Here is a 56,861-nt window from a genome sequence, read left to right on the forward strand (position 1 = left end):
AGGTCATCTCCGGATGCGTGTACGTCGTCGGCGCGCTCGGCTGCGCCTTCTCGGTGAACGCCCCGATGCTGATCGGGTTCCGGTTCGTGCTCGGGTTCTCCGTCGGGACGGCGTCCTTCGTCGCGCCTCTGTACATCTCCGAGGTCTCGCCCCCGAAGGTCCGGGGCGGCCTGGTCAGCTTCAACCAGCTGGCGATCACCTCCGGCATCCTGCTCGCCTACATCGTCGACTTCGCCCTCAAGGGCGTGCCCGGCGAATGGCGCTGGATGCTCGGCATCGCCGCCATCCCAGGAGCCGCCCTGGCCGTGGGGATGCTGACCGTGCCGCGGACGCCGCGCTGGCTGGTGATGCACGACCGGGGGGACGAGGCACGCGAGGTGCTCGACCAGCTCCGCGAGGGCGACGACGAGGCCGACGTCGACGAGGAGGTCGAGCAGATCGAGGAGGCCAACGAGCGCGAGCGCAACGTCCGGGTCAAGCACCTCCTCTCGGACCGGCTCCGGCCGCTGCTGTGGGTCGGCATCGCGCTGGCGGTGGCACAGCAGTTCGTCGGGGTCAACACGGTCATCTACTACGCCCCGACGATCCTGTCCGACACCGGGCTGGGGAACTCCGCGGCCCTGGCGCAGACCGTCGCGGTCGGTGTCACGAACGTCGTGTTCACGATCGTCGCCGTACTGCTCCTCGACCGCCTCGGACGTCGCGCGCTCCTCTTGACCGGCACCGTCGGGCTCCTGGTCGCGCTCCTGGTGCTCGGGGTCTACTTCTCGTCGTCGACGCTGCAGGGCGACTACGGCTGGGTAGCGCTGGCCGGGCTGCTGCTGTTCATCGCAGCCTTCGCGATCGGTCTGGGGCCGGTCTTCTGGCTGATGATCTCGGAGATCTTCCCGGTCGGGGTCCGGAGCAAGGCGATGGCGGTGTGCACGATCTTCAACTGGGGAGCCAACTTCCTGGTCGCCCAGACCTTCTTGAGCCTCAGCAACGCGATCACCCGGCAGGGCGTGTTCTTCCTCTACGCCGGCCTGGCCGTGCTCTCCATCGCGTTCTTCATCCTGCGCGTGCCCGAGACCAAGGGTCGGGCCCTGGAGGAGATCCAGGAGGAGCTGACCTGACACCCAGGTCGGCCCGACTCTGCTGCTCAGGGTCGATCGGCCGACAGCCCCCAGTAGCGGGCGATCGCCTCGTCGACCAGGGCGGTCACCGGCACGCCGATCTCCAAGGACCGTGCCCGCAGGCGGGCTGCGACGCGTGGTGTGAGGGTCACCGTGAGGCTCTTCTCGTCCCGGCCGAAGACGCCGAGAGCGATGGTGACCAGGGTGCCGAGCACATCGAGGATCGCGACGATCCCGATGAACCGTACGGTGCCCTCATCGGCATCCACGCCCAGGATCAGACCGCCCACGACCGCGGCGAGAAGCACGGCGAGCGCGACGGTGGACCACAGCAGCATGCCCAGTGAGGTACGGCGCGCGGCCAGGACCGCCAGCAGGCAGACCTGAGCGAGGGTCAGGGCCGCGACCACGGACACGCCGAACAGCCGGCCCACGGTGTCGCCGTCGAACGAGTCCCAGTCCGCCCACAACAGAGTCAGCGCCAGGCCCGACGCGAGGACGTCGGCGAGGGCACCGGCGGCGCCGCGCCAGCCGTACCGCGAGCCCCAGGTGGCCAGGTAGCACAACATCAGCATGCTCGCGCACCCCGCGACGGTCGTGGTGCCCACAGCTCCGCCTGAGTACCCGGGCCCAGGTCCCGCGCTGGTCAGATCTCGCTACGGGAGTCTCGGTCCTTGTCGCGGATGCCGATCTTGTTGCCGAGCCACACCAGGGGGTCGTAGGTGCGATCGACGACGCGCTCCTTCATCGGGATGATCGCGTTGTCGGTGATGTGGATCCCCTCGGGACAGACCTCGGTGCAGCACTTGGTGATGTTGCAGTAGCCGAGGCCGGCCTGCTCGCGGGTCACCTTGCGCCGGTCGACGGTGTCGAGCGGGTGCATGTCCAGCTCGGCGTACCGCAGGAAGAACCGCGGTCCGGCGAAGGCGGGCTTGTTGTCCTCGTGGTCACGGACGACGTGGCAGGTGTTCTGGCACAGGAAGCACTCGATGCACTTGCGGAACTCCTGGCCGCGCTCGACGTCCTCCTGCATCATCCGGCGCTTGCCGTCGGCGTCGCGCGGCGGCAGCTCGACCGACGGCAGCTCGCGGGCCTTCTCGTAGTTGTACGAGACGTCGGTGACCAGGTCGCGGATCACGGGGAAGGTGCGCATCGGAGTGACCGTGATCGTCTCGGCCGGGTCGAAGTCCGACAGCCGGGTCATGCACATCAGCCGCGGCCGGCCGTTCACCTCGGCGCTGCACGAGCCGCACTTGCCGGCCTTGCAGTTCCAGCGGACCGCGAGGTCCCCGGCCTGGGTGGCCTGGACCCGGTGGATCGCGTCGAGCACCACCTCGCCGTTCTCGACCTCGACGTCGTAGTCCTGGAGCTCGCCCCCGGACCGGTCGCCGCGCCAGAGCTTCATCTTGAGCGTGTAACTCATCTGATCAGTGATCTCCCTCGAAGAACGTCGCGAGCTCGTCCGGCATCACCGGGAGCGGCTGGGTGGCGAGGTCGACGCCGTCGCCGGCGGCGTTCAGGGACAACGCGATGTTGAGCGTGCCCCACTTCTCGTCGAAGCCGGGGTGGTCGTCGCGGGTGTGCCCGCCCCGCGACTCCTCGCGCTCCAGGGCCGCCTTCGCGATGCACTCGGAGACCAGCAGCATGTTCCGCAGGTCGATCGCGAGGTGCCATCCCGGGTTGTACTCCCGGTCCCCCGAGACCTCGAGGTGCTCGGCCCGCTCCTTGAGCTTCTCGATCTCGCCGAGCGACTGCGCGAGCTCCTCGCGGGTGCGGATGATGCCGACCAGGTCGTTCATGACCTGCTGGAGGTCCTGCTGGATCGTGTACGGGTTCTCGGAGCCCTCGCCGGACCGGTCGAACGGCGAGAGCGCGAGCTCCTCGGCCGACTTCAGGTCGGTCTCGGAGAGGGTCGGCCGGACACCACCCAGGCCCGAGACGTACGCCGCCGCCGCGTCTCCGGCGCGCTTGCCGAAGACCAACAGGTCGGACAGGGAGTTCCCGCCGAGCCGGTTCGACCCGTGCATGCCGCCCGAGCACTCCCCGACCGAGTAGAGACCCTCGACGCCGCTCATCTCGGTGTCGGGGTCGACCTCGACCCCGCCCATCACGTAGTGGCAGGTCGGGCCGATCTCCATCGGCTCCGCGGTGATGTCGACGTCGGCCAGCTCCTTGAACTGGTGGTACATCGACGGCAGCCGCTTGTGGATGAACTCCGGCGAACGACGGGAGGCGATGTCGAGGTAGACGCCGCCGTGCTCGCTGCCGCGGCCTGCCTTGATCTCGGAGTTGATCGCCCGCGCGACCTCGTCACGCGGAAGGAGCTCGGGAGGACGCCGGTTGTTCTTCTTGTCCTCGTACCAGCGGTCGGCCTCCTCCTCGTTGTCGGCCGTCTCGTCCTTGAAGTACTCCGGGATGTAGTCGAACATGAACCGCTTGCCCTCGGAGTTCTTCAGGATGCCGCCGTCGCCGCGGACCGACTCCGTGACCAGCAGCCCCTTCACCGAGGGCGGCCAGACCATGCCGGTCGGATGGAACTGGACGAACTCCATGTTGATCAGCTTCGCGCCGGCGCGCAGGGCCATCGCGTGGCCGTCGCCGGTGTACTCCCAGGAGTTCGAGGTGACCTTGAAGCTCTTGCCGATGCCGCCGGTGGCGAGCACGATCGCGGGCGCCTCGAAGGCGATGAACGACCCGCTCTCGCGCCAGTAGCCGAAGGCGCCGGCGATCTTCCCGTCGGACCTCATCAGGTCGGTGATCGTGCACTCCATGAACACGTCGATGCCGAGCTGCACCGTGCGCTGCTGGAGGGTGCGGATCATCTCCAGACCGGTGCGGTCGCCTACGTGCGCGAGTCGGGCGTAGCGGTGGCCGCCGAAGTCGCGCTGGGAGATCAGGCCGTCCTTGGTGCGGTCGAACAGCGCTCCCCAGTCCTCGAGCTCGAGGACCCGCTCCGGCGCCTCCTGGGCGTGCAGCTGGGCCATCCGCCAGTTGTTGAGCATCTTGCCGCCGCGCATCGTGTCGCGGAAGTGGACCTGCCAGCTGTCGTCGGGCCACAGGTTGCCGAGCGCCGCGGCCGCGCCGCCCTCGGCCATCACCGTGTGGGCCTTGCCCAGGAGCGACTTGCAGACCACGGCGACCTTCGCGCCGGCCTCGTGGGCGGCGATCGCGGCACGGAGGCCGGAGCCGCCGGCGCCGATCACGACGACGTCGTACTGGTGCTTCTCGACGTCCTCGGGGGACGTCGCCTCAGGGGTCTGGTCGGACATCAGAAGAACCTCGGGTCGTTGAACGCGCCGGCGGAGACCAGCAGCACGTAGAGATCGGCGATCGCGACGGAGAAGAGCGAGAGCCAGGCGTACAGCGCGTGCCGACCGTTCAGCTTCGAGACCCAGTTCCACATCTGGTAGCGGACCGGGTGCTTGCTGAAGTGGCGCAGCTTGCCGCCGACGATGTGTCGGCACGAGTGGCAGGACAGCGTGTACAGCCAGATCAGGACGATGTTCACCAGGAAGATCAGCGACCCGAGCCCCATGTGGACGCCGCTGGACTCCCCCTCGGCCGGGCCGAACGCCAGCACCGTGTCGTAGCTGAGGACGATGGCGACCAGCACCGCGGCGTACCAGAAGTAGCGGTGGATGTTGTTCAGGATCAGCGGCAGCGCGGTCTCGCCGGAGTAGGACTTGTGCGGCTCGGCGACCGCGCACGCCGGCGGGCTCAGCCAGAAGGACCGGAAGTAGGCCTTGCGGTAGTAGTAGCAGCTGAGCCGGAAGCCGAGCGGGAAGATCAGCACGATCAGCGCCGCCGAAAGTGGCCACCAGCCGAACGGCTGGCCGAAGTCGGAGCTGCCCTTCACGCAGTCACCCAGACACGGCGAGTAGAACGGCGAGAGGTAGGGCTTGCTGTAGTAGTCACTGCCCTGGAACGCCCGGATCGTCGCGTAGACCACGAAGGCGAAGAAGACGACGAACGTGGTGAGCGGGTACAGCCACCACCGGTCCGTCCGCAGCGTCTTGGCTTCGATGCGGGCCCGGGTGGGGCCGTGCACTCCAGTTGTCATCGCCGTCCTCTCTGGCGCCGGTTCGGGCGACACAGAAACCTATCGCGCGGTCTCGCGCCCCGGCCTACCCGGGTGGTGTGACATTTTCCTTCGGTGTCATCTGCCTTCGATGTCATCTGGCTTCGGTGTCATCTGCGTTCGGCCGGGCCGGTGAGGCGGAAGTCGCGGGTGGCCTTCCAGCCGACGTCGGCGTCGTGCACGTACAGGTGGAACGCGTCGACGGTGAAGGCGCAGTCGAAGGCCGCGAGCTCGTCGAACGCCCGGTCCAGCAGGAGGTCGTCGGGGAGATGGGCCACGGTGACGTGAGGGTGGTAGGGGAAGTCCAGGTCGAGCGCGAGCGGCCCGCTCCGGCAGGCCTTGGCGAGCTGCTCGGTCGGCGAGATGCCTTCGACCAGGTTGACGAAGACGACCGGCGAGACCGGGCGGAACGTGCCGGACCCGCGCAGGTGGATGAGGTACGCCGGGTGGCCGGCCGCGATCGCGTCGAGGTGCTGCTCGACCTCGCCCAGGCGCAGCTGGTCGACCTCGACCGGGGGCACCAGCGTGATGTGGGTCGGGATGGTCGCACCCTGGGTGTCGCCGTTGGCCACGCGGAACTGCTGGAGCCGGCCCCCGTGCGGCTCCGGGACGGCGACGGACACCCCGATGGTCGGCACGCCGCTCCTCCTCAGAGCCCCGAAGGACGGGCCGCGGCGGCGAACCCGACGCGTTGGAAGACGTCGCGCAGGGTGGCCTCGGCGATGGCGGCGGCCTGCCGGCGACCGGACTCCAGGACGTCGGTCAGGTGCTGCTGATCCTCGAGCAGCTCGAGGGTGCGGTCCCGGAATGGGGTCACGACGTCGACGACGACCTCGGCCAGGTCCTTCTTCAGGTCGCCGTACCCGCGTCCGGCGTACTCCTCCTCGAGGTCGCTGACGCCGCGGCCGGTGAGTGCGGAGTAGATCGTGAGCAGGTTGGAGATGCCCGGCTTGTCCTCGGGGTCGAACCGGATCTCGGTGCCGGAGTCGGTGACCGCGGAGCGGATCTTCTTGGCGCTGGCCCGGGGGTCGTCGAGGAGCTCGATGATGCCCGCCGGGGACGACGACGACTTCGACATCTTCGCCGTCGGCTCCTGCAGGTCGGTGATCTTGGCAGTCGCCTTCAGGATGTAGGGCTCGGGCAGCCGGAAGGTCTTCCGGTAGCGGTGGTTGAACCGCTGCGCCAGGTCACGGGTGAGCTCGAGGTGCTGGCGCTGGTCCTCGCCGACCGGCACGTAGTGCGGCCGGTAGAGCAGGATGTCGGCGGCCTGGAGCACCGGGTAGGTGAACAGGCCGACGCTGGAGGCGCCCTCCCCGCCCTTGGCCGACTTGTCCTTGAACTGGGTCATCCGGCGGGCCTCGCCGAAGCCGGTCAGGCACTGGAGCACCCAGCAGAGCTGGGCGTGGGCCGGGATCTGGCTCTGCACGAAGATCGCCGAGCGCTCGGGATCGATGCCCATCGCGATCAGCTGGGCCGCCGCCCGGAGGGTGCGCTCGCGCAGGACCCGGGGATCCTGCTCGACCGTGATCGCGTGCAGGTCGGCGATGAAGAAGAACGGCTGGTACTCCCGTTGCAGGTCCACCCACTGGCGCAGCGCACCCAGGTAGTTGCCGAAGTGGAACGAGTCGGCGGTGGGCTGGATCCCGGACAGGACCCGCGGCTTCGGGCCGAACGTCACCTCGGGGACGACCAGCTCCGGTGACGTGGTCGTGCTGGGCATGGGGCGCATTGTGTCATCTGAGCCGAGCAGCGCCGCCGGAGGAACGAGGGCTGCGCGCGGGCTCGGCCAGGTCGCCCTTCGAGACGCCTCGTTCCTCGGCTCCTCAGGAACCGCAGCGAGGCGACTGAGGGACGAAGTCGCGCGAGCGCGTCGAGACCCGGTGAGGTTTCTGGGAGCGGCGACCCGAGCCACAGTCTCGAAACCCGTTGACGGTGGCTGCGGCCTCACACCGTGGTCCGTCATGCGGCGCCGGAGGACTCGGGTCCGACGGGGCCTCGGCCAGGAACGCCGGCGCCAGCGACAGCCAGATGGCGAGGACGACGCCGTACGCCACTGCGCGCATGCCGACACAACGACCCGGACGGTGCGGGGTTAGCGGCGCAGTTGGGGAATCGGCTTGCCGGTCTCGGACGGCGGTTGGCAGGGTGCCCGGCATGGACTCGGTCCCCACCCTCACCGACGGCACGGTCACCTTGCGCGCGCACCGCGAGGACGACGTCCAGGGCTGTTTCGAGCAGTGCCAGGACCCGGAGACGCAGCGGTGGACGACGGTCCCGGTCCCGTACTCGCGCGACGACGCCCGCCACTTCGTGACCGAGGTGGTGCGGGACGGGTGGGACGACGGCAGCAGCTGGGCGTTCGCGCTGGAGACGGACGGGAGCTTCGGCGGAACCGTCGAGCTGCGGGACGAGGGTCACGGCCGCGCCGAGATCGCGTTCGGGGCGCATCCGCGCGTGCGTGGCACGGGCACCGTGGAGCGCGCCTGCGGACTGCTGCTGGACTGGGGGTTCGGCACACGAGGCGTGCACACCGTGGTGTGGCGGGCTTACGTCGGCAACTGGGCCTCGCGCAGGCTCGCCTGGCGGCTCGGGTTCTCCTTCGACGGCACGCTGCGTCGCTACCTCCACCATCGCGGGGAGCTCGTGGACACCTGGGTGGGTACCCTGCTGGCCGGCGACGACCGGAAGCCACACGGACGGTGGCTGGACGTGCCGGTGCTCGAGGCGGACGGGCTCCGGCTGCGCCCGTGGCGCGACTCCGACGTACCCCGGATCGTCGAGGCGTGCTCCGACGAGCGGACGCAGCAGTGGCTGGGCAGCATGCCGTTCCCGTACGACGAGTCGGAGGCACGGGCCTACCTGGAGCACCTCCGTGAGAACCGCGCGACCGGGCGGAGCGTCGGCTGGGCGGTGGTCGACCCCGAGGACGACCTCGCTCTCGGCTCGGTCAGCTTCTTCGACTACATGCCCGAGGTGGAGCTCGAGATCGGCTTCTGGACGCACCCGGACGCCCGGGGTCGGGGCGTGATGACCCGCGCGATGGCGCGGGTGGTCGCCTACGCTTTCGAGGACCTCGGCGTACGCCGGGTGATGGCGGGCGCCGCGGCCGACAACGCCGCGTCACGCCACGTCATCGAGGCGAACGGCCTGACGGCGTGGGGCACCGAGCGGCTCGGAACGGGCATCCGCACCGGCCGCACGGACTGCGTGTTCTACGACGTGCTCGTCGAGGAGTGGCGGAGGTCACGTCACCGCTGAGGCGTGCGTCGGGCCGACGGGATTACGGACGGCCTCATCTGGCTTGGCACAATGGCACAAGACAGGGTAGGAGGACCTTCGTGAGCATGCCGCGTGCGATCTCGTCGCTGCGTACTCGGCGGATGCTGACCTGGTTCGTCCCGGTCGTGGGGCTCTCCCTCTACCTGATCCTGGTGCCCCCGGTGCCCGACTTCGCCGCGCAGGCGACCCGGGCCGAGATCTTCGCCAAGCTCGGCAACGTCAGCTGGTGGCCGGGCTGGTACGGCGGCCTCGAGCTCCCGACGTACTCCGTGATCGCCCCGGGCGTGATGGCCACGATCGGGGTCGCCACCACGGGAGCCCTGGCTTCCGCGATCTGCATGTGGGTCGCGCACCTGCTGTTCCGCGAGTCGGCCCGGCCGCGAGCGGCGAGCGTGGTCTTCGCCGCGAGCGTGCTGCTCAACCTCTTCGGCGGGCGGATCACCTTCCTGGTCGGCCTCGCCGCGGCGATGCTGGCCGTGCTCGCGCTGGTGCGCCGCCATCCGTGGCTGGCCGGTGCCGCCACCGTGGTGAGCGTCCTCGGCAGCCCGCTCGCCGGCCTGTTCACCGGCATCGTCGCGGCGGCCGTGCTGGTGGCCGACCGCTCGCGACGCCGGGAGGCCCTGGTGACCGGCGCCGCGACCGCCGGCTCCCTCGGCACGCTGGCGCTGCTGTTCCACAACCCCGGGGTGATGGGGTCGCCGCCGGAGCAGATGTTCCTGGCCCTGGTCGGCCTGGCGCTGGTCGTGGTCGCCTGCCGCGAGCCGACGATCCGCGTCGGAGCGGTGATCGTCGCGCTCGGACTGGTCGCCTGCCTGATCGTCCCGAACAGCGTCGGCCTGAACCTCACCCGCATCGTCTGGCTGTCGGCGGCCCCGCTGATCGTCGGGTTCGGGCGTCGTCCCGACCGGCACGTGGTCGCCCTCACCGCCCTCGCCCTGGTCTTCCCGGCCGTCGACGTCAGCTGGCAGCTCGCCGAGGCCGACTCGCCGTCGGCGTCGCAGTCCTACTACACGCCGCTGCTGACCCAGCTCCGCTCGCGGATGAACACCGACGCGACGCTCGGCCAGCGGGTCGAGGTGGTCGAGCCGGCGACCAAGGGAGCGGCACGGTACGTCGGCGAGTCGATGCCGGTGGCCCGAGGCTGGGAGCGGCAGGCCGACGTCACGGACAACCCGATCTTCTACAAGGACGGGGCCCTCGACGCCACGTCGTACCGGCAGTGGCTGGACCAGCTGGCGGTGGCCTACGTCGCCGTCCCGAACGCCAAGCTGGACTTCGCGTCGGTCGACGAGGCGAAGCTGATCGCCGGTGGGCTGCCCTACCTGCGCGAGGTGTGGCACAACAACGACTGGAAGCTCTACCAGGTCCTGGGCTCCGCGCCGCTGGCGCGTCACGCCCAGGTGCTCTCCGTGGACGGCAACCAGCTGCGGCTGTGGGTCAGCCATCGCACCCTGGTGCCGATCCAGGTCCGGTGGTCGCAGCACCTCGCGGTCCTGGACGGGTCGCGTCCGGTCGCCGAGGGCGTGCGTGCGCACGGCTGTCTCTCGCAGAACGGGCAGTGGACGCTCCTGCACGCGCGCCGGGCGGGCACCTACGTGCTCACGTCGGACTTCGACGTGCTCCCCGACGGCCCGAAGCGCGGCGGGGTCTGCCGGACGCCAGGTAGCTGAGCGCGAGCACTGCCGACCCGGCGAGGGCGAGGCCGACCCCCACGAGGGCCGGGGCGCGGTAGCCCCAGCCGGCCGCGATCACCAGACCGCCGAGCCAGGCGCCGAGGGCGTTGCCGATGTTGAGGGAGGAGTGGTTCATCGCCGCGCCCAAGGTCTGGGCCTCGCCGGCCACGGTCATCAGCCGCAGCTGGAGGTTGACCACCAGCACCGACGAGGCGACCGCGACCAGGAAGGCCGGGACCAGGGCCCACCAGCCGGCCGCAGCCAGCGCGGCGTACCCCAGGAGCAACAGCGCCATGGCGAGCGACGAGCCGAGCAGCGACCGGAAGACAGACCAGTCGGCGAGGTGACCCGCGACGTACGTGCCGGCGACCATCCCGAGCCCGAAGGCCAGCAGGAACACAGGCACCGCGCCGTCCGCCAACCCGCCGACCTCGGTGACCACCTCGGCGATGTAGGAGTAGAGGGCGAACATGCCGCCGAAGCCGATCGCGCCGGCGAGCAGGGTCAGCCAGGCCTGCGGCTCGGCGAACAGCCGCAGCTCGCGACGGCCGGTGGCCTCCGCGTTGCCAGGTGCCGCCGGGACACAGGCGGTGACCAGGATCGCTGTGAGCACGGCGAGCGACGCCGCGGCCCAGAACGCCGAGCGCCAGCCGAGGTGCTGACCCATCCAGGTGACGGCGGGAACGCCGACGACGTTGGCGACGGACAGCCCGATCATCACCATCGCGACCGCCCGTCCCTCGCGGCCGCGCGGCGCGAGGCTCGCGGCCACGAGCGACGCGACCCCGAAGTAGGCGCCGTGTGGCACGCCGCTGAGGAATCTGGCCAGCAGGAGCAGCCCGTAGCCGCCGGACACCGCGCTGAGCGCGTTGGACCCGGCGTACACGGCCATCAGCGCGACCAGCAGCCCGCGCCGCGGGAGTCGGGCACCGAGGAACGCCAGCACCGGCGCACCGACCACGACGCCCAGGGCGTACGCCGAGATCAGATGACCGGCGGTGGGGATGGACACGTCGACGCCGTCCGCCACCTGCGGCAGCAGACCCATCGCCATGAACTCGGTGGTGCCGATCGCGAACCCGCCCATGGCGAGGGCGAGCAGCGCCAGCGTGAAGCTCGTGGCACGGACCTCCGTGCCGGAAGTGGCCGGGGCGTTCGGGCTCAGAGGTTCACCAGCGTGACGATCACGATCACGAGCACCACCGTCGCCACGATCCGCTGGGCCGTGGCGCCGAAGCCGCTCAGACGGATCGTCGAGGCGTCGCGGAACATCCCGCCCTGCGAGGCGCGCCAGGCGGACTGCGGGTCGACCAGCGCCCACACGGCCAGGGCACCGACCACCAGGAGGAAGACGACCAGGACCGCCATCAGAGGGAGTCCAGTGCGTCGTTGAACGTCTGCGACGGACGCATCACCGCGGCGGCCAGGTCGTCGTCGGGACGGTAGTAGCCCCCCAGGTCGACCGGGTGACCCTGGACCGCGACCAGCTCGTCGGTGATGGTCTGCTCGTTCTGGGTCAGCGTCTCGGCGAGGCCCTTGAAGGCTGCGGCCAGCTCGGGGTCGTCGTCCTGACGCGCGAGCTCCTGGGCCCAGTACATCGCCAGGTAGAAGTGGGAGCCGCGGTTGTCGATCGAGCCGACCTTGCGGGCGGGCGACTTGTTCTCGTTGAGGAACGTGCCGGTCGCCCGGTCGAGGGTCTCGCCGAGGACCTTCGCGTGCGGGTTGTCGTTGGCGACGGCGTACTTGGCGAACGACTCGGCCAGGGCCAGGAACTCGCCGAGGCTGTCCCAGCGCAGGTAGTCCTCCTTGAGCAGCTGCTGCACGTGCTTGGGCGCCGAGCCGCCGGCGCCGGTCTCGAACAGGCCGCCGCCGTTGATCAGCGGGACGATCGACAGCATCTTCGCGGTGGTGCCGAGCTCGAGGATCGGGAACAGGTCGGTCAGGTAGTCACGCAGGACGTTGCCGGTGACCGAGATCGTGTCCTCGCCCCGGCGGATGCGCTCCAGCGAGAAGGCGATCGCGTCGGTCGGCTTCAGGATCTCGATCTGGAGCCCGTCGACGTCGTGGTCGGGCAGGTAGGCCTTCACCTTCTCGATCAGGTTCGCGTCGTGGGCGCGGTCGGCGTCGAGCCAGAAGACGGCCGGGTCGCCGGTGGCGCGGGCCCGCTCGACGGCGAGCCTCACCCAGTCGCGGACCGGCACGTCCTTGGTCTGGCAGGCCCGCCAGATGTCGCCGGCCGCGACCGTGTGCTCGATCAGAACGTGCCCGTCCTGGTCGACCACGCGCGCCTGACCGGTCGCCGGGACCTCGAAGGTCTTGTCGTGGGAGCCGTACTCCTCCGCGGCCTGCGCCATCAGCCCGACGTTCGAGACCGAGCCCATGGTGGCAGGGTCGAAGGCGCCGTGGGCACGGCAGTCGTCGATCACGACCTGGTAGATGCCGGCGTACGACGAGTCCGGGATCACCGCGAGAGTGTCGGCCTCCTGGCCGTCAGGCCCCCACATGTGGCCGCTGGTGCGGATCATCGCCGGCATCGAGGCGTCGACGATGACGTCGGAGGGGACGTGGAGGTTGGTGATGCCGCGGTCTGAGTCGACCATGGCGATCCGCGGGCCCTCGTCGAAGCCGGCCTTGATGGCAGCCCTGATGCCGTCTGCCTCCGGGAGGCTCTCGATCCCGGTGAGGATGCCGCCGAGACCGTCGTTGGGCGACAGGCCCGCGGCGGCCAGCTGCTCGCCGTACTCGGCGAAGAGGCGAGGGAAGAACGCGCGGACCACGTGGCCGAAGACGATCGGGTCGGAGACCTTCATCATCGTCGCTTTGAGGTGGACCGAGAACAGCACACCCTCGTCCTTGGCGCGCTGGATCTGGGCGGTGAGGAACTCACGGAGCGGCCCCACGCGCATCACGGTGGCGTCGACGATCTCGCCCTCGACGACCGAGATGCCCTCGCGCAGCACGGTGGTGGTGCCGTCGTCGGCGACCAGCTCGACACGGAGCTCACCGGCCTTCTCGATCACCACCGACTTCTCCTCCGACCGGAAGTCGTCGGCGGTCATGTGCGAAACGTTGGTCCTCGACTCGGGACTCCAGGCGCCCATCGAGTGGGGGTGACTGCGGGCGTAGCCCTTGACGGACTCCGGGGCGCGGCGATCGGAGTTGCCCTGCCGGAGGACCGGGTTGACGGCGCTGCCCTTGACCCTGTCGTAGCGGGCGCGTGCGTCCTTCTCCTCGTCGCTGCTCGGGGTGTCGGGGTAGTCCGGGAGGTCGTAGCCCTTCTCCCTGAGCTCGGCGATCGCGGCCTTCAGCTGCGGGATCGACGCGGAGATGTTGGGCAGCTTGATGATGTTGGCCTCGGGGCGCGTGGCCAGCTCCCCGAGCTCGGCCAGCGCGTCGGGCTGCCGCTGCTCGTCGCCGAGCCGCTCGGGGAAGTGGGCGATGATCCGCCCGGCCAGGGAGATGTCGCGGGACTCGACCGGCACGCCCGCCTGACCGGCGTACGCCGAGATGATCGGCAGGAAGGAGTACGTCGCGAGCAGCGGCGCCTCGTCGGTGCGGGTGTAGATGATGGCGGGCTTGTCAACGGCAGAGTCGGACACGTTCAGGACGCTAGTCAGCGGTGCTGATGTCGGGCAAACCGGGGTCGGCCGCCGTCGCCGGCCGGATCAGCGGTGGCGTACCCGGGTCAGGGAGAGGCTGGTGGAGAGGACCCGGGTGTCCTGCTGGGCGACCATGCCCAGTCCGCGGGCGTAGAAGGTCTGCACCACGTGCAGGGGCGCGAGCGTGCTCAGGTCGCGGGTGACCACGGTGTGTCGGAAGGTGTGCTCGGCGGTGACCACCGTGGAGCTGACCGAGTCCACGGTGGAGCGTCGCTCGACGACGCCCGGTTCGGCGGCGTTCAGGTAGCCGTCGCCCAGGCGCGGCGTGGCGGTGAGGACCAGCCCGGCCTCTGCCCCGTCCACCCCCGCCTGCCAGGACCGGGGAGCCAGGAGGTCCAGGCGCGGCTCCCGGGGCGCCACCCGCTGGCCGAACCACCACACGTTGCCGGCCGTGTCGACGGCGTACCACCGGATCATCGCGGTGCGGTCCGCGCCGTGAACGCGGTACTGCCAGCGGATGGCGGTCGTCGCGATCCCCGCTATCCGGCGCTGTCGGGGGAGGACCGTCGCGACAACCGTGCGGAAACCGGTCGGCAGGTACTGGCGATAGGTCCACTGGGTGCCGGGCTCGAGGGGGAACCACACGTTCTCGGCGTGCCCCGCGAAGTCCTCCGGGTGCGGGTTCGGGGTCGGGATGGTGAGGCCGTCGACCCCGGCCGGCCCGACCGGTTGCGGGCTCGCTCCGCACCCCGAGAGCACGGCGGTCGAGAGCAGTGAGGCCAGGATCGGGAGGGTCGCGCGGGCGGCCCAGGCTCCCGCGCGCGTCATGCCAGCAGCATGCCAGCCCGGCTGAGGACGACCGTCGTTCCGCTGCTAGCGTCGAGAGCATCGCCCGCCTGTCGTCAACCCCTCGTCGAGGAGAAGTCTCGTGAGCTCAACGCCGCTCAAGGTGGCCGTGACCGGTGCCGCCGGCCAGATCGGCTACAGCCTGCTGTTCCGTCTCGCGAGCGGGTCCCTGCTCGGTCCGGACCGGCCGATCGAGCTGCGGCTGCTCGAGATCGAGCCGGCCCTGAAGGCGCTCGAGGGCGTGGTGATGGAGCTCGACGACTGCGCGTTCGGCACGCTGGCCGGCGTCGAGATCGGCTCCGACCCGGAGAAGATCTTCGACGGCGTCAACCTCGCGCTGCTCGTCGGCGCCCGGCCGCGGGGTCCGGGCATGGAGCGCAGCGACCTGCTCGAGGCGAACGGCGCGATCTTCACCGCCCAGGGCAAGGCGCTCAACAACGTGGCCGCGGCCGACGTACGGATCGGCGTCACCGGGAACCCCGCCAACACCAACGCCCTGATCGCGATGACCAACGCTCCCGACATCCCGCGGGAGCGCTTCTCGGCGCTGACCCGGCTCGACCACAACCGCGCGATCTCGCAGCTCGCCGCGAAGACGGGCGCGCCGGTGACCGAGATCAAGAAGATGACGATCTGGGGCAACCACTCGGCGACGCAGTATCCCGACCTGTTCCACGCCGAGGTCGGCGGCAAGAACGCCGCCGAGACCGTGAACGACCAGGACTGGCTGGAGAACACGTTCATCCCGACCGTCGCCAAGCGAGGCGCCGCGATCATCGACGCCCGCGGGTCGTCGTCCGCCGCCTCGGCCGCGTCGGCCACCATCGACGCCGCCCGCGACTGGTTGCACGGCTCGCCCGAAGGCGACTGGGTGTCGATGGCGGTGCGCTCCGACGGGTCCTACGGCGTCCAGGAGGGCCTGATCTCCTCCTTCCCGGTGACCACCTCGAACGGCGACTGGTCGATCGTCCAGGGCCTCGAGATCGACGACTTCTCCCGCGGCAGGATCGACGCCACCGTCGCCGAGCTGGCGGAGGAGAAGGAAGCAGTCACCCAGCTGGGGCTCATCTAGACGCCCGCGAAGCGGGCACGCGTGGGTCTGGCGGCTTCCTCGCTGAGGCTCGCGTGCGCCGCGGGCGCGACCAGTGACCACGCTCTGCGCGCGCGAGCCTCAGGCCGCCAGAGCCACGCCAATCAGTACAGGCTGGTTGGGGATGCTGGTCGAGAGGAACCACAGCGCGATGCCCACCGCGGCCAGGATCACGACGTCCACCGCGCGGCGGCGTACGGCGAGCATTCCTGCCTGTTGGGCCGGGATCACCAACCGGACCACGGCGCCGAAGACCAACGACGCGCCGATCCACTTCACCCCGAGACGCCAGTCGCCCTGGGAGACGATGCCGAGGCCGACCGCCGAGACCAGCAGCACGAGCAGGTAGAACGCGCCGCCCAGGGTCGACGGGTAGCGCCGGCCCTCGGGTTCTGCGGACTCGGGAGGTACGTCGTCGACGGGCGGGTCGATGTCCGGTCCCGGGTCGGGGTCAGGCTCGCGCCGCCCCACGTCCCCCTCCACGCTTCTCAGTGTGCCGCGTCCTCTGCGATCGCCACGACGTTGGCCAGCAGCATCGCGCGGGTCATCGGCCCGACCCCGCCGGGGTTGGGCGACACCCAGCCGGCGACCTCCGCCACGTCGGCGGCGACGTCCCCCGCGATCTTCCCGTCGACCCGCGACACGCCCACGTCGAGCACGGCCGCTCCGGGCTTGACCATGTCGGCGGTGATGATCCCGGGTACGCCGGCCGCCGCCACCACGATGTCCGCCCGGCGCACGTGCCCCGGCAGGTCGCGGGTGCGGGTGTGGCACAGGGTCACGGTCGCGTTCTCGGTACGCCGGGTGAGCAGCAGCCCGAGCGGGCGACCGACTGTGATCCCGCGACCGACGACCACGACCTCGGCGCCCTCGATCTCCACGTCGTGCCGGCGCAGCAGCTCGATCACCCCGACCGGCGTGCAGGGCAGCGGTCCGGACTCGCCGAGCACCAGCTTGCCGAGGTTGACCGGATGGAGTCCGTCGCAGTCCATGGCCGGGTCGACCCGAGACAGCAGGGCGAACTCGTCGAGCCCGGTCGGCTGCTGCACCAGGAATCCCGTGCATGCAGGGTCGGCGTTCAGCTCGTCGATCACCCCCTCCACCTCGGCCTGGGTGGCGGTGGCCGGGAGGTCGCGCCGGATCGAGGTGATCCCGATGGAGGCGCAGTCCTTGTGCTTGGCGCCGACGTACCAGTGTGAGCCGGGGTCGTCGCCCACGAGCACCGTGCCGAGCCCGGGCGTGACCCCTCGCTCCTTCAGCTTGGCGACCCGCTCGGCGAGCTCGGCCTTGATCGCGCGGAGGGTTGCCGTCCCGTCGAGGATGCGTGCTGTCATGGGGCGTCCTAGTGGAAGAAGTGCCTGGTGCCGGTGAGGTACATCGTGACGCCCGCATCCTGGCAGGCCTTGATCGTCAGCTCGTCACGGACCGACCCACCGGGCTGGACGATGGCCCGGACCCCGGCGTCGATCAGGATCTGCGGCCCGTCCTCGAACGGGAAGAACGCGTCGGACGCCGCGACCGAGCCCGCCGCCCGTTCCCCCGCACGCGACACCGCCAGGCGGCACGAGTCGACCCGGTTGACCTGCCCCATCCCGATGCCGACCGAGGCCCCGCCGGAGGCGAGCAGGATCGCGTTGGACTTCACCGACCGGCACGCCTTCCAGGCGAACGCCAGATCCGTCAGCACGTCGTCGGCAGCGGCCTCACCGGTGACCAGCGTCCAGGTGCCCGGGTCGTCACCGGGTGCGTCGACGTGGTCGACCCGCTGCATCAGCACGCCGCCCGAGACGCCCCGGAACTCGACCGGGTCGGGGTGCTCGTCGACGGGGCACCGGAGGATGCGGATGTTCTTCTTGCCCGCCAGCACCTCGAGCGCGCCGTCCTCGTAGTCCGGCGCGACGATCACCTCGGTGAAGACCTCGGCCACCTGGTCGGCCATCTGCCTCGAGACCGGCCGGTTCACCGCGATGACGCCGCCGAAAGCCGACACCGGATCGCAGGCATGGGCCTTGCGGTGTGCCTCGGCCACGTCGGCGCCGGTGGCGATGCCGCACGGGTTGGCGTGCTTGATGACGGCGACTGCCGGCACCTCGAAGTCGTTGGCCGCACGTCGCGCGGCGTCGGTGTCGACGTAGTTGTTGTAGGACATCTCCTTGCCGTGCAGCTGCTCGGCCGCGGCCAGCCCGCCGCGCCAGTGTGCGTAGAGCGCTGCCGGCTGGTGGGGGTTCTCGCCGTAGCGCAGCACCGCCTTGCGCTCCCAGGTGGCCCCGGTGAACGCCGGGAAACCGGTTCCGTCGCCGGTGTCGGACAACCCCCCTCGATCGGGCCCAGCGCCCATCCACGACGCCACCGCAACGTCGTACGCCGCGGTGTGGGCGAAGGCCTCGGCGGCGAGCCGCTTGCGCTCCTCGAGCGTGAACCCGCCCGCGAGGACAGCCGCCCGCACGTCGGCGTACCGGTCCGGCGAGGTGACGATGGCGACCGACGGATGGTTCTTCGCGGCGGCACGGACCATGGACGGTCCGCCGATGTCGATCTGCTCGACGCACTCGTCCGGCGAGGCGCCCGACGCGACTGTCTGCGCGAACGGGTAGAGGTTGGACACGACGAGGTCGAACGGCTCGACCCCCAGGTCGGCCAGCTGCTGCACGTGGGACTCGAGGCGGCGGTCGGCGAGGATGCCGGCGTGCACCTTCGGGTGCAGCGTCTTCACCCGGCCGTCGAGGCACTCGGGGAAGCCGGTGAGGTCCTCGACCTTCGTCACCGGGATCCCCAGGGACTCGATGCGGGCGGCCGAGCCGCCCGTCGAGACCAGCTCGACGCCGGCGTCGGCCAGTCCGCGGACCAGGTCGTCGAGACCGGACTTGTCGTACACGGAGACCAGGGCGCGCCTGATCGGGATGCGGTCGTTCACTGGGTCACTCCTGCGCTGTCATCGGCTCCGGGCACCCAGGCGGTCGATGCTCGGTGACGTCACTCCCCGGTGGTTGCCCACCTGCGCCAGTCGTGTGCCTCCACACTAGGGCACGGCCGGTCCGAAACGCACCACGCGGCCGTCGACCGTGAACCCGTCGCGGGCGATCCGCCCGACCGCCTCGACCAGCATCAGCCGCTCGGTCTGCTTGATCCGCTCGTGCAGGGACTCGGGGGTGTCGCCGTCGAGCACCGGGACCGCCGTCTGCGCCACGATCGGCCCGGTGTCGACGCCGGTGTCGACGACGAACAGCGTGCAGCCGGTGACCTTCACGCCGTACTCGAGCGCCTCGGCGGGGCCGTGCATGCCGGGGAACGACGGCGAGAGCGCCGGGTGGGTGTTCAGGAAGCGCCCCCCGAACGTCGCGAGGAAGGACTCCCCGACCAGCTTCAGGAAGCCGGCCGAGACCACCAGGTCGGGCTCGAAGCCGGCCACCGACGCGGTGAGCGCGCTGTCCCACGCCTCGCGGGACTCGAAGTCCTTGACCCGGTGGACGAAGGTGGGCACCCCCGCACGCTCGGCGCGGGCCAGGCCCTCGATGCCGGCACGGTCGGCGCCCACGGCGACCACGGTCGCGCCGTACGACGGGTCGGCGGCCGCGTCGAGGAGGGCCTGGAGGTTCGTGCCCGAGCCGGAGACCAGGACGACGACGCGCAGCCGGCGATCGGGTGGGGGCACGGCCCGGAGTCTAAGGCGCGGACGTAACCCGCCCTCGGCTCCTTCCGTTGTTAAGGTCACGTTAAGCCCCCCAGGAGAACTTCATGTCCACCACCGCTCGGGCGCTGGTGCGTGGCCGGATCGTCCTGACGTTGCTCGTCATGGGCGCCGCGACCACCTTGCTCGCCCCTCCCCCCGCCCATGCCGCCTCCATCCGCGTGCCCCGCTCCTTCTTCGGGCTCCATGACGGGTCGATGCTGGCCTACGACCACCTGACCTACGGTGCCCTGCGCATCTGGGACGCCGGCGCGACCTGGCAGCAGATCGAGCCCTCGCCCGGCAGCTACGACTGGACCCGCCTCGACGCCCTCGTGAGCGCCGCGCAGGCCCACCACGTCAAGGTCACCCTCGTCCTCGGCATGACGCCGTCGTTCTACGCCGACAGCCCGTCGCAGCCGCCGGCGCACCTCGGGTCGTTCACCGCCTACGTGCGGGCCGTCATGGCCCGCTACCGCTACTTCGACGGCCGTCGCGGCATCGAGTCCTACCAGGTGTGGAACGAGGGCAACGTCTCACGCTTCTGGACCGGCACACCGCAGCAGCTCGCGCGGTTGACCGCCGTCGTCGCACGGTCACGCAACGCCGTCGACCCGGGCGCGACGGTGGTGGCCCCGTCGTTCGCGTCGCGGCTCATCTCGCAGCAGCGATGGATCGGGAGGTACCAGCGGCAGTGCGTCGACGGCCGGCCCGTCTGGCACTTCTACGACGTGAACGCGCTCAGCCTCTATCCGCGCGCGACGTACGACGGCCGGCCCGGCGGGCCCGAGGACGCGATCAGGCTGCTGCACCAGGTGCGGCACCGCTTCGCCCGGATCGGCGTACCGGCGACCAAGCCCGTCTGGGCCACCGAGCTGAACTACGGTCTCGGCTCCGGTGAGCCCGCGCAGGGGTCCGCGGAGCCGATCTCCGACGGGCACCAGGTCGCCAACGTGCTCCGGACGTACCTGCTCGGCGCGGCGCGGCGGCTCGGACGGGTCTACTGGTACCGCTACGACTGGGGCCGGACGGCCGACGGCGGCACCATCGGCAACACCCTCCTCAGCGACCCCGACGACCCGAGCGTGCTGACCCCGGCGGGGCGGGCGCTGCGGATCGCCGAACACTGGCTGGACGGGCGGCTGGTGACGGAGCGGGGCCGGCACCGTCCGTGCGCCCGCGACCGCTGGGGGACCTACACCTGCCTGGTGAGGCACGGGGACCGGACGCGGACGATCCTGTGGAACCCGCACCGACGGGTCCGGGTGCAGGTGCGCACAGCGGACGGCTCCCGGACATCCGTGGTCCGGGTCGGCTATCGACCGGTGATGGTCGACACCCGCTGATAGGTCACTCCGTCTAGTACATCGGGGGCAGGTGAGACCGACCCGGCTCGCCTATCGCGTATCACCCGGATGGGCCATTTTCGAGCCGATCCCGCCCCGGGGATCAGGTCGCGGTGCTTCCCTACCTGCGACGCGGCCCGGTCGCTTCCGTGACGCGTCAGGGGGGTGAAGAACTCAACACCTGGGGGGACACGCACAGAAAGGTCATCCCCCCGTGACCCTCCCCCCAGGCACGAGGACCCTCGCCTCCGCAGTCGTCGGCGCCCTGCTCGCCGGCCTCCTGAGCGGGCTCGCCTCGCCGACGGCCTCCGCCGCCACGACCGCGCACCGTCTGCACGCGGGCGACACCGTCTACCGGCACCACTCGGTTCACGTACGGCGCAGCTTCTTCGGGCTCCACGACGGCTCCATGCAGGCCTACGGGCACCTGCCGTTCGGCTCGATCCGCCTCTGGGACGCCCACGTCTCCTGGGCCGACATCGAGACCGCACCCGGTGTCTACGACTGGAGCCGCCTGGACCAGCTGGTCACCGCTGCCCAGAACCACCACGTCCAGGTCACCCTGGTGCTGGCGATGACGCCGTCCTTCTACGCCGCCTCCCAGTCGCAGCCGCCCTCGGACCCCGAGGCCTACGCGCGCTTCGTGCGTGCGGTGATGACCCGCTACCGCAACTTCAACGGCCGCCGCGGGATCGCGGCGTACCAGGTGTGGAACGAGCCGAACATCTCCTACTTCTGGACCGGCACACCGGCGCAGATGGCACAGCTGACGGCGGTCGTCGACCACGTGCGTGACGAGGTCGACCCGCGCGCCACGGTGGTCGCGCCGTCGTTCGCCGTGCGGCTGCGCTACCAGCGCGTCTGGATGTCCGCCTACCAGCACCAGGACACCGCCGACGGCCTGCCCGTCTGGCGGCACTACGACGTGAACGCGCTCAGTCTGTACCCGCGGCCGCAGTACGGCCGCTACGACGGCGGGCCCGAGGATGCGATGCGCCTGCTCGGCAAGGCCCGGCGCGTGCTGAACCGCGCAGGCGTCCCCGGTGACAAGAAGATCTGGGCCACCGAGATCAACTACGGCGTGACCGGGGGCGGTCTGGCGGACGCCTCCGCCCAGCCGATCTCCCAGAGACGGCAGGTGGCCAACGTGCTGCGCACCTACCTGCTGGGCGCCGCGAACGGACTGTCGCACATCTTCTGGTACCGCTACGACTGGGGGCGGATCGCCGGCGGCGGGACGCTCGGCAACACCCTCCTCACCGACCCCGACGACTTCGCCCGGGTCCAGGACGCCGGACGCGCCCTCCGCATCGCCGAGCACTGGCTCCGCGGGCGCCTGGTCGGCACCGACGGGCACCGACCCTGCCACGAGAGTCGAGACGGGACCTACGCGTGCACCGTGCGCCGCCACGGCGTCGCCCGCACGATCTACTGGAACCCCCACCACAACGTGCGCATCCACGTGCCCCGGGCCGTCTACCGGACCATGGTGGACGGACGCCTCGTCGCACGCCACGCCACCTCACGAACGGTGAGGGTCACCTACCGCCCCGTGATCGTCCGCGGCCGCTGACGGAGCCGTTTGGGGAGTTCTCCGCGCCCGAGGTGGGAGTACTGCGCAGAGCCGTCCGGCGATGGTGGTGTCTGGAACGCCGGTCACGGTTTTGATTTGTGGCTTCGCGGAGTCTTGGGTATGTCGCTTCCGGTGGCCCTGAGTCTCACGCGCGCACGTGCCTGCGGAACCACCAGCCCGCGACGCCGCGAAGGGGCACGTCGTTGGCGGCGGCCAGGCCCGCTGAGGTTCATGCGCGCGTGCGGGCGGAACCAATGACCTCGCCGCCGCGCGCATGAGACTCAGTGGCCGCCGCCAACGACAAATCAAAAACTGCGCGTACGGAGGGCCGCGGCGAGGCCTCCCACCAGTCCCCCGATGCCGAACGTCGCGATCCCGTGCAGCAGCACCTGGAACACGAAGGGGCCTACGTCCGCCATGCGTCCGGGGCCGACGGCGCCGCCGGAGACGGCCGCCAGCACCGCGAAGCCGACCGCGCAGACCAGACCGGCGCCCGCGCCGCGGAGCGCGGCCTCGTCCCAGCGGGTCGTGGGGTAGCGCCCCAGCGTGCGGTACGTCGCGACCGCGGCGACCAGGGGCGGGAGCCCGAGGAGTGCAACGGTCCAGCCCGGGGTCGGGCCGGGGTCGGGAAGCGCGGCGAGCAGGGGGAACATCGGCAGCGGGCCCAGCACGACCGACGTCGGGGCGACCACCGTGTGGGTGCCCACCGCGAAGCCCGGGCCGAGCAGGTAGGAGCCGCTGAACAGGGTCGCGTTCGGCGCGACCAGCACGCACAGCCCGATCAGCAGGGTCGCCGCGCCCGGGCTGGTGTGCAGCTGGGACATCACGTTGACCGCACCGTCCCAGTCGACGACCAGGGCGACACAGAGCACCACGGCCGACACCGCGGCGTACCAGACGAGGGTCCCCCAGGCCGCGGCCGCGGCGGCGCGCAAGGACAGCGGCAGGAACGACGTCCAGATGGCGGCCCGTCCGGATCCGACGGCGATCGCGGTTCCGCCGACCACGCCGCAGACCAGGAGGGTCCAGGCCAGGGTGCGTGGGAGCGACGGCGAGGTGGCGGGGGTCGCGGCCAGGTGGTGCGTGACGCCGGCGACCACGGCGTACCCGAGCGTGAAGAAGAAGGTGGCCGAGGGCACCGTCCAGTCGCGCATCCCGTCGGCGATCGCGTCGGCGTCCGGGCCGTGGCCCGAGACCGAGTCGCCCAGTCGCAGGCCCAGCCGCCAGATCAGGAGCGCTGCCAGCAGCGTCAGCGCGAGCGGCATCGCGTTCACAGCGGTGCCGTCGACATGCACGCCCGAGCCGTGCGCCATCAGCCAGCCCAGCGCGCCGACGCGCAGTCCGTCGCGCGGGGCGCCGTGGGCGCCGGCGTCGGTGAGGAACCACCCGACGACGCCGCCGGCGAGGCACACCACCAGCGTCGAGCAGGCGGCGGCGAGGCCCGCCAGGGCGGCGACCAGGACCAAGGGCCGGCGGTGTGCGGTGTCCGTCCGGTCGTCGCGCGTGGGGGTACGACGTGGAGCCGGTAGGAGGGAGGTCATGGTCCGGCCATCATCACCTGACCGCCCGGGCGGATCTGGGCTCCCACGCCGCGGCAGCCGACCCCTGCCCGATTGGCGGCCGGAACGGCCGGCTCGTACCGTGGTCGGGCCATGTCCGATGCCGAGCGGTTCGACGCCTACTACGCCGAGAGCCGTGACCGGCTGCTGGTGCTGGCGTTCGCGCTCACCGGCGACCTGCCCGCGTCGCGTGGCGCCGTTCGCGACTCCTTCGTCGCAGTGTGGCACCACTGGTCGAAGCTCAAGCGGCTCGAGGACCCGGAGCCCTGGGTGCGGTCGCACGTCTGGAGCCATGCCCAGCGCCGCCACACCGCCCGCATCTGGCACCGTGACCGCAAGCTCGACCCCGAGGTGAAGGCGACCCTCGACGAGCTCGCGAAGCTCCCGGTCGCCGACCGCAAGGCGGCCCTGATCGGGGAGACGGACCCGGGCACTCCTCGGCGGCTCGAGCCGCTCGCCGAGCACTGCGCGGGCCAACGCTGGCCGCGCGCCACGATCATCCGGCGGGCGGGGACGACACGACGGCGTACCCGGGTGGTGGTCGGTGTCGGACTTGTCGTGGCGACCCTGGTGGGCAGCGGGTTGCTGGTCGCGGACGACCACGGCGTACACCCGACCCTGACCGCGGCCGGCGACCGCCTGACGTCTGTGCCCGCGGGCGGCACCGGCGAGGACGCCGTGCAGCCGGAGGTCCGCATCACGCCCTCGTCCCTCGTCTCGACGTCGCAGCTGAGACGCGCGGTGCACGGCCGCGTCTGGCGGATCACCGGCACCGACCCCAAGCAGGAGGCGACGTTCCCCTGTCAACGTCGCGCGTTCGCCGACCCGAAGGCCTCGACGGCGCTGGTGCGCAACTTCACCGCCCGACACGAGAAGGGCGAGCCGCAGCTCGCCGCCGTCCAGGCGATGGAGCTGTCCTCGGACGTCGACGCGGCACGGAGCGGCTACGCCACCGCCAACGGATGGTTCGCCGGCTGCTCGATGCCCGGGATGCAGCTGCTCTCGGTACGCCGCATCCAGCGGCTCGGTGACGACGCGCAGCAGTACGTGCTGCGCAGCTGGGGGCGCCCGACCGCGACGTTCGTGCTCGGGGTGGCCCGCACGGGCCGGATCAACACCCTCACCCTGACGCGCACGGCCGGCGCTCACAGGCCGGACCTCGCCGGCAACCTGCGCCTCCTCGTCATCGCCGTCGACGACCTGTGCTCGACCAGCCTGGGCGGGCACTGCTCGGCGCTCCCGAAGGCGGTCACCGTGCCGGCTCCGGCGGCCGGGCGGTTGCCGATGATGCTCAGCGAGTTCGACCTTCCGCCGGCTGCGGGCGTCACGCGACCGTGGGTCGGTACGACGCCGCGCCAGGCGTTGCGCAACGTCGCCGCCACCGGCTGCGACGACAGCAGCTTCCACGGCCGTGGCTGGAAGCACGACGCCACCCGGTCCTTCCTGGTGCCCGGCGCCCATCTGGCCGCGGCGTTCGGGATCACCGAGACAGTCGGCCGGCTGCCCGACGCCCGGGCCAAGAGGTTCGTGGACGGCGTCCGGTCCAAGCTGGGGTCGTGTCCCGACCGCGAGCTGGGCACGAAGGTGCTCCGGCTCGCCGGCGGACCCACCTGGACCGCCTGGCGGGTCCGCACCCAAGTGACGGCCAAGCAGACCGTGACCTTCCTGATGGGCATCGTGCGCTCGGGCGGCGCGGTCGCGCAGGTCGGCTTCGTCCCCGACGGGCGGCACACCATGACGACGGCGCAGTTCGTCGCCCTGGTCCACCGGGCGGGCGAACGGCTCCGTGCCATGCCTTCGTGACACTGACCCCGCAGAAGTGTGCGCCGTAGCAGCATCGACCCGTCAGAAATGTGCATGAGGGGCCCGGGGGTGGGTAAGAGGACTGAGTCGTCTCGGTCTCCGCGAAGGAGAGTGCCATGTCCCACGTCCGCCGTCGTACCTCTCTCCTCGCCGCCGGCGCCGCGCTCGCCGTGGCCGGCAGCCTGGCCGTCGGGCCGCCGACCGGCGCGTCGGCCGCCGTGGCAGCACACCGGGGCAAGCAGGCGGTGGCGACCGGTCGGGGTGGCGCTGTGTCGTCCGTCGACCTCGACGCCTCGCGGGCCGGGATCGCCGTACTGCGGCACGGTGGCAATGCCATCGACTCGGCGGTGGCGGTCGCCTCGACGCTGGGCGTGACCGAGCCGTTCGTGGCCGGTCCCGGCGGTGGCGGCTTCATGGTGATCTACCTGGCGCGGCAGCACCGGGTGGTCACCATCGACGGCCGCGAGACCTGCCCGTCGCGCTGCACCCAGGACCTGTTCCTGGAGAACGGCCAGCCGTTGCCGTTCGAGGAGGCGAGGCACTCGGGGCTGGCGGTCGGCGTCCCCGGCATGGTCGACACCTGGGGCCGGGCGGTGCACCGCTACGGACGCCGGAGCTTCGCCGCCGACCTGCAGCCGGCCATCCGCCGCGCCCAGAAGGGCTTCCGCATCGACCGCACGTTCCGCGAGGAGACGCAGGAGTCCCTGGCAGACCTCCAGGCGTTCACCGCGAGCCGGCACCTGTTCCTGCGGCACGGGAACCCGCTGCCTCTCGGCTCTCGTCTGCGCAACCCCGACCTGGCCCGGACCTATCGTCTGCTCGCCACGCACGGGCCGCGGTACCTCTACTCCGGTCCGCTGGCCCGGGCGATCGCCCAGACCGTCCAGCACCCGCCGACGTGGAAGGGCACCCCGCTCACGGTCCGGCCGGGCATCATGCGCCGCCGCGACCTGAAGGCGTACCACGTCGAGCAGCCCGCGCCGACCCACGTGCGCTACCGCGGCCGCGACGTCTACGGCATGGCGCCGCCGTCGTCGGGAGGCTCCACCACGGGTGAGGCGCTCAACATCCTGTCCGGATACGACATGTCGGGCGACCGCGCACTCGCCCTGCACCACTACCTGGAGTCGCTGCGCTACTCCTTCGCGGACCGCAACCGCTACGTCGGCGACCCGGACTACGTCGACGTCCCGCTGCACGGCCTGCTCGACCCGGCGTACGCCGCCACCCGGCGCTGCCTGATCACCGACCAGGCAGCGTCGAGCCCGGTCGCCCCCGGCAACCCCTATCCGCCGTACGCCGCGTGCCCGACGAGCGCCGCCGCTGGGACGACGACGCCCGACCACGAGCAGTCGACCAACAACATCGTGACCGCGGACCGCTGGGGCAACGTCGTCGCCTACACCAACACCATCGAGCACTTCGCCGGCACCGGGATGACCGTGCCCGGCTACGGCTTCCTGCTCAACAACGAGATGACCGACTTCGACTTCGCGCCGAGCAGCCCGGACGTGCCCGACGTCAACCTCCCCGCCGGCGGGAAGATCCCGCGGTCGAGCATGAACCCGACGATCGTGCTCCGACACGGGCGACCCGACTTCGCGGTCGGCAGTCCCGGCGGCGCCACGATCATCACCACGGTGCTGCAGATCCTGCTCAACCACATCGACTTCGGGATGTCGCTGGAGAAGGCGATCGCCGCGCCCCGCGTGGGGAACTTCAACACCCCGACGAGCTTCGCCGAGCAGGCGTTCGTGGACCTCCCGGTCGCCCAGACGCTGGAGAGCCGGTACGGCCAGCAGTTCAGCGTCGTCAGCGGCATCACCCCGCTCGACAGCGAGATCGGTGCGGCGACCGGCATCCGGCTGCTGCCGCACCACCGCTTCCGCGCCGCGGCCGAGCCCGTACGGCGTGGAGGTGGCTCGGCGCTGGTGGTGGACCCGGGCTGATCGGCCTGCGGGTCAGCTGCGGAGGAGCTCGCGCATCAGCTCGGCGGTCTCGGACGGGGTCTTCCCGACCTTGACGCCGACGGCCTCGAGAGCCTCCTTCTTGGCGGCCGCGGTGCCCGAGGAGCCGGACACGATCGCGCCCGCGTGGCCCATGGTCTTGCCCTCGGGGGCGGTGAAGCCTGCGACGTACCCGACGACCGGCTTGGTGACGTGCTCCTTGATGTACGCCGCGGCCCGCTCCTCGGCGTCGCCGCCGATCTCGCCGATCATCACGATCGCCTCGGTCTCCGGGTCGGCCTCGAAGGCGGCCAGGGCGTCGATGTGCGTCGTACCGACGATCGGGTCGCCGCCGATGCCGATGGCCGTCGAGAAGCCGAAGTCCTTCAGCTCGTACATCATCTGGTAGGTCAGCGTGCCGGACTTCGACACCAGCCCGATCGGACCCTTGCCCGCGATCGTGTGCGGTGTGATGCCGGCCAGCGACTCCTCCGGGGTGATGATGCCGGGGCAGTTCGGCCCGATCATCCGGGTGCCGGCGGAGTTGGTCGGGCCCTGCAGGTAGGACCACACCTCGGCGGTGTCCTGCACCGGAACGCCCTCCGTGATCACCACCAGCAGGCCGATCCCGGCGTCGATCGCCTCGATGCAGGCGTCCTTGGTGAACGCCGGCGGCACGAAGACGACGGACACGTCCGCGCCGGTCTCGGTCATCGCCTCCTTGACCGTGCCGAACACCGGCAGCTCCTGGCCACCGAGCTCGACGGTGGTGCCGGCCTTGCGAGCGTTGACGCCCCCGACGATGTTCGAGCCGGCGTCCAGCATCAGCGTGGTGTGCTTGGAGCCCATGCCACCGGTCATGCCCTGGACGATGATCTTGGAGTCCTTGTTCAGGTAGATCGACATCGTTTCAGTCCCTCACTTCGCAGCCAGCTCGGCGGCTCGGTCGGCCGCGCCGTCCATGGTGTCGACCTGGGTGACCAGCGGGTGGTCCATCTCCTGGAGGATCGCCCGGCCCTTCTCGACGTTGTTGCCGTCGAGCCGCACGACCAGCGGCTTGGTGGCGTGCTCACCGAGGATCTCCAGGGCGCCCTTGATGCCGTTCGCCACCTCGTCGCAGGCGGTGATGCCGCCGAACACGTTGACGAAGACCGCCCGGACCTGGTCGTCGCCCAGGATCACGTCGAGTCCGTCGGCCATCACCTGGGCGTTGGCGCCGCCGCCGATGTCGAGGAAGTTGGCCGGCTTCACGCCGCCGTGCTTCTCGCCGGCGTACGCCACGACGTCGAGGGTCGACATGACCAGACCGGCGCCGTTTCCGATGATCCCGACCTCGCCGTCGAGCTTGACGTAGTTGAGGCCCTTCTCCTTGGCCTTCGCCTCCAGGGGGTCGGTCTCCTCGGTGATCTCGAACGCCGCGTGGTCCTGGTGCCGGAAGCCGGCGTTGTCGTCGAGGGAGACCTTGCCGTCGAGGGCCTCGAGGACGTCACCCTCCAGCCGGGCCAGCGGGTTCACCTCGACCAGCGTGGCGTCCTCGTCTTCGAAGACCTTCCACAGCGCCTGCACCATGACGACGGCCTGGTCGCGGAGCGCGGCCGGGAAGCCCGCCTCGTCGACGATCGCCCGGGCCTTGGACTCGTCGACGCCGGTGCCGGGGTCGACCGCGATCTGCTTGACGGCGTCGGGGTTGGTCTTGGCGACCTCCTCGATCTCGACGCCGCCCTCGACGCTGGCGATGCAGAGGTACTGCCGGTTGGCGCGGTCGAGGAGGAAGGAGAAGTAGTACTCCTCCTCCGGCGGCGTCGCCGGTGTCACCAGGACCCGGTTGACCGTGAGGCCCTTGATCTTCATCCCGAGGATGGCGGTGGCGTGCTCGAACGCCTCGTCCGCGGTCTTGGCCAGCTTCACGCCCCCGGCCTTGCCGCGACCGCCGGCCTTGACCTGGGCCTTGACGACGCAGGGACCGATCTTCTCGGCGGCGGCGCGGGCCTCCTCCGGCGTCGTGACGACGACTCCGAGCGTGGTCTTCACGCCGTGCTTGGCGAAGAGCTCCTTCGCCTGGTACTCCATCAGATCCACGTTCCACCACTCCTGAGCGACCGAGTTCCGGCGGCCGGCGCAGCAGTCGCCGGAAGCCTCTCGCACCCTAGCCCCGGCCCGATCCGGCGCGGACCACCGGGTCGCAACGCCGGTCGAGCCCCGTGCGGCAAGCCCCGTGCGCGCAACACAGGTCAAGCAGAGTGTCCCGGTCCCTTCTACCGTCGGGCGGCATGACCCGCGTCGTGTACTTCACCGCAGCCACCCTCGACGGCTTCATCGCCGACGAGCACGACTCGCTCGACTGGCTGTTCGAGGTCCCCCACACCGAGGACGACGGGAGCTGGGATGCCTTCATCGGCCGGATCGGGCCCCTGGTGATGGGCGCCACGACGTACCAGTGGACGCTCGACCGGCACTTCACCGAGCACCCCGAGCAGTGGCAGGAGTTCTACGACGACCGGCCGGTCTGGGTCTTCTCGCACCGCGACCTGCCGGGCATCCCCGGCGTCGACGTCCACTTCGTCCGCGGCGACGTCGCCCCGGCGTACGACGAGCTCGTCGCCGCCGCGGACGGGAAGGACGTTTGGATCGTCGGCGGTGGCGACCTGGTCGGTCAGTTCGACGACGCCGGTCTGCTGGACGAGGTGCAGGTGCACCTGACGCCTGTGGTGCTCGGGGCGGGACGGCCGCTGCTGCCGCGACGTATCACGTCGTCGCGACTCCGATTCCGCGAGGGCGGGCTGGTCGGGCAGCGGTGCAACCTGACCCTCGACGTGACGCGCAGGCCTCTGGGTGAGCCCGCCTGATCAGGACTGGTCGGCGAAGGCGTCGGCGACCCAGCTCGTGATCTCGCTGGTGGTCGCGCCCGGAGTGAACACCTTGGCGACGCCGAGCTCCTCGAGCACCGGGATGTCCTCGTCGGGGATGATCCCGCCGCCGAAGACCCGGATGTCCGCCGCGTCCCGCTCGCCGAGCAGCTCGATCAGCCGGCGGAAGAGCGTCATGTGCGCCCCCGAGAGCACCGACAGCCCGATCAGGTCGGCGTCCTCCTGGATCGCGGTCTCCACGATCTGCTCCGGCGTCTGGTGGAGGCCGGTGTAGATGACCTCGTGGCCGGCGTCCCGGAGTGCCCGGGCGACGATCTTGGCGCCCCGGTCGTGGCCGTCGAGACCCGGCTTGGCCACCACGATCCGGAGCCGCGAGGAAGGGGAGACCATGGGCGCAGAGTATCCGAACGGCTCCGACGCCCACGGGCCCATGGGGCGTGGAATCGCGCGTCATACCCAGATTTCTCCACCGCAAACGGGAGGGGGATTTCACCCCCCGTGACCTTTCCGTTATGGTCGTGGCTCGCTGCCCCGCATCCCCCGACCTTCTCTGGAGCCTGTTCATGGGTGACCACCGCGCCGGTCCGTCCGGCTCGACGGCCACCACGGTCACCCCCGCAGCACACGTCACCGGGAAGCGGGTCGCGCGTCACGCCGCTGAGCGGCTCACCTCGCAGCCGTACGTCGGCCGCAGGGTCGCCGGCCGCACCCCGGCTGCTCCCCACGTGGCTCCCCCGCCGGTGGTTCCGCCAGCCGTGCAGGCGGAGCCGGTCCGCATCGTCGGACGCCGGATCGCGCTCGACCCGCAGCTCGCCCCCGAGCCCGACGACGTCGTCGGCCACCTGCTGCGGCCGTCTTCAGCGCCGGCCACCGTTCCGACGATCGTTCCGACGATCGCTCCGACGGTGGGGTCGTACGCCGGCCGTCGCGCCCGGACCCTTCCCCTGATCGTCGAGCCTGAGCCGGAGCCGGTCGTCGAGGTCGTGGAACTCGTGGAGCTCGAGCCGGTCGTCGAGGTCGTGGAGCCTGAGCCGGAGCCCGTCGTCGAGATCAAGACGCCGGAGCCGGAGCTGGTCGCCCAGAAGATCAAGCCCTCACGGCAGCCGGGTCGTCGGGTCGCCAGCCGACGAGCTCGTATCCCCAGCCTTCCGCTCCTGGCCGGCGTCGCCGTGCTCGCGATCTCCGCAGGCGGAGCGCTCCAGGCGGTGCACCCGGGACTGCAGGGCGCCGAGGACGCCGGTCGGCTCGCGCCCGCCGGTGCGCTGTCGGGCAGCAGCGCGGTCGGCTCGGCCAGTCTCCTCGGCGGCCGCGGCACGATCGTCAGCCGCAGCGCCGACCGCCAGGCCTTGTCCGGCGGCAGCCTCCAGGCCGTGGCGGACGCCCAGGCCAAGCAGCGCGACGCCGCGCTCTCGGCGTTCGCCGCGCAGGCCCAGAAGCAGGCCGCCCAGATCAAGCTCCACCAGTGGGTGCTGCCGGTCGCCCCCGGCGTCTACCACCTGACCGCGCGCTTCGGCGACTACAGCTCGCTCTGGGCGCACTTCCACACCGGGCTCGACTTCGCGGCGCCGACCGGCACCCCGATCATGGCCGTCGCCGGCGGCACGGTCACGGAGGTCGGCTACTCCGGCGCGTACGGCAACCGCACCATCGAGACCCTGCCCGACGGCACCGAGCTGTGGTACTGCCACCAGAACGCCTTCGGCACCTCCGTCGGCGCCACGGTCAAGCCCGGCCAGGTGATCGGGTACGTCGGCTCCACGGGCAACGTGACCGGCCCCCACCTCCACCTCGAGGTCCACCCCGGCGGCGGCGACCCGGTCGACCCCTACACCGCACTGGTCGTCCACGGCCTCAACCCCTAGCCCTGCCGCAAGGTGTCGCGGACAGCGGTGACCTGGGACCCATCCGTCCAGCCCGGACCGGTCCTGGCTCACCGCCACCTGAGGCGCCCGGACCGGCGGCGCGAGGAGCGGTGACCTGGGACCCGTCCGGGACGCCCGAAGCGATCCCAGCTCACCGCCCGCCCGAACCGAAACGCATCCACAGGCGGCCCTCCGGGATTGCTTCTCCACAGCCTGCCGCGGCTCTCGAGCGGCAGAGTGTCCGGAGCCGGTGGAGTGGGGAAATGCGCGAGATCCCCGAGGACCTCCTCAGCACGCCGTTCACACGCACGCGAGCACTCGAGCTGGGAGTGAGCAAGAGGATGTTGGCGGGTTCCCGGTTCGTTCGCGTTCATCCGCGGGTCTGGCGCCATCGGGACCATCAAATGACCTGGGACGACGAGATCCTGGCTGCCCAACTCGCCCTGCCTCCACACGCCCGACTGACCCACATCACGCGCATCCAGCTGCTGGGCCTCGACTTCGGTCCCCGTCGGCCTCTTCACTTCGTGGTCGAAGGCAAGCTCCACCTGGCACTCGACGGCATCTTCCTGCACCGCACGAACGAGTTGGCTCCCGGCGATGAGACCGCAGTGTCGCCTGCTGCCGCCTTCATCGCCTACTGCTCCACGGGACGACTCATCGACGTGATCGTCATCGGCGACTGGCTGCTTCATCGCCAGCACATGACTGTCCCGGAGGTCGTCACGCTCGCACTGGCCGCGCCGTGGCGTGATGGCGCGGACGAAGCATTGCTCGTCCTTGACCTGCTCGACGGCCGATCCCGTTCCATCAAGGAGTCCGAGACCCGAGCCCTGCTGGAGGCGAGCGGGCTTCCGACTCCAGAACTGAACAGTCCGGTCGATCTCGGCGACGACGCGACGGCACTCGGCGACCTCGTGTATGTGGACCAGGGTCTGGTGGTCGAGTTCCAAGGCGGACATCACCAGACGGATCGCACGCAGTACGTCGCCGACATCGAGCGGTTCGCCCTGTTCCGCGATCACGGCGTGCCGTACCTGGAAGTGACTAACGAGTCGTTGCGCAGACCGAAGACATTGGTCGGCACCGTCTACCGGACGTTGCTCAACCTCGGGTACCACGGGTCACCCCCGGAGTTCGGCGACAACTGGAACCGGCTCTTCCGGTCGGTGCGCGAGCTCCTGCCGCCCCGCCGTACCCGGCTTCGCGAGCACGCCGCCGGGCGGTGAGACAGGATCGGTTCGAGTCACCAAGAACGATCCCAGCTCACCGCCCCCTGCATCCCGGTCGCGGCGAACACACCCGGCGGTGAGACAGGATCGGTTCGAGTCACCAAGAACGATCCCAGCTCACCGCTCCATGCGACGCGCTCGGCGCACAACGAGCACCTAGAGCTTCTGCACCGGCGCGTAGCGCAGCAGCAGTCGCTTGACGCCCTCGGAGCCGAAGTCGATCGAGGCGACGGACTTGTCGGCGACGCCCTCGACCGAGACGACCGTGCCGAGGCCGAAGGTGTCGTGCTGGACCCGGTCACCCGGCGACAGGGAGGGCACCTCGCGGGCGGGTTTGGATTTCGCGGCCACGTCGGCGCGGGCCGCGGCGGCGCTGAAGTTGCGGCGTCCGGCGGCCGTGGGCGACCCCAGGCCGGTGGTGCGCGCGAGATCGGGGCGCTGCCAGTGGACCTGGTCGGCCTCGGTACGCCGCCAGTCGACCAGCTCGTCGGGCACCTCGCCGAGGAACCGGGACGCGGGGTTGTGCGCGGGCGACCCCCAGGCGGACCGGACCAGGGCCCGGGAGAGATACAGCCGCTCCTGGGCCCGGGTGAGGCCGACGTACGCCAGCCGCCGCTCCTCCTCGAGCTCGCCGCCGTCGTCGAGGCTCCGCGAGTGCGGGAAGACGCCGTCCTCGAGCCCGGTCAGGAAGACCGTCGGGAACTCCAAACCCTTGGCGGTGTGCAGGGTCATCAAGGTGACCATGCCGCCGTCCTCGGGGCTGTCCGGGTCGGGCGCGTCGGGGATCTGGTCGGTGTCGGCCACCAGCGCGACCCGCTCCAGGAAGTCCGACAGCCCCGGGGTCACCACGCCCGCGTCGACGTCACTCGGGTCGGCGGACGGCCCGGCCTGCGGGTCGTCGGCGAACTCCCGCGCGACGGCGACGAGCTCGGCGAGGTTCTCCAGACGGGTGCCGTCCTGCGGGTCGTCGGAGCCCTCGAGCTCGTCGAGGTAGCCCGACCGGGCGAGCACCGACTCCAGGATCACGTCGGCCCGCTCCCCCGCGTCGACCATCGACTGCAGCTCCTCGACCAGCGCGACGAAGCCCTGGATCGCCACCAGCGACCGGCTCACCAGACCGGGCGCCTGCTCGGCCCGGCGCAGCCCCTCCCAGAACGTGATGCGCTCCCGCTGGGCGTACGACGTGACGCACTCGAGGGCGCGGTCGCCGATGCCGCGCTTGGGGGTGTTCACGATCCGTCGCAGCGACACCTCGTCGTCGGGATTGACCAGCATCCGCAGGTACGCGAGGGCGTCGCGCACCTCGCGGCGCTCGTAGAACCGCACCCCGCCGACGACCCGGTAGGGCATGCCGAGGCGGATGAACACCTCTTCGAACACACGTGACTGCGCATTGGTGCGGTAGAACACCGCGACGTCGCCGGGCCGCGACCCGGCGTCGGTGAGGGTGTCGATCTCGCCGGAGACGAACCTCGCCTCGTCGCGCTCGTCGTCCGCGACGTAGCCGACGACCTTGGCGCCCATCCCTGCGTCGGACCAGAGGTTCTTCGGCTTGCGCCCGCGGTTGTGGCCGATCACGGCGTTCGCCGCGTTGAGGATGGTCTGGGTGGAGCGGTAGTTCTGCTCGAGAAGGATCGACTTCGCGTCCGGGAAGTCCTGCTCGAAGTCGAGGATGTTGCGGATGTTCGCACCGCGGAAGGCGTAGATGGACTGGTCGGCGTCGCCGACGACCATCAGCTCGGCGGGCGGGACGCGCTCCACCGGACTCTCCTCGAGCGTCTCCTCCAAGGAGTCGGCGCAGAGCTGGTGGATCAGGGCGTACTGCGCGTGGTTGGTGTCCTGGTACTCGTCGACGAGCACGTGCCGGAAGCGTCGCCGGTAGGTCTCACGCACCTCGGGGTACGTCGCGAACAGGTCGACCGTGGACATCAAGAGGTCGTCGAAGTCGAGCGCGTTGGCCTCGCGGAGCCGCTGCTGGTAGCGGGTGTACGCCGCGGCGTACGCCTCCTCGAACTTGTTGCGGCTGTCGGCGGCGACCTCCTCGGGCCCGCGCAGCTCGTTCTTGTGGGTGGAGACCCAGTGCAGTGCGGCGCCGGGCTGGTAGCGACGTGGGTCGAGGTCGAGGTCGTTGATGACCATGGTCATCAGACGCTTGGAGTCGGCGGCGTCGTAGATCGTGAAGCTGGACTTGAAGCCGAGCTTGTCGATCTCCTTGCGCAGGATGCGCACGCAGGCGGAGTGGAACGTCGAGACCCACATCAGCCGTGCGCGTGGCCCCACCAGCGCCTCGACCCGCTCCTTCATCTCGGCCGCGGCCTTGTTGGTGAAGGTGATCGCCAGGATGGAGCCCGGGTGCGCCTTGCGCTGGGAGACGATCCAGGCGATGCGTCGCGTCAGCACCCGGGTCTTGCCGGACCCGGCCCCGGCGACCACGAGCAGCGGCGGGCCCTCGTGCACGACGGCGGAGCGCTGAGGCTCGTTCAGCCCGGCCAGGAGATCGTCGGCGCAGGGGCCCTTCGGTCGCTCGGCGGACTTCTCGGAGTCGGCGTCGGGGAGGCTCAGGCCCAGGATCGGGAGGGTGTCGCTCATCTCCGGTGCAGCCTACGGCGCGCCACCCCCTGCTCCTTTTGGGCCATGGCGTGTGGTCCGGGCGCGGGCGAGGATCCGGGGCACCGGTGCACGTTCTCGGGCCCTCGCACATCCGTAGCGGGCCGGGTCGCCCGGAAGATGCTTGTCATCGAGGGGGACATGACCGAAATGCACATCAAGAAACTCTCAACACCGGGGCGGGTACTGATCGCAGTCCTGGCCCTGCTCACGCCCGTGGCCATCGGTGCCACGACCTCTACCGCGCAGGCGGGTCCGTCCGTGAGCCCGATCACGTGGACCGTGCGGGTGGGCAACCAGGCGAACCAGATGGCCATCCAGGGCGAGCGGTTCCTGCCCGGCGACATCACCATCAACCAGGGCGACAGCGTGACCTGGAAGGCCCGGGCGGCCGAGCCACACACCGTGACCTTCGTCAGCGGCGGCCAGCCCCAGACCCAGCAACAGCTGGGCGAGTTCGACCCGGGTGCCCCGGCGCAGACGACACGCAGCTCCAGCCACGACTTCGACGGAGTGTCGACGTACGAGTCGGGGGTCCTGACCACCCTGAGCTCGATCAGCGCCCTCCCACCGTTCGTGCAGCTGTACCACCAGTACACCCTGCACTTCCCTGTGAGCACGCCGGTGGGCACGTACACCTACTACTGCCGCGTGCACGGCGTGATGATGCGTGGCGAGATCCACGTGCAGGCACAGGCTGCGGCGCGTCCGGCGTCGCAGGCCGACTACAACGCCGAGGCCTCGTTGCTGGCCAGTGCGATCGTGGCCGACGGCCGGGCCGAGCTGAAGAAGGCCCGGGCGCTGGCCGGCAGCCACAAGGTGATCGTCGGCGCCGACGACCGCATCGCCATGCTGATGCGCTTCGTCCGCGGCAAGGTCGTGATCCACAAGGGTGACACCGTGAAGTGGGCGAACCCGTTGAACGGCGTTCCGCACACGGTCACCTTCGGTGCGCCGGTGGTGCCGCCCGCGGGCGACCCGACCGCGGCGTACGGCAACCCCAACAAGTACCGGGGCGGCCAGCTCAGCTCGGGCGTCCTCGCGCCGCAGGGCGCGTTCAAGGTGACCTTCAAGAAGGTCGGCAGGTTCCCGTACCGCTGCTTCTTCCACCAGGACCTGGGCATGAAGGGAGTGGTGGTCGTCAAGCCCTGACGGGCTGACCGAGAGTCACAGCAGGCGACGGTCGGAGGCCCAGCGCGTCAGCTCGTGACGCGACGACAGCTGGAGCTTCCGGAGCACGCTCGACATGTGGGTCTCGACCGTCTTGATCGAGATGAACAGCTCCCGGGCCACCTCCTTGTAGGCGTACCCGCGGGCGATGAGGCGCATCACCTCACGCTCACGCTCGGTCAGGCGGTCGAGATCCTCGTCGACGGCGGAGATCTCGATCGTGCCCGCGAACGCGTCGAGCACGAAGCCGGCGAGACGCGGTGAGAACACCGCGTCTCCCTCGGCCACCCGGCGGATCGCGTCGACCAGCTCGGCCCCGGTGATCGTCTTGGTGACGTAGCCGCGGGCGCCGGCGCGGATCGTGCCGATCACGTCCTCGGCGGCGTCCGAGACCGACAGCGCCAGGAAGCGTGGCGTCTCGGCACCCGACATCGACGTCGACAGCCGCCGCATCACCTCGGCACCTCCGCCGCCGGGCAGGTGTACGTCGAGGAGTACGACCTCGGGCCGGTGCTCGGCGATCGCGGCGACGGCCTCGTCGACGTCGGCGGCCTCGGCGACGATGTCGACGGGATGGCCCGCCGACGCCCCGAGCTCGGCGCGGACGCCAGCCCGGAACATCGCGTGGTCGTCGACGATCAGGACCCGGACGGGTGTGCTCACTGTGGCTTCTCCTGTCGCGGCAGCTTCAGCCGCACCTCGGTGCCCGTCTCGGGCGTGGAACGGATCTCGGCGGTGCCGCCGTGGCGGGACATGCGGTCGAGGATGCTGTTGCGGACACCCTGCCGGTCGGCCGGGACGGCCTGCGGGTCGAAGCCCCCGCCCCGGTCGCGCACGAACACCTCGACCCGGTCCGGCGAGACCTCGGCGTAGATGTCGACGACCGGGGTGCCGGCGTGCTTCGCGGCGTTCGTCGTGGCCTCGCGGGTGGCGGCGACGATGGGAGCCACGGCCTCGTCGAGATCGACGTCGCCGACGGTGACCAGCTCGACGTCGACGGCGTAGGTGTCCTCGATCTCGCGGACCACCTCCCGCAGGGCGCCGGACAGGGTGCCGCCGTCGGGGGTCGCGTCGAACAGCCAGGCCCGCAGGTCGCGCTCCTGCGATCGCGCCAGCCGGGCCACGGCGGGTGCGTCGGACGCGTTCTTCTGGATCAGGGCGAGGGTCTGCAGGACCGAGTCGTGGAGGTGTGCCGCCAGGTCGGCGCGCTCCTGCGTGCGCACCCGCTCGGCGCGCTCGGCGGCCAGGTCGTTGGTGAGTCGCCAGATCCAGGGGCCGAGGGTGACGCCCAGCCCGACGACACCGAGCGCGGCCGAGATCAGCACGTCGTACACGTCGGAGACCCGCCCGTGGCGGACCGCGAAGAGGGCGACCCCTGCGATCACGAGCACGAAGCCGGCGCCCACCCGCAGGTACGCCGCCCAGCCACCGGCACCGAAGACCGCCCGGACCGGGTTGAGCCGCTCGGACTGGTCGAGCCAGCGTGAGCGCTGGGCCTCGTCCGCCTGGCGCCACAGCAGGCCGAAGCCGATGAGGGCGAGCACCAGCGCCCAGATCACGATGCCGTTCCCGAAGATCGCCTCCGCGGTCAGCACCATGCCGAGCCCGAGCGCCACCAACGCGATGGCCGGGCCGGAGTCGGCTAGGCGGCGGATGCGGCCGGGGCGGCGGCCCTGCCGGGCGGCGCTCTCGAGACCCGGCGCGGCGTGGTCGTAGAGCGAGTCGCCGGGCAGCACCAGCCAGAGGCCGGCGTAGAAGATCACCCCGCTGCCCCCGAGCACGGCGGCCACCATGAAACCGGCCCGCACCCACAGCACGGGCACGCCGAGATGGCGCGCGAGGCCGGCGGCGACCCCGCCGATGATCGGCTGGCCGGTGTCGCGGTAGGCCTTGCGCACCGGACGCGGCTGCTCCGCGGAGGCTGGTGCGGTGGTTGTCATGACTCTGCAATCGTCGCAGGTCCGCGGGGTCGGAACCACGCGGGCGATCCCCGGCCGTACCCTGAGCCGCGTCGCCGCCGGCGCGGGCGCGATCAGGGGTTCCCCCGATGGTGTACGCCCTCCCGATGACGCACCTTGGATGACATGACCACGACACCACCCGACACCTCCCCGCCGCCGGCACCGGACTCCGGCCCGCGGGTGGGTTGGGACGACATCCGCGATCTCGGTCGCATCCGGCGCAGCCGCGCGGACCGGAAGGTCGCGGGCGTCGCGGGCGGTCTCGGTCGTCATCTCGACATCGATCCCGTCATCCTGCGGGTGGCGTTCGTGGTCCTCACCTTCTTCGGCGGCGTCGGCCTCCTGCTGTACGTCGCCCTGTGGCTTCTCCTTCCCGAGGACGGCAGCGACTGGGCCAGGATCAAGCTCGACCGCCGCAGCCGTGCCGTCGCCCTCGTCATCGTCGGCGTGCTGGCCCTGCTGCTGCTGTTCTCCCACGGCTGGTGGGGCGGCGGCGGCTTCTTCTTCGTCTGCCTCGTCGTCGTCGCCGCGGCCGTGGTGATCTCCACGCAGCTCCCCCACCGCGGCGACCGGCAGAAGCCAGGGCAACCCGAGCCGAGCGCGCCGTACACCCCACCCCCGTCCTACGCCGTCCCCGAGCAGCCGCGACCGGCCAACCCGCGCAAGCGGGGTCCCATCCTGTTCTGGTACGCCGTGGCGGTGATGGCCGTCGCGCTCGGGGCGCTCGGCATCGCGGACCTGGCCGGCGCCGACATCGCGCCCTCGGCGTACCCGGCGACGGCGCTCGGGCTGACCGCGGCGTTCCTGCTGCTCGGATCGTTCTTCGGTCGCGCCGGCGGTCTGATCCTGGTCGGTCTCGTGGCGGCGGCCGTCACGGTCGGCACCACCGTGGCCGACCGCTGGGACCCCCACAGCACCACCGAGATCCCGGCCAGCGCGTCCGACGTGCGCTCGGCGTACTCGATGGACGTCGGCGAGCTCCGGCTCGACCTGACCGACGTCCGTGACCCGGAGGCGCTGGACGGCCGCGAGATCCGGGTCGACGGCAACGTCGGACACCTGGACATCCGGGTGCCGGCCGGTGTCAGCGTGGTGGCGCACACCCAGGTGACCGGCATCGGCGGCATCAATGCCTTCGGCCACGACGGAGGCGGCGTGGACACTTCGGTGACCGCGGTGCACTCCGGAGGCGCGGGAGCCCCCCACCTGACCATCGACGCCGAGCTCCACCTCGGCGGCATCGACGTCCATGTCGGCGACCAGTGAGGAGCCAGCCATGACCGATCCGACACAGCCTCTCCGGACCCCACCCCTGCAGACTCCGCGCAGCTTCGCGGCGGGACTCCACCCGGTGAACATCGGGCACCTCGTGATGGGTGTCGCCTTCCTGGGCATGGTGGTGATCTGGGCGTTGATCGAGTCCGGCGCGGCCGAGTCCTCGGACCTGCGCTGGCTGCTGCCGATCCCGTGGGTCGCCGCGGGCGCGGCCGGGCTGATCGCAGCGGCCCCGCGACTGCGCGGCACCCGGGACTGACACAGCGCACGCAATGGCACAGTGGCCCCATGCCGCTGCCACGGATCGGGGCGCTCGAGTCCCTGCCCGCCCTGTCCCACCCCGAGCTGCTCGCCCCACCGGTGTTCGGGGCGCTGCGAGACTGGCCGGGCGCGACCGAGGTCGCGGTCGTCGAGATCGACCCGGAGTACGCCGACACCGCAGCGATGAGCGAGCGGTACGACGTACCGATGGCCGACGGCGCCAACTGCGTGGTGGTGATGGGCCGGCGCGAGGGCCAGGAGCGGGTCGCGGCCTGTCTGGTGCGCGCCGACACCCGCGCAGACGTGAACAACCTGGTCAAGCGCACCCTCGACGTCCGCAAGTGTTCGTTCCTGTCGATGGACCGGGCGGTCGAGGAGTCGGGCATGGAGTACGGCGGGATCACCCCCGTCGGCCTCCCCGCCACCTGGCGCGTCCTCGTCGACGAGACGTGCCTCGCGATCGAGGCGGCGGTGATCGGCTCCGGCGTACGCCGCTCCAAGCTGCTGGTGCCCGGGCGGCTCCTCGGCGAGCTCCCGGGCGCGGAGGTGCTGGCGGGCCTCGGCCGCTGAGGTCCGCCCTCGGACGTCATACGCTCCGCGCCATCTATGGCACCGTTCGTATGACGTCAGAAGGTCACCTTGCGACCGTGACAGTGGTTCTGTCACAGTCGGGGGCGTGAAGCTCTCGACCCAGCTGATGTACGCCGGCAACCCGCGCGAGGCCGCCGACCAGGTGAAGGCGCTCGAGGAGGCCGGACTCGACACGATCTGGGTGGCCGAGGCGTACGGCTTCGACTCCCCCACCCTGATGGGATATCTCGCGGCCAAGACGGAGCGGGTCGAGATCGGCAGCGCGATCCTCAACATCTACTCACGGACGCCGGGCGCCCTGCTCCAGACGGCGGCCGGCCTCGACAACGTCAGCCAGGGCCGGGCGATCATCGGCCTCGGCGCCAGCGGACCGCAGGTGATCGAGGGCTTCCACGGCGTCCCCTACGACAAGCCGCTCGGCCGCACCCGCGAGATCATCGACCTCCTCCGTCGCGGGCTGCGTCGCGAGACGCTGGTGCACGAGGGGATCTTCACGCTCCCCCTTCCCGAGGACCAGGGAGTCGGTCTGGGCAAGCCGCTCAAGCTCCTCAACAAGCCCGAACGGCCGAGCATCCCGATCTACGTCGCCGCGCTCGGCCCCAAGAACGTCGAGGGGGTCGCGGAGTACGCCGACGGCTGGCTGCCCTTCCTCTTCGTCCCGGAGAAGGCCGCCGACGTCTGGGGCGAGTCGCTGGCGCGCGGGACGGCCAAGCGGCAGGAGGGCCTGGCGCCGCTCGAGATCTGCGCCGGCGGCATGGTTGCCATCGGCGAGGGACCGGAGACCAAGGCGCTGCTCGACTTCGCCCGCCCGACGGTCGCGTTGTACGTCGGGGGCATGGGCGCGCGCGGGAAGAACTTCTACAACGAGCTCGCGATCCGGTACGGCTACGAGAAGGAGGCCAAGGAGATCCAGGACCTCTACCTCGGCGGCAACAAGCGCGACGCCGCCAAGGTCGTTCCCACCGAGCTGCTCGAGCTCGGCAACCTGGTGGGCCCCGCGTCGTACGTGAAGGAGCGCATCGCGGCCTTCGCCGAGGCCGGCGTCACCAACCTCCAGGTGATGCCCGCCAGCGACGACCCGGCGGCGACCATCCGTCAGCTGCGCGAGCTGGTGGACTGACCCCAACGGAGCCCGACCAGCCGGTCCAGCACGTCGTTCCAGCCCTGCTCCGCGCCTCCGTCGGGCACGTGCGCGGTCGAGGTGTGCGCCACCGTGACCGTCGTACCGTCATCCGCCGCCTCGAACGTCACGACCACCGTGTCCTCGACCTCGGCATCCTGGGCATCGCTGTCCTCCCACAGCCACGTGAAGGCCAGTCGCCGAGGCCGGTCGACGTCGGTGAAGACCCCGCTCACGGAGGCTCCGATCGCCGCGCTCTCGATGCGGAACCGGCCACCCGGCCGCGCGTCCACGTCGTACGTCGTGCCCGCCAGCTGGGGCCACCACAGGCGGCGAGCCGCTCGACGTCGGTCCAGGCGTCGAAGGCGCGTTCGGGAGAGGACGGGACCGTCCGGCTGACCTGGATGGTCGTCTCGCTCATGGATTCTCCTCGGGGGCTGACAGGTGCTGCTCCAGCCGGTCGAGCGCGTTGTTCCACATCAGGCGCGTCCTCATCGCCCAGGTCGCCAGTTCCTCCAGGCTGCCGGGAACGAGGCGGACCGACGTCGTCCGGCCGTGCTTCTCCTTGGTGACCACCCCGGCCTCCAGCAGGACCCGCAGATGCTTGTCGACCGCCGGAAGGGACACCGAGAGATGGTCGGCCAGGTCGCTCATCGACGCATCTCCCGCGGCGAGACGCTCGAGGATCGCGCGGCGTGGTGCCGACGCGACCGCTGATGCCACGTCGTCCAGCCCATACTTCACCACATAGTGAAGTATCGTGTCACTTCCCCCAGCAGTCAATCGACCGGCGGCACGACAGCTGGATCTCGAGGCTGCGGGTCCGCTCGCTCAGGCCGCGGATAGGTCGGAGAGTGGGCATGAACAGACATTCGCAGCCCCCTATCCAAGCTGTTTCCGCAGGATGAGCTCTGCCGGTTCGTCGGGCAGGAACAGGGCTCCGCTGTCGACGTAGCCCAGCCGCCGGTAGAGATGCTGCGACCTCTCGTCCGACATGGTCGAGGTGAGCACCAGGTCGTGACCCGCGGCGAGTTGGGACCTCTCCCATGCCTCGACCAACGCCGTTCCGACCCCTTGACCACGCCAGTCGGGAAGCACCCACAGCAGGTTCATGAACGGCACCTGGTCCCAGAAGAGACCCCAGCGCAAGAGGCCCACGACGTCACCGTCGACCTCGACGACCATCACCCGCCCCGCGGAGACGAGGTCGGCGAGTCGGTCGGGTGAGAGGTGTCTGTCGACCTCTACGAGAAAGGGGAGGTCGGAGGTGCTCGCCCCACGCGTGGACACCCTCACGCCGCCACCCTCTCACCCGCCTGCGGGTCGTCCACCTCGGCCGGCCGCCGGAATGTTCGAAGCGTCCTCCTCGAGAAACGCTCGCCATGCGACACTGCGGCTCGTGCAGGAGCAGCTCGGGACGATCACCGAGCCCCTGGTGGACGCTGACAACCGGTGAGGCCACCGACGCTCTTTCTGACCGTGGGGCTGCCGGCCTCGGGTAAGACCAGTACGGCGCGGCGTATCGAGTCCCAGCACAACGCCCTCCGCCTCACGAAGGACGAGTGGATGAAGGCCCTGTACGGCCACGAGAACCCGTCATCGGCCTCGGACGTGGTCGAGGGGCGGCTCATCGAGATCGGGCTGCGCGCGCTCGAACTCGGCAGCAACGTGGTGATCGACTTCGGACTGTGGGGCCGGGACGAGCGGTCCGCCCTGCGGGCAGCAGCAGCCGAGTGCGGCGCACGCGTGGAGATGCACTACCTCGAGGTGCCCCCTGCGGAGCAGCGGAGACGACTCGACCAACGGCAGGCCGACGAGCCGCACACCACCTGGCCGATGTCCGGCGACGAGCTCGCTGCCTGGGCCGGCGCCTTCCAGGTGCCGACGGCCGGTGAGCTCGACGGCACTGAACCCATCGACGACCCACCTCCGGGCTTCGCGTCATGGGACGAGTGGCGTCACCATCGCTGGCCGCCGTCGGTCTCCTGACCGCTCGAGAGCCGCGCTCACTCCTGCCGGACCACGTCCACCGAGATCTCCACCGCCGGGACCGTTCCCCGGTTCTCCAGCCAGTGGAGGGTGTCCCGGTCCTCGGGCCAGCCCGGGCCCGGTCCGTAGTCCGTGGCGACCCCGTCCCGATGGTCGGTGATCGTCCCCTGCAGCACGTAGACGGTCCCCGGCCTCCCCTGATGGTCGTGCAGCGGCCCGAAGACCCCTCCCGGCTCGATGGTGACCCGGCGCATCCGGAGCTGAAGACCTTCCATGCCGGGGATCTCGACGCCGAGGTCGACCGTGGACAGCAGCTCCACCGCGATGCCCTTCGTCTCCGGCACCACCTCGTCAGTGCTCATCGTGCTGTCCTCTCGTGAAGCGCCGCCCAGGCGGACGTGAGTGGATTGTCCACCTCCCCCAGGCCACTTGCACCGTGACAGTTCTACTGTCACAGTGGCGAGGTGAGCCGCGCGCTGTTCGAGCCCGAGCACGAGGCGTTCCGCGAGACCGTCGCGACCTTCCTCGACAAGGAGGCGGTGCCCTTCCACGACCAGTGGGAGGAGGACGGCATCGTCGACCGCGACGTGTGGGCGAAAGCCGGCGCGCAGGGGCTGCTCGGCCTGCAGCTGCCGGAGGAGTACGGCGGCGGCGGCACGGCGGACTTCCGCTACAACGCGGTCGTCGGCGAGGAGATGACCAGGCGTGGCATCTACGGGTGTGCTTTCACCCTCTTCAACGACATGATCGCGCCGTACTTCGCCGCGAGCGCGACAACGGAGCAGGCGGCGCGCTGGTTCCCCGGACTGTGTGCCGGCACGACGATCGCGGCGATCGCGATGACCGAGCCGGGTGCCGGCTCAGACCTGCAGGGGATCCGGACGACGGCCGTCGACGAGGGCGACCACTACGTGCTGACCGGCCAGAAGACCTTCATCTCCAACGGCATCCTGGCCGACCTCGTGGTCGTGGTCGCCCGCACCGACCCCGAGGCCGGGCACCAGGGCATCTCGCTGCTGGTGGTCGAGCGCGGGATGGAGGGCTTCGAGCGCGGCCGCAACCTCGACAAGATCGGCCAGCACGCCCAGGACACCGCCGAGCTGTTCTTCGACCACGTGCGCGTGCCGAAGGAGAACCTGCTCGGCGAGGAGGGCTCCGGCTTCGTCCACCTGATGACCAACCTCGCCCAGGAGCGGCTGTCGATCGCGGTCAGCGCGGCGGCGGCGTGCGAGATGCTCGTCGAGACGTCGCTGGACTACGTCAAGGAGCGCACCGCGTTCGGCCGGCCGATCGGAAGGTTCCAGCACACCCGCTTCACGCTCGCGGAGATGGCCACCGAGGCCCACATCGCACGGGTCTTCATCGACGACTGCCTGGCTCACCACGTCCGCGGCGAGCTCGACACCGCGACCGCCTCGATGGCCAAGTGGTGGACCACCGAGCTGCAGAACACGATCGTCGACCGCGCCGTCCAGCTCCACGGCGGCTACGGCTACATGACTGAGTACCCCGTCGCCCGCGCCTTCGTGAACTCCCGCGTCCAGACGATCTACGGCGGGACGACCGAGATCCAGAAGGAGATCATCGGTCGCTCGCTGGGCCTCTGACCAGCACCGGCACCTTCCCCGACCATGCCAACCGGTGCCACGATGAGTCATGACTCTCGTGGAGGAGCGGCGGGAGATCCAGCAGGTGGTCGCGGGACATACGGTCCTGGACCTGATGGCCCGCACGGTCACGGCGTACGGCGACCGGCCGGCGTACAGCGACCAGGTCGCGCCAGGTGCGTCGACCCCGACCGGCGCGTGGCGGACCCTCACCTGGACCGAGGTCCACGACACCGGTCGCCGCGTCGCCGCCGCGCTGGTCGGCCGGGGGCTCGAGCCCGGGGCGACCGTCGCGATCATGGCCACCAACCGGATCGAGCACGTCGTCGCCGACCACGCGGCGCTGCTCGCCGGCGGCCTCCCGATGTCGATCTACAACACGCTCTCCCCCGAGCAGGTCGCCTACATCGCCGGCCACGCCGAGCCGCAGGTCGTGCTCCTCGAGACTCCCGACCACCTGGAGAGGTGGCGGCCGGCGCTGGCAGAGGTTGCGTCGATCCGGCTGGTGGTGGGCATCGGTGACGTCGTCAGCCAGGGGTACGACGACGAGCGGTTCGTGACCTGGGAGGACCTCGTCGCCGAGGGCCGCACCATCTCGCAGGACGAGGTCGACGCCCGCTCGGCCGCGGTACGTCCCGACGACCACGCCACGATCCTCTACACGTCGGGCACGACCGGCGCCCCCAAGGGGGTCGTGCTCTCGCACGCCAACGTCGTGTACGAGTGCGAGGCGACGCTGCGCCGCAACGGCCCGCAGGCCGGCAACGTCACGCTCTCCTACCTGCCCTACGCCCACATCGCCGAGCGGGTGCTGAGCATGTACCTCCCGCAGCACCACGGCGACTGGCACGTCCACCTCGTCGGCGACCCGACCGCACTGGTCCCGGCCCTGGTCGACGTCCGCCCGATCCAGTTCTTCGGCGTCCCGCGCGTGTGGGAGAAGATCCGCGCCGGACTCTCAGGGATGCTCGCGCAGGAGCCAAACCCCGGCCGCAGAGCCGCGACCGAGGGCGCCATGACCGTCGGCCGGGAGTACGTCGAGTCGCTCCAGGCGGGCCGCACCACCCCACCCGAGCTCCAGCAGCGCTACGACGCCGCGAACGCCGCCGTGCTCACCCCCATCAAGGCACGGCTCGGTCTCGACCGGGTCAACTGGGCGGGCAGCGCGTCGGCGCCGATGCCGGTCGAGGTGGCCAGGTTCTTCGCCGGGCTGGGACTCGCGATCAACGACATCTACGGGATGACCGAGACCTGCGGCGCTGCGACGGCGTGCGGGCCCGGGGCGTTCCGGCTCGGCACGGTCGGTACCGCGCTGCCGGGGATCGACCTGCGGATCGCGGACGACGGCGAAGTGCTGATGCGCGGGCCGATCACGACTGCCGGCTACCACCGTCGCCCGGACGCGACCGCAGCGCTGCTCGACCTCGGGGGCTGGGTCCACAGCGGCGACATCGGGACGATCGACGAGGACGGGTTCCTGTCGATCGTGGACCGCAAGAAGGAGCTGATCATCACCTCCGCCGGCAAGAACATCGCCCCCTCCAACATCGAGAGCCTCCTCAAGGAGTCCCCGATCATCGGGCACGCGCTGGCCTTCGGCGACGACCGGCCCTACATCGTCGCGGTCCTCACCCTGGACGGCGAGGTGGCGCCCGCGGTGGCCCGGACGCGCGGCATCGAGTTCAGCGACCTCGCCGACCTGGCCGCGAATCCGGAGATCCGGTCGTTGGCGCAGGCGGCCGTCGACGCGGCGAACGCGCGGCTCTCGCGCCCCGAGCACGTCAAGTCGTTTGAGCTGCTGCCGACCGCGTGGACCGCCGAGTCCGAGGAGCTCACACCGACCCTGAAGCTCAAGCGGCGCGTCGTCCATGCCAGGTACGCCGACGTCATCGACCGGCTGTACGGATAGCTCTGTATCTGCCGGCCGCCTGCCGTCTCCTCTCCCCCATGCAGCTCGAGGACTTCAAATTCGTCCCGGTGCCGGCCATCGAGGAGCCGGACCTCCAGCCGTTCACCGAGATCGACGACCCGCTCGGCCCCCTCGCGGCCCTGGCGGGCACCTGGAAGGGCACCGGCTTCAACACCATCTGGCGGCCGCACTTCAAGGTGCAGGACCGGTTCCTCGAGCTGAACCTCACCAGGGAGACCTTGGAGTTCGAGAAGATCCCCGGCGAGATCCCCAACCGGGGGTTCGCCCAGAAGGACATCAACATGTTCGGGCTGCACTACCTGCAGCAGATCTCCGACCGGACCCTCCACGCCGGCATCCACCTCGAGCCGGGCATCTGGGCGACCGTGCCCCGGACCACGGTGCCCGACCGGGCGCCGACGGTGGTGCGGATGGCCTCGATCCCTCACGGCACAGCCGTGCTCGCCCAGGGTCACGCATCGGTGATCGCCGGGCCACCCGTGATCAAGCCCACCGACATCATCCCGTTCGCGACCGGTGCGCCCTCCACGAAGGGGACGTTCCGCCAGGCCGAGCAGACCTTCCCGGAGCTGAAGCTGTCGCGCACGACGGCGTTCCGCCAGCCCTCCGACGCCTCCACCGTTCCCGACATCACCCAGGCGATGGTGAAGGACCCGAACGTCGTCCTGACCCGACACATCGCCGACCAGGACATCGTCAACACCGTCGCGCTGCGGGTGAAGGCGTCGAACGCGCGCCCGAGAGGCGTCGGTACGGCGAACACGTTCTTCCTCACCGAGAACGCGGCCGCCGACATCGTCACGTCGACGTTCTGGATCGAGACGGTCAAGAAACCGGGCGGCGGGCACTTCCTCCAGCTGCAGTACACCCAGACGGTCATGCTCGACTTCAACGGCCTGAGCTGGCCGCACGTCTCGGTGGCGACCCTGCGCAAGCAGGCGACCACGACCAGCCTCTCGCGCGACGCGGCCACGATGGTGGTGCCCGGCGCCAGGAAGACCCGTGAGACAGAGCTGACATGAGGTGCCTCAGACTCCATCACGATCCGGAAACAGCGTGCGAACTCGGGGGAAACCCCGATGACGGCCGTCAGCGGTTTCTGCTGGACTCCTCGTATGCATAGACAGATAGCGGGGAAACTGACCGGACGCGTCACGAAGTGGGTCGTGCTGGGTGTCTGGGTGATCGTGGTGATGGCGGCCGGGTCGGTCGCCGGCAAGCTGGCGGACGTCCAGGACAACCAGGCCTCGTCCTGGCTGCCGGGCAGTGCTGAGTCGACCAAGGCGCTCGACAAGCTGGCGCCGTTCCAGGACCAGAACGACATCCCGACCGTCCTGGTGTACGAGAAGAAGTCGGGACTGACCAGGGCCGACCTGACGACGATCGGCCAACAGCTCGACGAGGTCCAGAAGCTCGACGGCGCCGTTCCGGCGAAGGCGCGCGACGGCTCGGTGACGCAGCCCAGCCAGCTCGTGCAGGTCTCGAAGGACGGCCAGGTCGCCCAGGGGATGGTGACCTTCAACTTCGGGAAGGACGGCTGGAACAAGCTTCCCGACGTCAAGGACAAGATCGAGAAGATCGCCGGCCTCGACGGCGCCACCGTCTACGTCGCCGGTCCGGGCGGCCAGGCGGCGGACTCCGCCGCGGCGTTCGCCGGCATCGACGGGAAGCTGCTCTACAGCACGATCCTCGTGGTCGTCGTGATCCTGTTGCTGACTTACCGCAGCCCGCTGCTCTGGCTGCTGCCGGTGATCTCCGCCGGCGTGGCGCTCGCCTGCGCGCAGGGAGTGATCTACCTCCTTGCGAAGAACGCCGACCTCACGGTCAACGGTCAGAGCGCGGGCATCCTGACCGTGCTGGTGTTCGGCGCCGGCACCGACTACGCGCTGCTGCTCGTGGCCCGATATCGCGAGGAGCTGCATCGCCACGAGGACCGTCACGAGGCGATGGCCTTCGCGCTCCACCGGGCGACACCGGCGATCATCGCGAGCGCCCTCACGGTGGTGCTGGGCATGCTCTGCCTGGTCGTGGCCGAGATGAACTCCACGGCCGGGCTGGGTCCGGTGGCGGCGATCGGGATCGGCGTCGGCCTGCTGGTGATGATCACACTGCTGCCGGCGCTGCTGGTGATCTTCGGCCGGTGGATCTTCTGGCCGCGGCGCCCGACGTACGACACCCTGGAGCCCAGCGCCTCCGGCTTCTGGGCGCGGATGGGCGCGCGGATCGCTCCGCGGCCGCGGACGGTCTGGGTCGGCACCGCGCTGGTGCTGGCGGTGTGCAGCCTCGGCTTCCTGCAGCTCAACGCGCACGGACTTGCCACGAAGGACGCCTACACCAAGGACTTCGACTCGGTGACCGGCCAGCAGACGCTGGTCGACCACGGGCTGGCCGACACGTCGTCACCGATCCAGATCGTGGCGAACGCCGACCGGGCCCAGGCGGTCGAGCAGGCGCTGCAGGGCGTCAAGGGGATCGGCCAGCCCTCGCCACCGATCGTCAAGGGCGACGTCGCGCTGATCCAGGCTCCGCTGCAGTCCGACCCGACGTCGAAGGCCGCCTTCGCGGTCGTCGACGACGTACGCGCCCAGGTGCATCAGGTGAGCGGGGCCGACGCACTGGTCGGCGGCGGGTCTGCGATCAGCGCCGACATCGAGAAGGCGTCGTTGCGGGACGACAAGGTGATCATCCCGCTGGTGCTGGTCGTGGTGGCGATCGTGCTGATGGTGCTGCTCCGCGCGCTGTTGTCGCCGCTGCTGCTGGTCGCGACCGTCGTGCTGTCCTTCGGAGCGTCGCTCGGACTGAGCTCGCTGGTCTTCCGGCACGTGTTCGGCTTCGCGGGGGCCGATGCCTCGCTGCCGTTGTTCGTGTTCGTCTTCCTGGTGGCTCTGGGCATCGACTACAACATCTTCCTGATGACCCGGGTGCGCGAGGAGACGCCTCAGCACGGCACGAGACGGGCCTCGCTGATCGCGCTGGGCGCGACGGGTGGGGTGATCACCTCGGCCGGCCTGGTCCTGGCGGCGACGTTCTCGGTGCTGGCCACGCTGCCGCTCGTGGCGTTCGCGGAGATCGGGTTCGCCGTGGCGCTGGGCGTGCTGCTCGACACGATGATCGTGCGGTCGGTGCTGGTCACCGCGATCAACCTCGACGTCGGCAGCAAGATCTGGTGGCCGAGCAAGCTCGACCGCGGCGGCGAGCCGACGCCGGTCGAGGCGGCCGAGCAGGTCGAGGCCCTCGATTGATCCTGCGGGTCGGTGGCGGTGAGCCGTGGAGGCGGACCGGCACCGACTCCACGCCGTACACGATCGACGTGGCGTGGTAGGCGAGCTCCTCGGCCGGCACCGCGAGGGCGAGGTCGGGGAAGCGCCGGGCGAGAGCGGGGTACGCCGTGCGCAGCTCCATGCGGGCGAGCTCCGCGCCGACGCAGCGGTGGAAGCCGTAGCCGAAGGCCAGGTGTGACGACGTCGCCCGCGACGGGTCGAGCAGGTCGCCCGCGGGGTAGGCGCGCGGGTCGCGGTCGGCGGCGGGCAGGTGCACCATCACGCAGGACTCCTTGCGGATCCGGTGCCCCCCGACGGTCACCTCCTGCCTGGTGAACCGCGGGAACGCGACCTGCACGACCGACAGGTGCCGCAGCAGCTCCTCGACGGTCGGCGTCACCGACGTCGGGTCGTCGGCCATGCCGGCGTACAGCTCAGGGCGTCCGAGCAGGACGATGGTGCCGAGCGCCAGCATGGAGGCCGAGGTCTCGAGGCCTCCGGTGAACGCGCCGTCGGCGAGACCACCGAGGTCGAAGTCGTTGATCTCGTCGCCGTGCTCGCGGATGATCTGGCCGATCAGCCCCGGCCCGGGATCGGTCCGCTGGCGCTCGCACTCGGCGAAGAGGAACTCCCGGGACGCACCGACCGCGCCCATGATCGCGCCGCCGCCGTTGCTCACGTCGAAGCGGGCCGAGCCCAGCTTGCGGAACGTCTCGCGGTCCTCGTCGCGCAGCCCGAGCAGCTCGCAGATCACCAGGAACGGGATCGGGAAGGCGAAGGTCTTCACCAGGTCGACGACACCGTCGTTCTCGGCGGCGACCCGCTCGGTCTCGTCCAGCTGCTGCTCGATGATCCGGTCGATCGCGGGCTTGAGCCGGGCCAGCCGACGCATCGTGAACTCGGGCGTGAGCAGCTTGCGCAGCCTCGTGTGCTCGGGCGGGTCGGTGAAGCCGAGCCCGCCGATGTCGCCGTTCTCGGCGCCGGACCTGCCGTAGTAGGGCCGCACGTCCGTGGAGTACGACGTGAGGTCGCCGAGCACCTCGCGCGCCTCGGCGTCACCGGTGACCAGCCAGACCTCCATGCCGAGGAAGGTGATCAGCTTCGAGACGGGGTCCTTCGCCCGCAGCTCGCCGACCCGCCGATGGGGGTCGGCCAGCTCCCGGTCGAGGGGCCAGGTCAGCCGGTCGGGCACCCGGTGGATCTGCGTCAGGTCGATGCCGCCGGCCCGCGCCACGAGGCGGCGGCGGACGACTCCCTTCACGGCTTCCAGCAGCGGCACGGCCCTTAGGGTACGGGTGGTGGCCGTGAGAACGCTGAGAGGCTCACCACTCCGGGGACACTTCGGCGAGACCGGTCAGGATCTCGGCGGTGGGCGCCTCGCGCGCCGCGCGGAAGCCGGTGCCCGCCCAGAGGTTGACCCGCTCCGGGTCGCTCGCGGCGGCCGCGGCCCGGCGGATCGGTCGGGTGAGGTGGTGCAAGGCCGGGTAGCCGGTGGGCGCGGAGGCGTCGTACGCATCGGAGAAGGCGTTGCGGAGCCCGCGTGCCGGTCGTCCGGTCCAGGCCCGCATCACGACGGTCTCGCGGTCGTGGTCGCGGAGCCCGGTGCGATGGACGGACGAGGCGCCGCTCTCGTCGGAGAGCAGGAGCGTGGTGCCGACCACGACTGCCGCCGCCCCGGCCGCGAGCACGGCCGCCACGTCGTCGGAGGAGGCGATGCCGCCGGCCGCCAGCATCGGCAGCTCCGTCACGGTCCCGATCTCGAGCACGAGGTCCGTCAGCGACCGGTCGGGCTGAATGCGGTCGGGGGTCAGCGTGCCCGAGTGCCCGCCGGCCGCACCGGCCTGGACGGCCAGCGCGTCGACGCCGGCCGCGTCGGCCTGCCGCGCCTCGTCTTCGGAGGTGACCGTCTGGACGAGCAGGCTCCCGACGCCGCGCAGCGCCGACAGCGAGCGGGCGTCGGGGATGCCGAACGTGAACGACACGACCGGCACGGGATGCTCGAGCAGCAGGTCGACCTTGTCGCGCCAGCCGTCGTCGTCCTCGACCGGCGCGGCCGGTAGCTCCACGTCGTACCGCTCTGCCTCGGCGCGGATCAGCTCGCGGTACGCCGTGTACGCAGCCCGGTCGACCGGCACCGGGTTGGGCGCGAAGAGGTTGACGCCGTACAGATCGGTGTCGGTGCTCACCCGAGCGAGCTGGTCGGCCAGCGCGTCAGCGGTGAGATAGCCACCGGCCACGAACCCGAGAGACCCGGCCCCGGCCGCCGCCAGCACCAGCTCCGGCGTCGTGGGCCCCCCTGCCATGGGCGCGGCCACCACGGGGCTGGTCGCGCCGAGCGCCTTGAGCCAGCTCACTCCCACTCGATGGTGCCGGGGGGCTTCGAGGTGATGTCGAGGGTGACCCGGTTGACCTCGGCGACCTCGTTGGTGATGCGGGTGGAGATCTTCTCCAGGAGGTCGAACGGGAGGCGCGCCCAGTCGGCGGTCATGGCGTCCTCCGAGGTGACCGGCCGCAGGACGACCGGGTGGCCGTAGGTGCGGCCGTCGCCCTGCACGCCGACGGAGCGGACGTCGGCGAGGAGCACCACGGGGAACTGCCAGATGTCGCGGTCGAGACCGGCGGCGGTGAGCTCCTCGCGGGCGATCAGGTCGGCCGCGCGCAGGACGTCGAGGCGCTCGCGGGTGACCTCGCCGATGATCCGGATGCCGAGGCCCGGCCCGGGGAACGGCTGCCGCCAGACCATCGTCGGCGGGAGCCCGAGCTGCTCGCCGACCTGGCGCACCTCGTCCTTGAAGAGCGTCCGCAGCGGCTCGACCAGCTCGAACTGCAGGTCGTCGGGCAGGCCGCCGACGTTGTGGTGGGACTTGATGTTCGAGGTGCCGGCTCCCCCGCCGGACTCGACGACGTCGGGGTAGAGCGTGCCCTGGACGAGGTACGCCGTGCCGCCGGCGCCCACATCGCCGAAGACCCGGGTCTCTGCGGCTTCGAAGGTCCGGATGAACTCCCGGCCGATGATCTTCCGCTTCTCCTCGGGGTCGTGGATGCCCTCCAGCGCCCCGAGGAACTGGTCTTCGGCGTCGACCACGTCGAGGGTGTCGAACACGGCCTCGAAGTCACGGCGTACCTGCTCGGTCTCTCCCGCGCGCATCATCCCGTGGTCGACGTAGACGCAGGTGAGGCGGTCCCCGATGGCCCGCTGCACGATCGCGGCGGCGACGGCGGAGTCGACACCGCCGGAGAGCGCGCAGATCGCGCGGCCCTTGCCGATCTGCTCGCGGATGCGGGCGACCTGCTCGTCGACGATGTTGACCATCGTCCAGGTCGGGCGGCAGCCCGCGATCTGGTGCAGGAAGTGCTCGAGCACCTGCTGTCCGTGCTCGGTGTGCAGCACCTCCGGGTGCCACTGGACGCCGGCCAGCCGGCGGTCGGTGTCCTCGAAGGCCGCGACCGGCGTGACCCGCGTCGAGGCCAGCACGTCGAAGCCCGGCGGTGCGGCGATCACCGAGTCGCCGTGGGACATCCAGACGTAGTGGTCGGGCGGGACGTCGGCGAGCAACGTGCCGGGACGGTCGACCTTGACCGGCGTACGGCCGTACTCGCGCGCGCCTGTGGGGGACACGGCGCCGCCCAGCCCCTGGGCCATCAGCTGGAAGCCGTAGCACATGCCGAACACCGGGACCCCGGAGGTGAACACCGAGTCGTCGATGCCCGGCGCCTCCGCGGCGTACACCGACGACGGCCCCCCTGACAGGATCAGCGCAGCAGGCCGGCGCTCGAGCATCTCCGCGACGGGCATCGTGTGCGGCACGATCTCGGAGTAGACCCGCGCCTCGCGCACCCGCCGGGCGATCAGCTGGGCGTACTGCGCACCGAAGTCGACGACGAGGACCAGGTCGTGGGTGTCGTGCTCCGACATGACCGCAGCCTATCCGCGGGTGCGTGCCCGGCCGGGCTCCGGGCCGCGAACACGCCAGAGCCCGGCCGGTCAGGGAGCGAGGCCGGGCTCTGGGTCCGTGAGCCGCGCGCGCGGCGACGGACATGGGGTCCGCCAAGGGAGGGAGTTCGACGGCGGAACCCGTCGGCTCAACGACGCCTCCCACCCCGGGTTACGCGAGCGACGCACAACAACCGTCACCGTCGAAACGGCACGAGCCCCCGTGGTGTGTTGGCGCCGCACCCACGGGGACACGCTCTCTGAGCATGCCAGAGGGCCAAAGACTACGAACCCCGCCCCGGCTGCCAGTACACCCGCTTGGGTGTCGCCTCGGGGCGCGAGGTGTTTCGGCCGACGCGATCGACGATGCCCCGGGTCTCGGGTATCCCGGGGCATCGCCAAAGCCCGTTGCCTGGGCGGCCCCGAGTCGTCGTCCGGTAAGGGCGGCCCAGGAGGGCCACACCGATTCCGTACCCCGGCTTCCCTCGGTCCATTCGGTATCAGGACGCAATGAAGACGCCCGCCGGCTCTGCGTACCGACGGGAGTGTCAGGAGACCGCGACGATCGGCAGCCGGAGCGCGGCCGGTGCCGACTCCGGGACCGCCGGGTGGGCGGGGGCGACCGGTGCGATCCGCTGGTACGGCGTGCCGAGCGCGGGCCGCGGGTCGGTCTCGCCCCGGTTGGGCCAGAGGGCCATCGCCCGCTCCGCCTGGGCGGTGATCGTGAGCGACGGGTTCACGCCGAGGTTGGCCGAGATGGCCGACCCGTCGGCGACGTGGAGGCCGGGATGCCCGTACACGCGCTGGTAGGCGTCGACGACGCCGGTGTCGGGTGAGTCGCCGATCGTGCAGCCGCCGATGAAGTGGGCGGTGAGCGGCATGTTGAACGGCTCCCCGATCGAGCCGCCCGGCGTACCACCCATGATCTCGGCCATCCGGCGGGCTGCCTGGTTGGCGACCGGGATCCAGGTCGGGTTCGGCTCGCCGTGGCCCTGTCTCGACGTCAGGACGCGACGGCCGAAGCGGCCCGCCTTGGTGAACACGGTGATCGAGTTGTCGCGGCTCTGCATCACCAGCGCGATCACGGTCCGCTCCGACCAGTGCCGCATGTCGTAGAGGTCGAGCACGTGCGCCTTCTGCGCCCACAGCTCCTTCAGCCAGGTGCGCCAGCGGGGTCCGAGGTCGCCGTCGGTGAGCACCGTCTGCAGCAACGACATCGCGTTGCTGCCCTTGCCGTAGCGGACCGGCTCGATGTGCGTGTGCTCGTCGGGGTGGAACGACGACGTGATCGCGACGCCCTGGGTGTAGTCGACCGTCGAGTCCGGCGCGATGGCGCCGAGGATCGACTCGGAGTTGGTCCGCGAGAGGTGCCCGAGGCGGTCGGAGAGGCCGGGCAGGTGGCCCTCGTCCTTCATCCGGTGCAGCAGCCGCTGGGTGCCGAGCGCGGACGCCGCGAGCACGACCTGGTCGGCGGTCAGCACCCGGGTCGACCCCGGGCGGCTGAGCTTGGCCTTGGTGAACCGCACGTGGACGTCGTATCCGCCCCCCGCAGCCTCGGAGCGCGGCACGATCCGGGTGACCGTCGTCAGCGGCAGCACCCGCGCGCCGTTCCGCTCGGCGAGGT

The 56,861-nt window shown here is 70.8% G+C and carries 51 protein-coding genes and 1 riboswitch (1 of these 52 running past the window's edge); of the genes, 21 read left to right on the forward strand and 30 right to left on the reverse strand.

Features of this window, described 5'->3' with window-relative positions; all coding sequences use genetic code 11:
• A partial coding sequence (locus VGK78_RS03845) for a sugar porter family MFS transporter (protein WP_331526039.1) occupies positions 1–1,112 on the forward strand: 1,112 nt, incomplete at its 5' end.
• A gap of 26 nt (positions 1,113–1,138) precedes the next feature.
• Here the strand turns inward: VGK78_RS03845 and VGK78_RS03850 are convergent.
• The 6 genes from VGK78_RS03850 to trpS all read right to left on the reverse strand — a co-directional run bounded on the left by VGK78_RS03850 (position 1,139) and on the right by trpS (position 6,910).
• Positions 1,139–1,720, reverse strand: a complete 582-nt coding sequence (locus VGK78_RS03850) for a ribbon-helix-helix domain-containing protein (protein ID WP_331526040.1) — start codon at positions 1,718–1,720, stop codon at positions 1,139–1,141.
• A gap of 38 nt (positions 1,721–1,758) precedes the next feature.
• Positions 1,759–2,535, reverse strand: a complete 777-nt coding sequence (locus VGK78_RS03855) for a succinate dehydrogenase/fumarate reductase iron-sulfur subunit (protein WP_331526042.1) — start codon at positions 2,533–2,535, stop codon at positions 1,759–1,761.
• Positions 2,536–2,539: 4 nt separating this feature from the next.
• Complete coding sequence (locus tag VGK78_RS03860) at positions 2,540–4,381, reverse strand: fumarate reductase/succinate dehydrogenase flavoprotein subunit (RefSeq protein ID WP_331526043.1); 1,842 nt, start codon at positions 4,379–4,381, stop codon at positions 2,540–2,542.
• Entirely contained in the window at positions 4,381–5,172 is a 792-nt protein-coding gene (locus VGK78_RS03865) for a hypothetical protein (RefSeq protein ID WP_331526045.1), read from the reverse strand. The genes VGK78_RS03860 and VGK78_RS03865 overlap by 1 nt, the downstream gene beginning before the upstream one ends.
• Positions 5,173–5,300: 128 nt before the next feature.
• Positions 5,301–5,828 (reverse strand): 2'-5' RNA ligase family protein, encoded by a 528-nt coding sequence (locus tag VGK78_RS03870; protein ID WP_331526046.1) that lies wholly within the window; start codon positions 5,826–5,828, stop codon positions 5,301–5,303.
• 11 nt (positions 5,829–5,839) lie between these two features.
• The gene (gene trpS / locus VGK78_RS03875) at positions 5,840–6,910 is read right to left on the reverse strand and encodes a tryptophan--tRNA ligase (protein WP_331526048.1); all 1,071 of its coding nucleotides are present in this window, start codon (positions 6,908–6,910) and stop codon (positions 5,840–5,842) included.
• Positions 6,911–7,344: 434 nt separating this feature from the next.
• Here trpS and VGK78_RS03880 point away from each other — a divergent pair, with 434 nt between their 5' ends.
• Both VGK78_RS03880 and VGK78_RS03885 read left to right on the forward strand, forming a co-directional pair.
• Entirely contained in the window at positions 7,345–8,448 is a 1,104-nt protein-coding gene (locus VGK78_RS03880) for a GNAT family N-acetyltransferase (RefSeq protein WP_331526049.1), read from the forward strand.
• A gap of 80 nt (positions 8,449–8,528) precedes the next feature.
• Entirely contained in the window at positions 8,529–10,139 is a 1,611-nt protein-coding gene (locus VGK78_RS03885; RefSeq protein WP_331526050.1) for a hypothetical protein, read from the forward strand.
• Here the strand turns inward: VGK78_RS03885 and VGK78_RS03890 are convergent.
• The 4 genes from VGK78_RS03890 to VGK78_RS03905 all read right to left on the reverse strand — a co-directional run bounded on the left by VGK78_RS03890 (position 10,069) and on the right by VGK78_RS03905 (position 14,569).
• Entirely contained in the window at positions 10,069–11,229 is a 1,161-nt protein-coding gene (locus VGK78_RS03890) for an MFS transporter (RefSeq protein WP_331526051.1), read from the reverse strand. The genes VGK78_RS03885 and VGK78_RS03890 overlap by 71 nt on opposite strands.
• Before the next feature lie 74 nt (positions 11,230–11,303).
• Positions 11,304–11,510 carry a hypothetical protein gene (locus VGK78_RS03895; RefSeq protein ID WP_331526052.1) on the reverse strand — a complete coding sequence of 69 codons (207 nt, stop codon included), beginning with the start codon at positions 11,508–11,510 and terminating at the stop codon, positions 11,304–11,306.
• A complete protein-coding gene (locus tag VGK78_RS03900; RefSeq protein WP_331526053.1) occupies positions 11,510–13,741 on the reverse strand; it encodes an NADP-dependent isocitrate dehydrogenase in 2,232 nt (743 codons plus the stop codon). The genes VGK78_RS03895 and VGK78_RS03900 overlap by 1 nt, the downstream gene beginning before the upstream one ends.
• A gap of 66 nt (positions 13,742–13,807) precedes the next feature.
• Positions 13,808–14,569 (reverse strand): hypothetical protein, encoded by a 762-nt coding sequence (locus tag VGK78_RS03905; RefSeq protein ID WP_331526054.1) that lies wholly within the window; start codon positions 14,567–14,569, stop codon positions 13,808–13,810.
• 100 nt (positions 14,570–14,669) lie between these two features.
• Here VGK78_RS03905 and VGK78_RS03910 point away from each other — a divergent pair, with 100 nt between their 5' ends.
• Complete coding sequence (locus VGK78_RS03910; RefSeq protein ID WP_331526057.1) at positions 14,670–15,659, forward strand: malate dehydrogenase; 990 nt, start codon at positions 14,670–14,672, stop codon at positions 15,657–15,659.
• A gap of 99 nt (positions 15,660–15,758) precedes the next feature.
• On the opposite strand, the gene VGK78_RS03915 is transcribed toward VGK78_RS03910, so the two are convergent.
• From VGK78_RS03915 to purN, 4 genes are all read right to left on the reverse strand, one after another.
• Complete coding sequence (locus tag VGK78_RS03915; RefSeq protein ID WP_331526058.1) at positions 15,759–16,160, reverse strand: DUF3017 domain-containing protein; 402 nt, start codon at positions 16,158–16,160, stop codon at positions 15,759–15,761.
• Positions 16,161–16,165: 5 nt separating this feature from the next.
• Positions 16,166–17,011, reverse strand: a complete 846-nt coding sequence (locus VGK78_RS03920; RefSeq protein WP_331526060.1) for a bifunctional methylenetetrahydrofolate dehydrogenase/methenyltetrahydrofolate cyclohydrolase — start codon at positions 17,009–17,011, stop codon at positions 16,166–16,168.
• A gap of 8 nt (positions 17,012–17,019) precedes the next feature.
• Complete coding sequence (gene purH / locus VGK78_RS03925) at positions 17,020–18,591, reverse strand: bifunctional phosphoribosylaminoimidazolecarboxamide formyltransferase/IMP cyclohydrolase (RefSeq protein ID WP_331526061.1); 1,572 nt, start codon at positions 18,589–18,591, stop codon at positions 17,020–17,022.
• A 26-nt stretch (positions 18,592–18,617) separates the two neighbouring features.
• Positions 18,618–18,694, reverse strand: a riboswitch (ZMP/ZTP riboswitch).
• A 2-nt stretch (positions 18,695–18,696) separates the two neighbouring features.
• On the reverse strand, positions 18,697–19,329 hold the full coding sequence (gene purN / locus VGK78_RS03930; RefSeq protein ID WP_331526062.1) for a phosphoribosylglycinamide formyltransferase: 633 nt from the start codon (positions 19,327–19,329) through the stop codon (positions 18,697–18,699).
• 83 nt (positions 19,330–19,412) lie between these two features.
• On the opposite strand from purN, the gene VGK78_RS03935 reads away from it, so the two are divergent.
• Positions 19,413–20,690: a hypothetical protein gene (locus VGK78_RS03935; protein ID WP_331526063.1), complete on the forward strand. Its 1,278-nt coding sequence runs from the start codon at positions 19,413–19,415 to the stop codon at positions 20,688–20,690.
• 214 nt (positions 20,691–20,904) lie between these two features.
• Positions 20,905–22,263 (forward strand): hypothetical protein, encoded by a 1,359-nt coding sequence (locus VGK78_RS03940; RefSeq protein ID WP_331526066.1) that lies wholly within the window; start codon positions 20,905–20,907, stop codon positions 22,261–22,263.
• 305 nt (positions 22,264–22,568) lie between these two features.
• Here VGK78_RS03940 and VGK78_RS03945 read toward each other — a convergent pair whose 3' ends face one another.
• Positions 22,569–23,804, reverse strand: a complete 1,236-nt coding sequence (locus VGK78_RS03945) for a DUF6350 family protein (RefSeq protein ID WP_331526067.1) — start codon at positions 23,802–23,804, stop codon at positions 22,569–22,571.
• Positions 23,805–23,915: 111 nt separating this feature from the next.
• On the opposite strand from VGK78_RS03945, the gene VGK78_RS03950 reads away from it, so the two are divergent.
• Together VGK78_RS03950 and ggt are read left to right on the forward strand one after the other, a co-directional pair.
• Complete coding sequence (locus VGK78_RS03950) at positions 23,916–25,625, forward strand: hypothetical protein (RefSeq protein ID WP_331526068.1); 1,710 nt, start codon at positions 23,916–23,918, stop codon at positions 25,623–25,625.
• Between the two features lie 116 nt (positions 25,626–25,741).
• Entirely contained in the window at positions 25,742–27,574 is a 1,833-nt protein-coding gene (gene ggt, locus VGK78_RS03955) for a gamma-glutamyltransferase (RefSeq protein WP_331526070.1), read from the forward strand.
• Between the two features lie 12 nt (positions 27,575–27,586).
• On the opposite strand, the gene sucD is transcribed toward ggt, so the two are convergent.
• Both sucD and sucC read right to left on the reverse strand, forming a co-directional pair.
• On the reverse strand, positions 27,587–28,477 hold the full coding sequence (sucD, locus tag VGK78_RS03960; protein ID WP_331526072.1) for a succinate--CoA ligase subunit alpha: 891 nt from the start codon (positions 28,475–28,477) through the stop codon (positions 27,587–27,589).
• Positions 28,478–28,489: 12 nt separating this feature from the next.
• Positions 28,490–29,650: an ADP-forming succinate--CoA ligase subunit beta gene (gene sucC / locus VGK78_RS03965; protein WP_331526073.1), complete on the reverse strand. Its 1,161-nt coding sequence runs from the start codon at positions 29,648–29,650 to the stop codon at positions 28,490–28,492.
• Positions 29,651–29,841: 191 nt separating this feature from the next.
• Here sucC and VGK78_RS03970 point away from each other — a divergent pair, with 191 nt between their 5' ends.
• Positions 29,842–30,417 (forward strand): dihydrofolate reductase family protein, encoded by a 576-nt coding sequence (locus tag VGK78_RS03970; protein WP_331526074.1) that lies wholly within the window; start codon positions 29,842–29,844, stop codon positions 30,415–30,417.
• Here the strand turns inward: VGK78_RS03970 and VGK78_RS03975 are convergent, their stop codons facing one another.
• Positions 30,418–30,828 carry a cobalamin B12-binding domain-containing protein gene (locus tag VGK78_RS03975; RefSeq protein ID WP_331526076.1) on the reverse strand — a complete coding sequence of 137 codons (411 nt, stop codon included), beginning with the start codon at positions 30,826–30,828 and terminating at the stop codon, positions 30,418–30,420.
• Between the two features lie 173 nt (positions 30,829–31,001).
• Between VGK78_RS03975 and VGK78_RS03980 the strand changes: the two genes are divergently transcribed.
• Both VGK78_RS03980 and VGK78_RS03985 read left to right on the forward strand, forming a co-directional pair.
• Complete coding sequence (locus VGK78_RS03980; protein WP_331526078.1) at positions 31,002–32,300, forward strand: M23 family metallopeptidase; 1,299 nt, start codon at positions 31,002–31,004, stop codon at positions 32,298–32,300.
• 110 nt (positions 32,301–32,410) lie between these two features.
• Positions 32,411–33,529 (forward strand): hypothetical protein, encoded by a 1,119-nt coding sequence (locus tag VGK78_RS03985; protein WP_331526079.1) that lies wholly within the window; start codon positions 32,411–32,413, stop codon positions 33,527–33,529.
• A gap of 159 nt (positions 33,530–33,688) precedes the next feature.
• Here VGK78_RS03985 and pcrA read toward each other — a convergent pair whose 3' ends face one another.
• Positions 33,689–36,121 (reverse strand): DNA helicase PcrA, encoded by a 2,433-nt coding sequence (gene pcrA / locus VGK78_RS03990; RefSeq protein WP_331526080.1) that lies wholly within the window; start codon positions 36,119–36,121, stop codon positions 33,689–33,691.
• Between the two features lie 279 nt (positions 36,122–36,400).
• On the opposite strand from pcrA, the gene VGK78_RS03995 reads away from it, so the two are divergent.
• Positions 36,401–37,291 carry a plastocyanin/azurin family copper-binding protein gene (locus VGK78_RS03995; RefSeq protein ID WP_331526082.1) on the forward strand — a complete coding sequence of 297 codons (891 nt, stop codon included), beginning with the start codon at positions 36,401–36,403 and terminating at the stop codon, positions 37,289–37,291.
• A 15-nt stretch (positions 37,292–37,306) separates the two neighbouring features.
• Here VGK78_RS03995 and VGK78_RS04000 read toward each other — a convergent pair whose 3' ends face one another.
• A complete protein-coding gene (locus VGK78_RS04000) occupies positions 37,307–37,972 on the reverse strand; it encodes a response regulator transcription factor (protein ID WP_331526083.1) in 666 nt (221 codons plus the stop codon).
• Positions 37,969–39,249, reverse strand: a complete 1,281-nt coding sequence (locus VGK78_RS04005; RefSeq protein ID WP_331526085.1) for a PspC domain-containing protein — start codon at positions 39,247–39,249, stop codon at positions 37,969–37,971. Before VGK78_RS04005 ends, VGK78_RS04000 begins: the two co-directional genes overlap by 4 nt.
• A 144-nt stretch (positions 39,250–39,393) precedes the next feature.
• Here VGK78_RS04005 and VGK78_RS04010 point away from each other — a divergent pair, with 144 nt between their 5' ends.
• The 4 genes from VGK78_RS04010 (at position 39,394) to VGK78_RS04025 (ending at position 42,517) form a co-directional block, all read left to right on the forward strand.
• Positions 39,394–40,536 (forward strand): PspC domain-containing protein, encoded by a 1,143-nt coding sequence (locus VGK78_RS04010; RefSeq protein ID WP_331526086.1) that lies wholly within the window; start codon positions 39,394–39,396, stop codon positions 40,534–40,536.
• 10 nt (positions 40,537–40,546) lie between these two features.
• Positions 40,547–40,804, forward strand: a complete 258-nt coding sequence (locus tag VGK78_RS04015; RefSeq protein ID WP_331526088.1) for a hypothetical protein — start codon at positions 40,547–40,549, stop codon at positions 40,802–40,804.
• 29 nt (positions 40,805–40,833) lie between these two features.
• On the forward strand, positions 40,834–41,376 hold the full coding sequence (locus tag VGK78_RS04020) for a YbaK/EbsC family protein (protein ID WP_331526089.1): 543 nt from the start codon (positions 40,834–40,836) through the stop codon (positions 41,374–41,376).
• Positions 41,377–41,482: 106 nt separating this feature from the next.
• Positions 41,483–42,517 (forward strand): LLM class F420-dependent oxidoreductase, encoded by a 1,035-nt coding sequence (locus VGK78_RS04025; RefSeq protein WP_331526090.1) that lies wholly within the window; start codon positions 41,483–41,485, stop codon positions 42,515–42,517.
• Here VGK78_RS04025 and VGK78_RS04030 read toward each other — a convergent pair.
• The 4 genes from VGK78_RS04030 to VGK78_RS04045 all read right to left on the reverse strand — a co-directional run bounded on the left by VGK78_RS04030 (position 42,493) and on the right by VGK78_RS04045 (position 43,813).
• The gene (locus VGK78_RS04030; protein WP_331526091.1) at positions 42,493–42,810 is read right to left on the reverse strand and encodes an SRPBCC family protein; all 318 of its coding nucleotides are present in this window, start codon (positions 42,808–42,810) and stop codon (positions 42,493–42,495) included. The genes VGK78_RS04025 and VGK78_RS04030 overlap by 25 nt on opposite strands.
• Positions 42,750–42,938: a hypothetical protein gene (locus tag VGK78_RS04035; protein WP_331526092.1), complete on the reverse strand. Its 189-nt coding sequence runs from the start codon at positions 42,936–42,938 to the stop codon at positions 42,750–42,752. The genes VGK78_RS04030 and VGK78_RS04035 overlap by 61 nt, the downstream gene beginning before the upstream one ends.
• On the reverse strand, positions 42,935–43,264 hold the full coding sequence (locus VGK78_RS04040; protein WP_331526093.1) for a metalloregulator ArsR/SmtB family transcription factor: 330 nt from the start codon (positions 43,262–43,264) through the stop codon (positions 42,935–42,937). The genes VGK78_RS04035 and VGK78_RS04040 overlap by 4 nt, the downstream gene beginning before the upstream one ends.
• Before the next feature lie 135 nt (positions 43,265–43,399).
• Positions 43,400–43,813, reverse strand: coding sequence for a GNAT family N-acetyltransferase (locus VGK78_RS04045; protein WP_331526094.1), 414 nt, complete (start codon positions 43,811–43,813; stop codon positions 43,400–43,402).
• Positions 43,814–43,969: 156 nt separating this feature from the next.
• Between VGK78_RS04045 and VGK78_RS04050 the strand changes: the two genes are divergently transcribed.
• Positions 43,970–44,506 (forward strand): ATP-binding protein, encoded by a 537-nt coding sequence (locus VGK78_RS04050; RefSeq protein WP_331526095.1) that lies wholly within the window; start codon positions 43,970–43,972, stop codon positions 44,504–44,506.
• Positions 44,507–44,523: 17 nt separating this feature from the next.
• Here the strand turns inward: VGK78_RS04050 and VGK78_RS04055 are convergent, their stop codons facing one another.
• The gene (locus tag VGK78_RS04055) at positions 44,524–44,868 is read right to left on the reverse strand and encodes a cupin domain-containing protein (RefSeq protein ID WP_331526097.1); all 345 of its coding nucleotides are present in this window, start codon (positions 44,866–44,868) and stop codon (positions 44,524–44,526) included.
• Between the two features lie 102 nt (positions 44,869–44,970).
• Here VGK78_RS04055 and VGK78_RS04060 point away from each other — a divergent pair, with 102 nt between their 5' ends.
• From VGK78_RS04060 to VGK78_RS04075, 4 genes are all read left to right on the forward strand, one after another.
• Positions 44,971–46,113 carry an acyl-CoA dehydrogenase family protein gene (locus tag VGK78_RS04060; RefSeq protein ID WP_331526098.1) on the forward strand — a complete coding sequence of 381 codons (1,143 nt, stop codon included), beginning with the start codon at positions 44,971–44,973 and terminating at the stop codon, positions 46,111–46,113.
• A 49-nt stretch (positions 46,114–46,162) separates the two neighbouring features.
• Positions 46,163–48,022, forward strand: coding sequence for a long-chain fatty acid--CoA ligase (locus VGK78_RS04065; RefSeq protein WP_331526099.1), 1,860 nt, complete (start codon positions 46,163–46,165; stop codon positions 48,020–48,022).
• A gap of 38 nt (positions 48,023–48,060) precedes the next feature.
• A complete protein-coding gene (locus tag VGK78_RS04070; RefSeq protein ID WP_331526101.1) occupies positions 48,061–49,065 on the forward strand; it encodes a heme-binding protein in 1,005 nt (334 codons plus the stop codon).
• A 93-nt stretch (positions 49,066–49,158) separates the two neighbouring features.
• Positions 49,159–51,285, forward strand: coding sequence for an MMPL family transporter (locus VGK78_RS04075; RefSeq protein WP_331526102.1), 2,127 nt, complete (start codon positions 49,159–49,161; stop codon positions 51,283–51,285).
• Here VGK78_RS04075 and VGK78_RS04080 read toward each other — a convergent pair.
• The 4 genes from VGK78_RS04080 to VGK78_RS04095 all read right to left on the reverse strand — a co-directional run.
• Entirely contained in the window at positions 51,182–52,582 is a 1,401-nt protein-coding gene (locus tag VGK78_RS04080; RefSeq protein ID WP_331526103.1) for a cytochrome P450, read from the reverse strand. The two genes, VGK78_RS04075 and VGK78_RS04080, sit on opposite strands and share 104 nt — an antisense overlap.
• Positions 52,583–52,625: 43 nt before the next feature.
• Entirely contained in the window at positions 52,626–53,657 is a 1,032-nt protein-coding gene (locus VGK78_RS04085; RefSeq protein WP_331526104.1) for a nitronate monooxygenase, read from the reverse strand.
• Positions 53,654–55,219 carry a glutamine-hydrolyzing GMP synthase gene (gene guaA / locus VGK78_RS04090; protein ID WP_331526106.1) on the reverse strand — a complete coding sequence of 522 codons (1,566 nt, stop codon included), beginning with the start codon at positions 55,217–55,219 and terminating at the stop codon, positions 53,654–53,656. Before guaA ends, VGK78_RS04085 begins: the two co-directional genes overlap by 4 nt.
• Positions 55,220–55,785: 566 nt before the next feature.
• Positions 55,786–56,861, reverse strand: the 3' portion of a protein-coding gene (locus tag VGK78_RS04095) for a GMC family oxidoreductase (protein ID WP_331526107.1). It continues 652 nt past the right edge of the window; 1,076 of the gene's 1,728 nt are visible here — the last part of the coding sequence; its start codon lies beyond the right edge, outside the window — the gene reads right to left on this strand; its stop codon occupies positions 55,786–55,788.

Source organism: Nocardioides sp., from assembly GCF_036503465.1.
GTDB lineage: Bacteria > Actinomycetota > Actinomycetes > Propionibacteriales > Nocardioidaceae > Nocardioides.

What these genes read in the sequence shown, in the direction of transcription:
- VGK78_RS03855 (WP_331526042.1), bottom strand. Translation starts at nt 2,535, where the DNA reads ATGAGTTACACGCTCAAGATGAAGCTCTGGCGCGGCGACCGGTCCGGG.
- VGK78_RS03860 (WP_331526043.1), bottom strand. Translation starts at nt 4,381, where the DNA reads ATGTCCGACCAGACCCCTGAGGCGACGTCCCCCGAGGACGTCGAGAAG.
- VGK78_RS03865 (WP_331526045.1), bottom strand. Translation starts at nt 5,172, where the DNA reads ATGACAACTGGAGTGCACGGCCCCACCCGGGCCCGCATCGAAGCCAAG.
- trpS (WP_331526048.1), bottom strand. Translation starts at nt 6,910, where the DNA reads ATGCCCAGCACGACCACGTCACCGGAGCTGGTCGTCCCCGAGGTGACG.
- VGK78_RS03880 (WP_331526049.1), top strand. Translation starts at nt 7,345, where the DNA reads ATGGACTCGGTCCCCACCCTCACCGACGGCACGGTCACCTTGCGCGCG.
- VGK78_RS03890 (WP_331526051.1), bottom strand. Translation starts at nt 11,229, where the DNA reads ATGGGCGGGTTCGCGATCGGCACCACCGAGTTCATGGCGATGGGTCTG.
- VGK78_RS03895 (WP_331526052.1), bottom strand. Translation starts at nt 11,510, where the DNA reads ATGGCGGTCCTGGTCGTCTTCCTCCTGGTGGTCGGTGCCCTGGCCGTG.
- VGK78_RS03905 (WP_331526054.1), bottom strand. Translation starts at nt 14,569, where the DNA reads ATGACGCGCGCGGGAGCCTGGGCCGCCCGCGCGACCCTCCCGATCCTG.
- VGK78_RS03920 (WP_331526060.1), bottom strand. Translation starts at nt 17,011, where the DNA reads ATGACAGCACGCATCCTCGACGGGACGGCAACCCTCCGCGCGATCAAG.
- VGK78_RS03935 (WP_331526063.1), top strand. Translation starts at nt 19,413, where the DNA reads ATGTCCACCACCGCTCGGGCGCTGGTGCGTGGCCGGATCGTCCTGACG.
- VGK78_RS03945 (WP_331526067.1), bottom strand. Translation starts at nt 23,804, where the DNA reads ATGACCTCCCTCCTACCGGCTCCACGTCGTACCCCCACGCGCGACGAC.
- VGK78_RS03950 (WP_331526068.1), top strand. Translation starts at nt 23,916, where the DNA reads ATGTCCGATGCCGAGCGGTTCGACGCCTACTACGCCGAGAGCCGTGAC.
- ggt (WP_331526070.1), top strand. Translation starts at nt 25,742, where the DNA reads ATGTCCCACGTCCGCCGTCGTACCTCTCTCCTCGCCGCCGGCGCCGCG.
- sucD (WP_331526072.1), bottom strand. Translation starts at nt 28,477, where the DNA reads ATGTCGATCTACCTGAACAAGGACTCCAAGATCATCGTCCAGGGCATG.
- VGK78_RS03970 (WP_331526074.1), top strand. Translation starts at nt 29,842, where the DNA reads ATGACCCGCGTCGTGTACTTCACCGCAGCCACCCTCGACGGCTTCATC.
- VGK78_RS03975 (WP_331526076.1), bottom strand. Translation starts at nt 30,828, where the DNA reads ATGGTCTCCCCTTCCTCGCGGCTCCGGATCGTGGTGGCCAAGCCGGGT.
- VGK78_RS03980 (WP_331526078.1), top strand. Translation starts at nt 31,002, where the DNA reads ATGGGTGACCACCGCGCCGGTCCGTCCGGCTCGACGGCCACCACGGTC.
- pcrA (WP_331526080.1), bottom strand. Translation starts at nt 36,121, where the DNA reads ATGAGCGACACCCTCCCGATCCTGGGCCTGAGCCTCCCCGACGCCGAC.
- VGK78_RS04005 (WP_331526085.1), bottom strand. Translation starts at nt 39,249, where the DNA reads ATGACAACCACCGCACCAGCCTCCGCGGAGCAGCCGCGTCCGGTGCGC.
- VGK78_RS04010 (WP_331526086.1), top strand. Translation starts at nt 39,394, where the DNA reads ATGACCACGACACCACCCGACACCTCCCCGCCGCCGGCACCGGACTCC.
- VGK78_RS04015 (WP_331526088.1), top strand. Translation starts at nt 40,547, where the DNA reads ATGACCGATCCGACACAGCCTCTCCGGACCCCACCCCTGCAGACTCCG.
- VGK78_RS04020 (WP_331526089.1), top strand. Translation starts at nt 40,834, where the DNA reads ATGCCGCTGCCACGGATCGGGGCGCTCGAGTCCCTGCCCGCCCTGTCC.
- VGK78_RS04035 (WP_331526092.1), bottom strand. Translation starts at nt 42,938, where the DNA reads ATGAGCGAGACGACCATCCAGGTCAGCCGGACGGTCCCGTCCTCTCCC.
- VGK78_RS04055 (WP_331526097.1), bottom strand. Translation starts at nt 44,868, where the DNA reads ATGAGCACTGACGAGGTGGTGCCGGAGACGAAGGGCATCGCGGTGGAG.
- VGK78_RS04065 (WP_331526099.1), top strand. Translation starts at nt 46,163, where the DNA reads ATGACTCTCGTGGAGGAGCGGCGGGAGATCCAGCAGGTGGTCGCGGGA.
- VGK78_RS04070 (WP_331526101.1), top strand. Translation starts at nt 48,061, where the DNA reads ATGCAGCTCGAGGACTTCAAATTCGTCCCGGTGCCGGCCATCGAGGAG.
- VGK78_RS04075 (WP_331526102.1), top strand. Translation starts at nt 49,159, where the DNA reads ATGCATAGACAGATAGCGGGGAAACTGACCGGACGCGTCACGAAGTGG.
- guaA (WP_331526106.1), bottom strand. Translation starts at nt 55,219, where the DNA reads ATGTCGGAGCACGACACCCACGACCTGGTCCTCGTCGTCGACTTCGGT.